The sequence below is a fragment of the Streptomyces sp. NPDC055287 genome, assembly GCF_053646035.1.
Genome location: NZ_JBSHNE010000023.1, coordinates 1 through 48,899 on the forward strand (window position 1 = coordinate 1; position 48,899 = coordinate 48,899).

A 48,899-nucleotide genomic window follows, 5' to 3' on the forward strand; every position below is an offset into this window, starting at 1 on the left:
ACCGAGTGCTGGGTCGGCTTGGTCTTCAGCTCACCGGAGGGGCCGATGTAGGGGAGCAGCGAGATGTGCACGACGAAGACGTTGTCGCGGCCGACCTCGTGGCGGACCTGACGCACGGTCTCCAGGAACGGCAGCGACTCGATGTCGCCGACCGTGCCGCCGACCTCGGTGATGACGACGTCGACGTCGTCGGTCGCCATCCGCCGGATGCGGTGCTTGATCTCGTTGGTGATGTGCGGGATGACCTGCACGGTGTCACCGAGGTACTCGCCGCGCCGTTCCTTGGCGATGACCTGCGAGTAGACCTGGCCGGTGGTGACGTTGGCCGAGCCGTCGAGGTCGACGTCGAGGAAACGCTCGTAGTGGCCGATGTCCAGGTCGGTCTCGGCGCCGTCGTTGGTGACGAACACCTCACCGTGCTGGAACGGGTTCATCGTGCCGGGGTCGACGTTCAGGTACGGGTCGAGCTTCTGCATCGTGACCCGCAGGCCCCGCGCCTTGAGCAGCGCACCCAGGCTGGAGGCCGTCAGGCCCTTACCGAGGGAGGAGGCGACACCCCCGGTGACGAAGATGTGCTTGGTCGTCATGGATTTGGGCGGCATCGCCAAGAGGGGGCTCCCGTGGTCGCGAAGGTGAAAGGGGGGAAGTGCGGGGGATGCGGGGCGCGGTGAGTGAGGTGCTCAGCCCGCCGTGACGTTCACGGCCCGGGCGGGCGATCTCTCCGTGCCCGTGCCCGTGCCCGTTCCCGTGTCGTGGTCGTGGTCGTCCCCGTCGTGGTCACCCAAGTCGTGGGAGAACGCCCCGCGCGCGACCGCCCGCTCCAGCCACCAGCCGGCGATCTGCGAGGTGACGATCGCGGTGAGGATCAGGGTGGTGAAGAGGGAGGCGTTGACGATGCCCGCGTCGAAGGAGACGGTGGCGAGCACGATGCCGGGTCCGCCCCGTGCGTTCAGCGCGACGGCCAGGTCGAGGGGCTCGGATCCCTTCCGCTTGGCGAGCCGGGCCCCGCCGTAGACACTGGCCGCCTTCGCGGCGCAGGCCACCAGGATGAACCCCGCGGTGAACCAGGGGTCGAAGGAGTGAACGAGGTCGAGTTTGAGGCCGACGATCGCGAAGTACACCGGAATGAAGAACCCGGACGCGAAACCCCTCACCTGGGCCAGGGACTCACTGTGCGGGCTCTGTCCGGTCATCCGGGACAGCAGGCCCACGACGAATGCTCCGAACATGGGCGCCACCCCGAGGAACACACAGCTCGCGGAGGCCGCCAGGATGACGGCCATCCGTACGGCGATCGCGCCCGGCCGTCGGCCCGTCGCACCGGGAGCGGCGCCCGGGCGGCGGCGCAGCGCCGCGGCCGCCAGCACCATCAGGCCGAAGAAGGCCACGGACGCCGCGGAGTGGTAGGCCGCGGATCCGTTGGCCGAGGTGATGCCCAAGGTGTGGGCGAGACCGAAGCCGTCCTTCCGGCTGCCCGCGACCATGCCCAGCGCCACGGACAGGATCACGTTGAGGACGATGTCCTCGAGGACCGCGACCGAGAGCACGATCCGTGCGAACCGGGTTCGGATGATGCCGAGGTCGAGCATGATCCTCGAGATGACCGGGATGCTGGTGACCGCGATGGCGCAGGCGATGACCAGCGTCAGCGCCTGCACGTCGGCGGCGGGACCCAGTACGTCCCCGGTGTCGATGACCTTGACCGTGAGCAGACCGAGCGCGAACGGCACCACCATGCCCGCCACCGCGATCACGGCGACGGATCGGCCGTCCTTGCGGGAGAAGACCGTACGCATCTCCATGCCCGCCGTGAACATCAGCAGCAGCATGCCGATCTGGTACACCAGAGCCAGCCCGGAGGCGGCGGGACCCGTGCCGGGAAAGAGCCAGGTCTGCGCCTCCGGGAGCAACTGCCCCAGCACGGTGGGCCCCAGGAGCAGCCCACCGAGGATCTCGCCGATCACTGGCGGCTGCCGGAACCTGGCGAAGAGCCGGCCCACCAGGTGGGCGGCGGTGACGAGCAGAGCGAGCGCCGCCAGAACGCGGAAGAGATCAATCTGAGACACGGGTGTCCAGACTGAAGCGCGAGGCCACGGCGGAGGAAGAGCCCGTGTACTTGCCGTCGTAACCGACGGCCTCGCCCTGCATGGACCAGAAGGCCAGCTTTCCGATCATCATGCCGGGGTACACGCGTACCGGATGGGCGACCTTCATCTCCAGGGTCCAGGGGAAGACCGCTCCGCTGTGTCCCAGCGGTGCGGAGAACTGGATCCAGATGCCGAGGGTCGAGGCGGACCGGCACGCGTAGAGGGTGGCGGCGTAGTGCGGGCTGCCCATCGCTTCCATGGTGCCGCCCAGGTAGAAGCGGCCCGGCTCGAGGACCATGCCCTCTGGGCCCATCTTCAGGTGCTCGGCCTTGGGCGGCTCGAAGCAGTCGATGACATCCTGCTCGTACCAGAGGATGTCGTCGGCGAGCCGGAAGCCGTAGCTGTTCGGCTCGATGCGCTCCGCGTCGAAGTCGTCGATGTGGATGCGTCCGGCCCGTACCTCGGACAGGATCTCGGGTCCGCTCAGGATCACAGCCAGCTCCCCAGCAGTTCATGGATGGCGGCGCGGTACTCGTCCAGGCCCGCTCCGTTGTCGATGACGGCGTCCGCCTGGATCCGGTCGATCTCCCGGGTCGAGCGGTCGGCGCGCGAGGGGTCGCCGCGGCCGGCGAGCCGCACCTGGCGCAGTTCCTCGTCGCAGGTGATCCGCAGGACCCGGAACCCGCGGCCGCGCAGCGCGGGCGCGTCCACGTGCGGGTCGCGCAGGTCGTCGTTGACGACGACGTCCGCGTCGACCGCGTCGAGCCGGGCGACGAAGTCGTCGGCGAGCGACTCGGGCCGGATCCGGCGCATCGCGTCGGCGAGGGCTTCCATCAGGATCTGGTCCTGGGCGCCGTCGTGCAGGGAGCCGCCCGCGGTGCGGTACACGTGCTCCTGGAGGTCGTACAGGGGTTTGGCCAGCTTGATCCGGGCGTGAGTCAGGCCCTTGTCCCGGGCGAACGCCTCGATGAGGGTGGCGCAGGTGGACTTGCCGGCGCCGGCCAGACCGACCACCGATATCCGCAAGGGGCGGCGGGCTTCGCTCGTCATCGTCGGTTCTCCTGCTCAGAGGTCGTGGTGGCGGCGGGGGAGCGGCCGAGGACGGCGTCAGGGTCGATGTCGAGCGTCCCGCTCAGCCGCACCATGTCCACCGAGTCCAGGACGGTGCGCAGTTCGGCCAGTGACCGGTAGAACGCCGTGTAGTCGGGGACCAGGTAGGACTGCCAGGTGAAGAAGGTCGTGTCGACCTGGCGGTCCACGATCTTGTTCAGGTACGCCCAGCGCTCGTTGGGGTCCGTCAGGCGCCGGACGTCCAGCGGCTCACCGGGCTTGACCTCGGGCAGCAGCAGCGCCGCCAGCCGCTTGGGCTCGGCCGTGAACTCCGCGCCGAGCCAGGACTCGAAGACGTCGGGGTCCATCAGGATCTTGTGGCCGGGCTCGTACGTGTCGACTTGGTCGTCCACGCCGTCGCGGACCATTTTCTCCAGCCGCGCGTCGGCCCGGATGGTCCCGACGCCCACGTACGGGTAGTCGCGCCACGGGTGGGCGAGGATCTCGCCGTCCTCGATCGTGCAGAACAGCTTGTCGCCGGTGAAGTACTGCCAGCCCGGCCGGCGCAGCGCCGACAGGAGCGTGGTGGTCTTGCCCGCACCCTTGGGCCCGGCGATGATCACCGCCTCGCCGTCGCGATGCAGGCCGGAGGCGTGCAGGACGACGGTGCCGAGGTTCTCCTCGTGCCGGATCACGAGATCGCGTACGAAGTCGAGGATCTGGACGGTGGACCCCTGCGTCATGCGGACCGTGAAGGTGTTGTCCTCGGCGGTGTCCACGGGAGCGTCGAGCAGGGTGGCGCGGTTGATGTACTGGCGGCGGCCCCCACCGTCCGTGATGTGCGCGTCGAAGTTGAACTCGGCGGCGTTGCTGCGGCGGACGATGAACTGGGGCAGGTCCCAGACCTCGGGTGCGACGTCGGCTTCCGGGTCGTAGGCGTGGACGTCGATGCGGAACGTCGCCTCGCGGGCGGGCTCGGCGGAGATCAGGTGCCGGAAGAAGCGGCGGACGGGCTCGAACACGCCTTCGGCGTCCGCGGCCACGTCGAAGCGCACCGTCGTGTGCAGAAAGTTCAGGTACAGACTCATGTTCAGGTCTCTCTCGGTTGTACGGCGCAAGCCGCGACGGAGCGCAGCAGCGCGTCCGCATGGGCTTGGAAGGACTGGGACCAGATGGGTTCGAGGAGGGGCGCGAGACCGTCGACGCCCAGCTCGAAGCGGATCGAGAGCGTGACCCGGGTGCCGCCGGGCGCGGCGGTGACCGCCCACTCGCCCGACAGCTCCTCCAGATCGCCCGTGGTCTGTTCGAACCGCAGGCGCAGACCCGGTCCGGCGGCCTCCCGCTGCACCCAGGTCACCTCGCTGCCGTTGAGGCGCACCTTCCACTCGTTGAACCGGAACGTCTTGTCCTGCTCCGACCGGGGGCTGACGGCCACGATGTGTCCCGCCTGCGACGCGACCTTCCCGCTGTCCTTGACGAGCGCCCACACTTCGTCGGAGGTCCGCCCTCCGACCAGCGTCTCCGCCTGAATCTCAGGCATGTTCACTTCACCTCTCTGTTTCAGGCTGCCTTCATGAAGGGGGCCAGGAATCCGATGTCGAGCCCGGCCGCGCGGGCCAGGCGGGCCCAGACCCGCAGGGTCCGCAGCATGTCCCGCTGTCCCTCGGCGACGAGCCGGTCGGGCAGTTCCCCGGGGAAGGCATCCAGCAGCCGCTCCCACAGGACGTAGATCTCCCCGACCTCGCAGGTGTCGCCGCCGAACTCCTCGTGCAGGCCGAACACTTCGGCCAGCTCGGGACCCGAGGCGTCGACCACCTCGCGCATCCCGTACTCCAGGGCGACCGCCAGGCAGTGGGCGTCATCGACGGCGGCGCGGCCGGCCAGCCGCTGGTCGATCTCCAGCAGCTGCTCCAGGAAGCGCAGCTTCGCGGCCTGCTGCATCTGGGGCTGCTCCGCGCCCCCTTCGAGGTCCTCGATGTAGGCGCGCCCCTCTGCCAGCATCAGCCAGCCGGTCTGCACCCAGGCCTCGACGGCCTGCGGGCCCGCCATGACGTGCCCGGCCCGCACCGAGGGGAACGCAGTCATCTCCCCGGCCGTCCGCGAGGTGGGCAGCCTGCGGCCTTCGCTCATGTCCGTCTCCTTGTCCGTGTACGTGCTCATCGGCCGGCCTCCGAGCCGGTGTAGCCGATCCGCAGCCGGGCCGCGCCCGCGCGCAGCGCCCGCAGCAGCGAGGCGGCGGCCTTCGGGTCGAGCCCGGCCAACTCCTCCAGGCGGGCCGGGGTACCGGTGAGTGGCAGGTCCGTCTCCGCGCCGATGCCGGGGAGCACCACGCCGTTCCCGGAGCCCAGCAGGAGCGAGGCCCCTTCGAGGTAGGGCTGCACGGAGCCGGTCAGTTCGGCGCCCACGGTGACGGACTCGGCTGTGCCCGTGGCCCGTACGGCGTCCACGACGAGCGTGGCGAACGTCCCGGCCAGCGGCTCTCCGGCCGCGGCCGGCTCGAGGGCGGCGCTGACGCCCTTGCGCAGCCGCTCCACGTCGGAGGCGACCGCCTGGAGTGTCTCGTCGCGCCAGCTGGCCGCGGCCACCAGGCGGGTCCAGCGCAGTACGTACCACTTGCGGGTGGTGTAGACGTCGCCGTGGTGCGAGAGCATCGCGTCCATCAGGTGCAGCAACACGTTGTACGCGTAACCGACGCGGCCGCGGGTCTCCCCGGCTGCCTCCGCGAGCACGCAGTGCACAGCCTGCTCCACGGCCGTTTGCAGGGCGGCCCGGCTCCAGACGCGGCTGAGAGCGGGCAGCCACTCAAGGAAGGGCGCGGTGCCGTCCAGGGCGATGCCGTTGACGATGCGCTCGGTCTGCTTGCGGCGCGGCTCGCGCTGCTTGTCCCAGGCACGGAATCCGGCCACCGTCTCCTCGGGCACGAGGTCGGCGAGCCGGTTCAACTCCGTCAGATTCGAGGCGAGTTCGGCGCGGCTGAAGGAGACGACCTCCAGGTGGTGCCCATCCTCGAAGATCTTGGTGGAGATCCGGGGGCCGTCGATCGCGGCCTCCTGGATGCGGATGAAATCGAGGTCGCTGGTGGGATTGGCCAGACCGTGCACGGGGGAACTGGTCAGCATCAGCAGGCCCTCGCCGACCCGCTCGTGCATCAGACCGGACAGCCAGTGCGGGTCCAGGGAGCGGCCGTTGAGGAACTCCACCACGTGGGCGTGGCGGCGTGCTGTCAGGTCGTCGGGGGACAGGACGTGTGGGAAGCCGGACGGCATACCATCATCTTTCGTCGGTCGGTTCGGATGTGTCGGCGGCGTACGGGCCCGCCACGCCCCGGTCCACGCCGAGGACCCGGTCCACGCCGAGCCGGCCGAGGACCAGTGCCGCCGGCCAGGTGTTGTCGATGAGGCCCGCATCGAGACCGGCCTCGATGCCCGGGCCGACGGCCGCATGGACGGCGTGGAGCCGGCTGTCGCCGGTGTAGACGACGTGAGCCCCGGTCTTGGGGACCCGCCGTACCACCGCGCCGTCGCCCAGCAGCTGGGCGGTGGGCTGGTAGTCGTCGGCGAGGACCACGTAGGAGACGGCGGGGTCGGCATCCAGGTCGGCGGGGTGCAGACCGTCGCGGTCCAGGAAGCCGGTCACGACCCGCCGGCCCGTGTCCGGGTCGGTAAGTGCGCTCAGGGCCGCGAATGCCTGCGCCATGGCCGCGCGGGCCCGTACGGGATCGCCGGCCAGATCCGGGCCCGCCCACAGAGATCCGTTGTTCGCCGGATGGTAGAAGACCGTCGACCGCTCGGCGTCGAGGTCGCCGGACCCGAGGGTCCGGGCCAGGCCGGTTCGCACCAACTCATCGTTGAGGTGCACCAGATGGGTGCTGCCGACCATGCCGTGGTCCGCGCCGAGCACCACTGTGTCCTCGTCCCCGGCCCGGTCCAGGACCCGGCCCAGCACGTCGTCGGACCACTGGTAGCAGCGGCGGACGGAGGACCACACGCTGTCGGCGATGTCCGCGCGGTAGGCCCCGCTCCGCTCGTCGCACCAGCCCAGCAGCTCGTGACCCACGTCGTCCGTCATCGGCAGGTAGACCACCACCAGATCCGCGTCGTGCGTCTCCAGCACGGCGTCGGCCGCGGCGGCGAACGAACGGCTCACGCACTGCACCGAGGAGAGGAACACCTCCTCGGCGCCGCCGTCACCGCCCTCCGCCAGCCGAGGACCGAAGATCCCCTCGCGGTAGAGCGGACCCACGCCCTCGCCGGCGAACGGCGGGCACTGGGCGAGCCGGTGCAGCGTCTTGGCATTGCGCCCGGCGGTGCGCGGCCGCCACACGCCGGTGTGCACCAGCAGCAGCCGGCCGTCGACCGGGACGCAGCAGATCCACGTGCCCTGCTCCGCGTCCAGCCGCAGCGGCTGCCAGCCCCCGCCGGGGACGAGCACGACGTCGTCGGTGTCACGGCCCACGCCGTCGTCGATCCGTACCCGGACCTGCTCGGGGCGGGCCTCCACGACAGTGCGGAACGCGCCGATCTGCCAGTCCTGGCACCCGGTCCCGGCCTCCAGGACCCGCACGGCGTGCCGGACCGAGCGGCGGCTGTACGCCTCCACCGCCCCGTCGATGTGCGGTCCGACCTTGTCCTCGTGGTCGAAGACCCACGGGGCGTGCACCAGCGCACTGGTCAGATCGTGCTCCGACACCGTCTCCCACACCGGCTCGGCCGCCGGGAACCCGGGGCCGAACCCGCTGACATGGCTCGCCATGCCCTCGCCCCCACCGGGCACGGTGTACCCCGTGACCTTGTGCTCGCTGGGCCAGGTCCCCGTGAACAGGGTCGCCAGCGACGGCGGGGTCTGGCAGTTGGGGTGCGCCGGGCGGGCGCTCGCGAAGACCCCCTGCCTGCGCATCCGGCTCACGGAGGGCAGAGCGCCCTCCCGTTCCAGCCGGTCCACGACCCAGTGGGCCCCGGCGTCCCACACCACCCAGTACACCGTCATGTGCCGACCAGCTCCCTTATCAGCGCGGGGAGCCCCGACACGGAGTCGATCTCGTGGCTGGCCCGGCCGGTGAGCCCCTCGGCCCGCTGGTCCGCGTACTTGCCCGTCCGTACCTGCACGGTCCGCATGCCCGCGGCCAGCCCGCCGGCGATGTCGGTGGTGGCGTCGTCGCCGACCACCACGCACGCTTCGACCGGCACGTGGACGGAGCCTGCGGCGAGTTCGAAGAAGTCGGCGGCCGGCTTCCCCAGCACCCGGGCGGTGGCTCCCGACGCGTACGCGACGGCCGCCACGACCGCCCCGGTGTCCAGGTGGTCCCCGTCGGCCCGCTTGAAGTAGCGGCCGGTCTGGAGCGCGAGCAGCTCCGCCCCTTCCCGCACCGCCCGGAAGGCGCCGTCGAGCGCCGCGTAGTCCAGCGTGTCCCGGCAGTCACCGATCAGCACATGGCTGTACGGAGGCTCGGCGGCCAGGGTCGGCAACGCCGTGCGCAACTCGCGCGAAACGAGCGGATACGTGCGCGCCCCGGCGGCGTTGAGCAGCTGCGCCGCCGCCACCACCGGAGTGAACAGCTCGTCCGCCGTGAGGATCAACCCGTACTCGACGAGTTCGGCCCGGATCCGGTCCGCCGGCTTGGAGTCGGTGTTGGTCAGGAACCGCAGCCCGACCCCCAGCTCGCGCAGAGCGGTCACCGCCTCCACCGCGCCCTCGATCACGGCTCCCCGTGCGTACAGGGTGCCCTCCAGGTCGAGCAGGACCGCGCGCACGGCAGCGCCCGCCATCAGCTCACCTTCCGCGCCAGCTCGGGACGGGCGGCCACGGCGTCCTTGAGGAACGTCCGCTTGGAGTAGAAGCCCCGCTCGTCACTGAGACCGCGCGCCCGCAGGAAGGCCTCCAGCCAGGCGACGATCTCGGTCATCTCCGCCAGCACCTCGGCCTCGTCCGGCTCGACGGCGACGCGGCTGCGCAGGTATTCCAGCTCGCATTGATTCAGCGTCACCTCACGGGCCTCGACCAGGCTGCAGTGGTCGAAGAAGATCCCGTAGACGTGCCCGGTGCGCACCGACTCGAAGTTGATGTCGTAGCGCACCCGCCGGAAGGAGGGCAGGCGCACGGCGGCCTGCACTTGCAGCTCCTCGCGGATGTAGTGCTCGAACCCGCCGTCGTCGGCGAGGTCGAGACCGTACGTGTGGCTCTCGCGGCGCTCGAAGGCGTCCTCCGCGTACCACTTGCGTTTCAGCAGGTGCTTGCCGTCGGTGGTGGGGATGAAGGAGGCGTAGCCGCGCTCCTCCTCGGGACCGGTGATCTCGAAGAGGTGGTTCAGGTAGTCCCAGGCCTGGTACTCGTCCCGGTACTCCATGATGTAGCCGGGCAGCCCGCCGGCCAGCAGCTCCTCGTACAGCTCGACCGTCAGTGTCCAGGAATCGACGGGCGGGGTGAGCGTGTACTTGTACTCCAGCTCCTTGCCGCCGAAGCACTTGCGGTAGTAGCGCTGGTGGTTGTTGAGAAAGAGGAACTGCTCCGCGTGCAGACGCACTGCCCCGGCCAGCCAGCCCAGGTCCTCGACCTCGGAAGTGGCCACCGCCTCCGGGGTGATCCGGATGAAGCACGCGTCCTCGGCGAGGAAGCGGATCTGGCTGTGCACGTGGGCCTGGTCGCCGGCCGCCGTTACGTAGAACAGCGGTACCAGCGGACCGGTCCCGCCACCGGTGACCGCGGTGACCGCGGCACGCAGCTCGGCTCCGGCCAGCATGCCCGTGAAGAGATCGCCGCCCCGGACCTTCGCGCTGTGCCGGTGGGCGCCGTCGACCGTGCGGGCCGACAGTTCCAGCATGCCCAGACGGTCCCAGTGCAACACGACCGTATTGCTGGGGAAGGGCTGCTCCACGGGTGCGTCGAGTTCGACGAGGACGATGCCGTCGGAGCCGGACAGCGGAGCCGTGCCGTTGAGCAGGTGGATCCCGCCCAGGGCCAGCCAGGCACGGCGTCCGGCCGCGTCCGACGCCTTCGGTGCGTGGGTGTCGGTCACGTTCATTCTCCCTTGCTGCCGGTCGTGGCGACCGTGCCATCGCTGATCACTGCTTCGGCTCCGCTGATTCCGGGCGCGTTCACCGCGGGAACCCCGGCCTCGCGCAGCAGAATCGCCAGATGTCCCAGTGCCGATCCCTGGTCGAACACGAATCCGGCGACGTGCTCGATGAGAACCGAGAGGACGGCGTACGGCCGGGAGGCGCTGATGACGGGCTTCTCGTCGTACGACGAGACCAGGTCGAGGATCCGGGCCAGGCCCTCGTGCTCGCTGACGTCCTGGGACTTGTCGATGCTCACGGCCGGGCCGATGGAGAGCCGGCGCAGCAACGCGTCGTCGTCCAGCCGCAGCAGCGGCCCGCGGGCCGTGCCGGGAGAGATGCAGACCTCGCCGTGGGTGACGGTGACGGTGTCGTCCCCGCCGAGGACCGAATAGTCGACGAAGTAGAGGGTGCCCCGGTCGAGGACCCACTCCAGGGTCACCGGCCCGTGCTTGGCGTGCATGGCGGCGGTGAGGCGGGAGATCTCGTCCATGTGCGGGCGCAGGACGGCTCCGGCCGCCGGGAAGCTCGCGTTGTCCGCGTCGTCGTAGCCCGAGGCCACGTCCTGGACGACGATCGTCTCGCCACCGGCGGTGCCGCGGTTCAGGGCCATCAGGCCCTCGTCCGTGTACTCGACGACCAGGCCCGACTCGCCCGCCCGACGGGAGATCACGCCGAGTTCGCCTCGGATGAAGTCGCGTACGACCACGGTGTGCAGGGCGGTGCCGTCCTCGCTCACGCCGGTGGTGACGGCGAGCTGTCCGAGCACCTCCTCCTTGGGCACGACGATCTGGCGCAGGGTTTCGCCGAAGTCCAGCACGCACTCGTCGGTGCCGCCGGCCAGCGTCCGGCGCAGTGACTCGGCGCTCGGGTCGCCGTGCAGGCCGCGGCCGTTGAAGCGAATGACCCATCCGGCCCCGGTGGACACCCCGTGCTCGTGGGCCATCCGGTGGGCGGGGCCGCGCTTGGCGGTGTAGCCGCTGTAAACGGCGGTCACCGCACCGAGGTTGAAGCCGACGGGCAGTTCGTCGACGTACAGGCGGTGCGCCTCGGCCACCGGGTCCTGCGCGACGGCGGAGACCTCGCGGGCGGCGGTCAGCGGACGGACCTGCACGAGATGGACGCCTTCGGCGTCGGCCGCCCACTCGACGTCGACGTCATGGCCGCGGCTCGTCCGCAGCCGCCGTACCATGTCGACCACTTCGACGAGGACGGGGTGGTCCGCCGCGGTCTGTGCGGCCGGGCCGGCGTCCACCTCGGCCGAGTCGGTGCGGCGCGGTACGACGACACCGGCGACCAGTTCGTCCGCGAGCCCCTCGACGTACTCGACGGACACCCGGTCGTCTTCGGTGCCGTCGAGCCCGGTGAAGGCGACTCCGGCCAGCGTCGGCCGGACCAGGCGCTGGACGATCACCGCGAGGCGCGGGGTCGCGGTGAAGTCCCCGGCGCGGATCCGGGCGGCGACCGCCGGAGCCTCGTAGTACGAGCGCCAGCACTGCTCGACGGCTTCGATGACCGCGTCGGTGCCCCGCACGCCGAGGACCGACTGGTGCACGCCGGCGAGGCTGGAGCCGTCGGTGTCCTCGTCCAAACCGGAGGAACGCACCGCGAGTTCCACGTCGGAGCCGCCGAAGAGCTCGCTCAGTCGGGCGGCGAGAAGGGTGCGCGCCTGCTCCGGAACACGGATCTCGGCGCCGGTCTTCTGGATACGGGCGACGGAGTCCTTGAAAAAGGCGCCGACAGTGGCCTTGAGGTCGGCGAAAGCGTCGGCGAAGTCCGCGTTCTGCTCATCGGTGAGGGCGTCCGTGAACTCCCCCGCCGTGACGCAGAAGGCAGTGGGAACGCGGAAGTCCTGGCTGGAGAGGCTGAGCTGGGCGAACTTGGGGCCCACCTCCTCCGGTTCGAACGTGGCACCGAGGCCGGGGAAACGCTGACGGGCGAACTGCTTGTCGAAGTCGACGTGGATGTCGCTGGAGCGGGGGCCGACGGAGCCTTGGTACTTGCCGTCGTAGAGGACGATCTCGCCCTGGGGGCGCCACCACATCATCTGGCCGATGTTGATGCCCGGGTACACGCGGACACGGTTCATGCTGTAGAGCTGAAGGGTCCACTGACCGGTGTAGCCGATGTCACCGAGGCTGGCGGACAGGTTGATGAAGAGGCCGAGCCGGGCCACGGAGGAACGCGCCGCGAAGGTGGGGGCGTAGTGCTCGCTGCCGAGCGTCTCGATGGTGTGCGCCAGGTACAGGCGGCCCGGCTCCAGGACGTATCCGTCGTCCGGGATCTCTATTTCCTCGAAGTTGTTCGTGCGCCGCGCGTCGAGCGGCATGTCCTGGTACACCCGAAGGGTCTTGCCGAGGCGGAAGTTGTAGCTGTTCGGGTTGACCTGCTCCGGGGTGAAGGGCTCGATGGTGATACGACCGTTCGTGCGTTCCCGCTCGATTTCGGTCCCGGTGAGAATCATGAGTCGCCTATTCGCTGGATCCCGACGGGGGTGGCGCAGTGTGAAGCGGCACGATGGCTGCGGCTGCGGCGCACCCGGCAGTTCGGGTGACGTGTGAGATCTCCGTGAGGCCGGCTTCTGGCGAGGGCGGTGTGGACACGCGGTCGCGCAGGTCCGGCGAGGAGGAGGCCGGGGGAGCCGGGGAAAGCGCAGGGGCGGGCGGGAGTACCGCTCAGCCCCAGCCGGTGTCGTGCTTCGCGCCGCCGCCGGCACCCTTGCCCATGGCGGCGGTTGTGGCATCGCCTGCGCCGGTCACGGCGCCCGCGGCGAGGGCCAGCGCCCATCCGATGAGAACTGCCTTACGCAAGAGCTTCATGAGGGCCACCTTCGTCTGTGCGTGGATCACTGTTCATCTGGCCGCCACAGAAGCTCCCTTGCATCGATGGGGGCGATATGAATGACCATGCCAGAGTCCGCATGCCAAGTGTGGTGATTTTGTGGATCATCATGCTGCGTGGCAGCATGATGACAGTGCCGCATAGGGGGCATCGGTGAGCGGAGTGGTACTAAATGGACGAAGGTTTGGATCAAGGCGCGCTGCGGCGAGTGTATGAGTATGCACTGGATCACAGTGTCGGTAAGACTTTCGCGGTGTCCGGGGTCACCGCGGAAACCGGTCTTCCCACCGCGCTCGTCGTCGCCGTCGTGGAGAGGCTGCTCGAGATGGGGCTGCTCCGCGGACGCCGCGACGGCGAACTCCGCGCGGTGGCACCGGAGGCAGCCGTCGCCCAGGTCGTGAGCCCCCTCGAACGGGAAATCCGGGTACGCAGGGCCGTCATCGAGGAGGCCCGCGAATCGATCATGTCTTTCCTGCCCGTCTTCGAAACGGCCCGGTCCGCACGGCAGGGGCGCAACCACTTCGAACTCCTGGAAGACCTGACCGCCGCCCGCGTCGTCATCGCCGACCTCACCGACCGGGCCCGCGGCGAGATCCTCACCGCCCAACCGGGCGGTCCGCGCCCGGGGGACGTCCTCGCGGAGGCCGCTCCCCGCGACCAGGCCGCCCTCGAACGGGGCGTGTCGATGCGGGTGCTCTATCAGCACACGGCCAGGTTCAGCCCGGGCACCGGCGAGTACATCGACCGGATGTCCCGGCTGGGCGCACAGGTGCGCACGCTGGACGACCAGTTCAGCCGTTTCCTGATCTTCGACGAGGAGACCGCCGTCATCTCCGTCCCCGGCAACCCCCTCGCTGCGGCCGTCGTCCGGGAGGCTTACGTGGTCGCCTTCATCAAGGAGACGTACGAGCGGCTGTGGCTGTCGGCCGAACCCTTCGCGGTGGCTTTAGGCGCCCGCAAGAAAATCGCCGACGACGTCCGTCAGGCCATCGTCCGCCTCCTCATGGAGGGCATGACGGACGCCTCCATCGCTCTGCGCCTCGGCATGTCCGTACGGACATGCCGCCGCCACATCGCGGACATCATGGTCGAACTGAGCGCCCAGAGCCGCTTCCAGGCCGGCTACCTGCTGGCCACCCAAGCACAGCAGGACTGACACCCGCCGCGCCGCCCTGACCCATCCGTCGGCGGCCGGACGAGGGCGGTACGGAACCCATCGAGGTGGCGTTCCCTGCCGCCCTCGGGTGCGGCACATCGGGCGCGAGGTCCGGTGCGGATCTGCGCCCAAGCCGTCCGGAGGCGGCAAGTACCGGGCCGCTGCGCCAGAAGGTCCAAAGGGTGACCATGACGAGATCCGGTCGCCCTGGAGAACACCGTCGGCCGTTGCCCTGGGGATGCGCGAGCGCCCGGGCGTGACCGACGCTGGAGACAGGGCGAGCGATCGGGGCGAACTGGCCCGGGCTCTGGAACGACGGCCGCATCGATGCGGCGAGCATGTACAACACCGCCAGCCGGTCGCCGCCGCAGTTGTCCCCGGTCGGCCGATGCGTCCCGCCACGCGGGAGGACGGGGCGGCACGCCTCTCCGGACTGCCTGCCCGCAGGAGCCGCACTACGGCCCACCACGCCACTCACCAAAGCCCCTGGAACGCTCACAGGTCAACTCCATTGCTACGGAGTGGCGTTCACGGGCCATCCGGCCAGTCGGTGTACCAGGTACGGAAATCGCGGCTCATCGGAACAGAGCCGCCCCGGTCCGGATCGCTGCGCCAGACCTGGCCCACTCGCGGGCCGTTCAGGACCAGCCGGACGAAGATGCCGCAGCCCTGTTCGGCCAGCATGAGCGTGCCCCGGGACAGCGCATCGGCCAGTGGGCCGATCCGGCCGGGCAGAGGTTGGGACAGTGGGAACGGCTCACTGAGCCGCCCCGGCAGCCGGTCTTCCTCCCACTCATCGTCAACGGCCCACTCCTCACCGGCCTCCGGACGGGGGACGGTCAACGGCATCAGTCCGTGGCAGGGGCCGCCGGGACCATTGCCCACCTGTGCGACGAAAGACCAAAGGGATGGTCAGCGCCGGCGAACGCGAGGCCGCCCAGCAGTCCACCGAGCAGACGTGGACCGAAGCCGACGCTTGGCCAATCCCCGCGCTGTTGATCTGCCCGGGAGCCGGTGGCTCCGGCCTGCTTGCGGCAGCCGCCACCACCGCCTCCGCCAACCACTCGCGCGACAGCGAGCGCCGGCCCCCGGCGCCCCCCGGACTGTCCTGCGGCAACTCCCGTCCCGGAGGGTGAGCGGGGCTGGGAGAATGGCGGGCATGGACATCGCTCGTAGGAACAACGTCACCGTTGCAGGCAACCCGCAGGGGCGGGCGGTGGTGCTCGCTCACGGGTTCGGCTGCGATCAGAATATGTGGCGGCTGACGGTGCCCGCGTTGGTCGAGGACTACCGCGTGGTGCTGTTCGACTACGTGGGCTCGGGCCGCTCGGACCCTTCCGCGTTCTCGGAGGACCGTTACGCCTCCCTTGACGGCTATGCCCGGGACGTGGTGGAGGTGTGCGAAGCGCTGGACCTGCGCGATGTGGCGTTCGTGGGGCACTCGGTCAGCGCCATGGTCGGGGTGCTGGCCGCCGGCATGGCTCCGGAGCGTATCGGGGCGCTGGCGATGGTCGCTCCCTCTCCGCGGTATATCGACGACGAGGGCTACCGGGGCGGGTTCAGCGCGCAGGACATCGACGAACTGCTGGCGTCACTGGAGTCCAATTACCTGGGCTGGTCGGCGGCGATGGCACCGGTGATTATGGGGAACGCGGAGCGGCCCGAGCTCGGTGAGGAGCTGAAGAACAGCTTCTGCGCCACCGATCCGGATATGGCGCGGGTCTTCGCCCGAACCACGTTCCTGTCCGACTCGAGGGACGATCTGGAGAGCGTGAGGGTGCCGACTCTGGTACTGGAGTGCACCCAGGACGCCATTGCCCCCCGGGAGGTCGGCGCTTTTGTCCACCAGGCGATCACCGGCTCGACGCTGGTCACTCTCGACGCCACGGGGCACTGCCCGCAGCTGTCCGCGCCCGAGGCCACCAACAAGGCGATCACCGGATTCCTGGCGGGCCTGCGGTGATGTGCCGCACGGGGCAGGAATCCGACCCGCATGAGGCCGACGACGAGAAAACAGACGAGAACACATCCGATGCGGCGTTCGCCGCGCTGCTGGAGGACAGCGCCGAGGAGCTGTACGAGAGTGCCCCGTGCGGGTATTTGTCCACGCTGATGGACGGCACCATCGCGAAGATCAACACCACCCTGCTGGGCTGGCTCGGTCTGGAGCGGGGGGCGGTGGTGGGCCGGATGCGGTTCACCGACCTGCTGACCGTGGGCGGCAAGCTCTACCACGAGACGCACTTCGCGCCGCTGCTGCGGATGCAGGGCGAGATCAGCGGTATAGCCCTGGAAATCAAACAGGCCGGGGGCGCCCGACTGCCGGTACTGGTGTCCTCCGCGGTGAAGAACGGCAGCACCGGAGAGCCGCTGCTGATCCGCACCACCGTCTTCGACGCACGGGACCGCCGCGCCTACGAGGAGGAACTTTTGCGCAGCCGGAAGGCGGCCGACGAAGCGCGCAAGCAGGCGGAGGCCGACCGCGCACGGTTGCAGGACGCCCTCGCGGTCCTTCAGCAGTCGCTGCTGCCCGCCGCCCTGCCGCCGGTACCCGGAGTGCAGACCGGCGCGTACTACCACACCGCCTCCCCCGACCGGCTCGGCGGCGACTTCTACGACGTCTTCCCCGTGGACGGCCGGCGCTTCGCCTTCTTCCTCGGCGACGTGTGCGGCAAGGGTCCCCAAGCCGCCGCGGTCACCTCGCTGACCCGCTACACCCTGCGCGCCGCCGCCCTGCACGACCCAGACCCCGTCTCCGCCCTGTCCACCCTCAACAAGGTGCTCCAGGAGCGCTACACGGGCGGCGACCCGCGCTACTGCACCGCCATCTTCGGCGTCCTCGAACCCGATCCCGCGACCGGCCGGGTCGCCGTCCTCCTCGCTTCGGGCGGCCACCCCCCGGCCCTCATCCTGCGCGCCGACGGCACAGCCGACTTCTTGCCCACCCCCGGCGGCCTCCTCGTCGGCGTCCTGCCCGCACCGCACTTCGCCACCGCCGCCACCACCCTCACCCCCGGCGACACCCTCCTGCTCTACACCGACGGCCTCACCGAAGCGCGCACGGGCGAAGACCGCGCCACCCTGTACGGGGACGAGGCCCTGCGCGCCTTCGCAGCCAGCCACGCCGGCAAGCCGCCTCATGCCGTCATCCAGGCCCTGACCGGCCTGTTGGACGACTTCGGCGACGGCCTCGACGACGACACCGCCCTGCTCGCTCTCGGCATCCCCGTCGCCGGCCCTACGACGAAGAACCCACAATGAGACCGCTGAACATCACCACCCGAGACACCGCAACCGGTCCCGTTCTGGAGATCATCGGCGACCTCGACCACACCAACGCCACCAGGCTGCGGGAACTGCTCACCACGCTCACCCTCCACCCCGGCCAGTGCCTCGTCCTCGACCTGGCCGGCATGGAATTCTGCGACTCCAGCGGCATCACCGCCCTGATCGCCGCGCGCAACCACGTCCAAGCCACTCAAGCCGACATCGCGCTCGCCGCTGTCCCCGCCCACACTCTGCGCATCCTGCGGATCGTCGGTCTCGACCAGGTCTTCCGCCTCTACCCCGACACCGACACCGCCACCCGTTCCTGACCTGCGAGGGTCACTCACGTCGGCCAGAGAGGCGTTAAGCCGAGAGGGGCGGGGGCCATGCAAGTGGTCGAGGCGAAGGGGAAAGGCGGCACGGACACATTCTGGCGGCGCCGAGCCGCGCCACGTACGGCAGTGCACCGTTCCAACCCACCCGCGTGGGTCGGAACGGTGCATTCCCAGCTAGTCCAGAGGTGCCCCTGACGGGAACAGAGTCTGCTCGGCGGGTGTCGGATGCGGTGGGCTTCGGCTCGGGCCCCGGGGGCCGGAGGGCGTAGCGGCACCGCTGTTGTCAGGGCCGGGCAAGGCCGGCGAGCGCTACGGCGAAGCTGAGGACGGCGGCGAGGACGGCGAGGGTGAGGAGTAGGAGCCGCAAAAGCTTCAGGGCCCCCCTCAGCCTGCCGGTTTCGTTCGCCGGGGGTTCGGGATGGGGGCTGTGTCTCAGCCAGTTGTTCAGAGGCTTGATGGGTTCGGTGCCGTCATCGTGGTTCACGGTCTGACAACGGGCGTACCGCGTGCAAAGGGATGGCTGCACGGCGTGCTGTCACGGAATCGGTACGCGCCGCTGACCCCTCGGCCACCCGGTGGGGCTCACGAGGGTTGCCGCTGTCCGTGAAGGCAAGGGGCGGGGCCTGTGGGCAGTGCATGGCGTGGTCCTCCCAGACGTCGGAGTCGCCTGCGGGTTCAAGGAGGCGAATTTCGCCGCACGAGGCGCACCGTTGGGAGCGGGTTGCAGGTGGCAGGCGGTGAAAGTCGCGGGCATCGGCTGACAACGCGTAGGGCTCGATCATGTGCTGCGTGTTCCCCCGCCGGCGATTTTGAAGTTCACCGCCCTGTCCTCCGTTCGGGTGGCCGCGGTCGAGGCGTGCTGACATCTGCCAAAAGCGCCAGCGCTCCCAGCGCTGCCCATCTGTCAGGGGCGACGGTGGGGGAGTGGACGGCGAAATTCGTCTCCATCCTCCTGCCGCCCCCACCCCACTTCGCCGGTGGGGGATACTAGGGACTCAGGCAGCAGGTGACCGAGGGGCGATGGCGTGGGCAGTTCAGGGGAGGCGGATGCGCTGCGAGCATCGTCGGCCCAGTCCACGGGCGCTTTGCGCGTGCACCCGTTGGCGGACCGGCCAGGCTGGCAAGCGGTCGGCGAGATCAGTCTGATCACCCGCCCGGCCTGGGAGCAGGCGCTGCACCAGCTTGCCCTGAGCGACGAAGAGGCCTGCCACTTGGAGCTTTCCACAATCACCTTCGTCGACATCGCTGGTGTCTCTGCTCTGGCGCTGGCCGCCCAGGGCCTTCCGGAGGGGCGACGCATCGTGCTCGAAGGGCCGCCTGCCGCGTTGCGGCGCATGCTGGACATGTTCTGGCCGGACCTGCCCACCGTCGAGGTGGTGGCGTGATGACTGCCCCGACCACCGAACCGTTTGTTCATCCCGCCTTGTTCTATCGAGGCGAGAAGGAGTACCTGCACGGCACGGTGCCCTTCATCCGCGACGGTCTGAAGTCCGGGGAACCGGTGGCGGTTGCCGTGCCCGGGCCGAACCTGGCGGTCCTCCAGACGGCCCTGGGCAACGATGCCGCCGACGTACAGTTCCTCGACATGACCGAGGTGGGGCGCAACCCCGGACGGATCATCCCCAGAGTGCTGCGCGCCTTCGCGGACGCCCATCGGGAGACGCGGGTGCGGATCATCGGCGAGCCGATCTGGGTCGGCCGCAACAGCCTGGAGTATCCGGCGTGCGTCCAGCACGAGGCGCTGATCAACCCGGCATTCCAAGGCCGAGAAGTCACCATTCTCTGCCCCTACGATGCCGAACGCCTCGACGAGCAGGTACTCACCGACGCGTACGCGACCCACCCCGTCGTCATCTCCCGCGGCCAGGAGAGGCGCAGTACCGCCTACGCGCCCGAGCATGTGGTCGCGCACTACAACGAGCCCTTGGCACATGCAGCGTCGACCGAGGAGCTCGCCTTTGACGCCAACGGACTGCCGAGCGCCCGGCACTTCGCGGTCGAGCAGGCCGCACGGTTCGGCCTGTCCGGGATCCGCCTGGAGGACGTGGCCTTGATCGTGGCCGAGTTGACCACCAACAGCGTCGTGCACGGCGGGGGTTCGGGCTCCATACGGGTATGGACGGACGACGGCCAAGTGGTGTGCGAGGTCCGCGACCACGGGCACCTGAGCGATCCGCTCGCCGGGCGCCGCCCACCCTCACGGGACCAGCAGGGCGGCCGGGGCCTGCTACTGGTGCACTACCTGGCCGACCTCGTACGCATCCACACCGGCCCCGACGGTACGTCAATCCGCTGCTACATCGGCCGCTGACTCGCCGAGGCCTCCTGGGGAAGGTCTCCCGGCGCCGGTGGCACGGACACGAGCGCTGGTTGCTCGTCTCGGAGTCCTGTGTGCCGTTCCTCCGAAGACGGGGTGCGGAGCGCGGCGCGGGCCACGGTCCGACCGCGCTGCGGGAGCGGGCCATGATACTCGTCGGCTTCGTCGTCGCTGAGGTGGCCGGCCCGGGCTGGAAGGCCGTGGACGGTACCGTCATCGCAGGTCTTGCCGAGCGAGACCTGTGGACCTCCGCGTCTCGAACGGAACCGGCGCCGCGTCGCCGGACTGCTCGCCACCGAGGCATCGTCCACACCGACTGGTTCGGAGAAGATCAAGATCGCCGCGGCGGTCGCGAGCATGGGTGCGTTCGGGGGAATCCCGCGCCGGTTGTGTGCGGGAGAGTACGCCTGGTGGTACGAGCAGGTGGATGCCCACGCCCTCGGATTCCGAGCACAGGAGCCCTGGTCCACCGTCCGCCGCCGGGCGCCGGAACCGGTTTCGTACGGCCTCGTCCCGCGCGCCCAGCGGTTGGTCCCGCTCCCGGGCCGGGCTTCCGCGGACCGCCGGCCACGCCTCCCGCAGCCGGTGTTTCGGCGACGAGCCGCGCGTGCCCGGTCCCTTGCGGGCGGCTGCGGCGTACGCGTGGCGCATTGTTGTGGTCGGCATCGTCGTCTACGCCGTGTTCTCCCTGCTGGGGCAGTTCCACAACATCGCGGTGGCGGTCTTCCTCGGGATGGTGGTCACAGCTGTTCTCCGGCCGGCCGCCGATCTGCTGGACCGCTTCCTGCCGCGCCCGATGGCCGTCGCCGTCTGCCTGATCGGCAGCATCGTCGTCGTCCTCGGTGTTCTGGCCCTGGTCGGCGAGACGGTGGCGGGGGAGCGCGCCGGACTGGCACGCGAATTCCAGGCGGGCGTCGACAGGATCGAGCGCTGGCTCGAAGAGCCGCCTTTCCGGCTGAACCCCGAGGCGCTGACCGATGTCCAGTCCCGCATCGGGCAGTTCCTGTCGAGCCACCGCTCCACGGTTGTCAGTACGGCGCTCAGCGGCGCCGACCGACTGGTCGAAGTGCTGACCGTGTTGGCCCTCGCACTCTTCTGCTCGGTCTTCTTCATTCACTCCGGCGACCGGCAGTGGGGCTGGTTCTGCGACCAGTTTCCGCCGGTCGCGCGGGAACGGGTGACCCTCGGCGGGCGGGTGGCCTGGCGGACCTTCACCGGTTACACCCATGGCATCCTGCTGGTGGCCGTGACCAACGCGGTCCTGGTCACCGTGGCCCTCTTCGCACTGGGAGTGCCCCTGGCACTGCCTCTGGGCCTCTTGGAGTTCCTCGCCGCTTTCATTCCCCTCATCGGCTCACCCATCGCTCTCGGGGTCGCCGCTGTCGTGGCCCTGGCGTCGAAGGGCCCCCTCGTCGCCGGTCTGGTCGTCGCGCTCATCGTGATCATCGGGCAGATCGAAGGGCATGTACTGCACCCGATCGTGATGAGCTGGGCCGTCCGGCTGCACCCCGTCGTCATCGCGCTGACCGTGGTCGGCGGCGCGGTCGCGGCCGGTGTGATCGGCGCGGTGACCGCCGTACCGCTGGTGGCCGTGCTGTGGTCGGTCCGCCAGGCACTGCGCCGGGCGCCTGCCGCCGATCGGCCGGGCGGACCGCCCGCCGTCGGCCGGCGTGGCGAATCGGTCGGGAAGCGGCGTACGACACCGTAGTGCGGGCCCTCGACTCCCTGAGCGGTTCAGGGAACGTTCGCGCCGGTCTCCGAGCTGTCGCCGGAGACGACGAGCGACCGGGCGAGCGGCACGCGGGACAGCGTGAACACCCCGGCCGCAACCAGGGCGACGCCGAGGATCTCGGGCAGCAACCACCAGCCGGAGCGGACGTGCTCCTCGTACAGCGTGATGCCGAGAGCCAGGCTCACGCCGGCGTCGCCCAGGGTGAGCGCCGGCTGGGAGGCGACCAGCGGACCGGCCTGCATGGCGTGCTCCAGCAGGAACAGCGCCCCGGCGCCCACCACCGCGAATGCGTAGGTCTGCCAGGCGGTCAGGAACGCTGTGATGCCACCGGCGTCGAGGATGTGCATCGAGGCCTTCATGAGCGCCGCGGTGAGCGCGTACGCGATGGCGGTGGCCGCACCGAAGCAGGCGGCGCGGGTTCCGCCCTCCGGCCGGCGGAGTGCCGTCAGGACCAGCGCGACGACGGCGGCCAGGCAGATGGCCAGAGCGAGGATCCAGCGGTCCAGCGGGACGTGGGTGCGGTTGCCGGAGGGCGACGCGGCGGCGAGGGCGATACCGAGCCCTGCTACCACGCTGGACACGGCCACCCATCCGCGGACCGGCAGGTGCCGCTTCAGCAGAAGCGACGCGATGATCAGGGCCAGCGGCAGCTCCAGTACGAACAGTGGCTGAACGACCGTCAGCGGCCCGGTCGCCAGGGCCACCGCCTGGCAGACCGCCGCGACGACGACGGCGAGGATGCCGGCCAGCCACACGGGCCTGCGCAGCAGATCGAGCATCAGCCCCGCGCGCAGGCCGTCGGACCGGGGCACGCTCAGTGCGGCTTTGCGCTGGAGCACCGTCGCGAGGGCGTTGCTGAGCGCCGCGCAGAGCGCGAGAAGAACGGGCAGCAGCGGGGTACGCACCGTGATCGTCCTCCGGCAGGGCGTTGTCGTCGCGGTCCGGACCTACGTCCGGCGGCCCCTCTCCGGGGTTCTTCCGGCCATGGTGCCCCCTGGCCACTCGGGCCCGCCTTTTGTACGCCCCGGGCATCCGCGTGTCGCGAGGTACGGCCGGTCACCCTCTTACGCATGGCCCCGGCCCCACCGAGACCGAGGAGCCGGGGCCGCGCTGTGGCCCTGCTTGTGGTTCGGGGGCACCGCCGACATTGGCCGAGCGGCCAGGAGCCCATCGGTTACGTACCGGCGGAACGCCCCTGAACGCCCCTGAACGCCCCTGAACGCCCCTGAACGCCGCCGGAACGGCCCGGCGGCCATGCCACTGATCAGAGGCCGGTGCGGGCGGCCTCCTTCACGGTCCCCGGCGAAAGGGGTGCGGCGGCCCTGCTTGCGCGGCACGTTCAAGGGCCCTTCCGTTGGTGGGACTGGCTCCTGTCCGGCCGATCACTCTTGTGCGGCTCATGGACGGGACGTTCCGAGAAGGGCTGTGTCGGCGACCTTGACGTGCGTGGTCACCGTCGGCTGATCATGGCCCATGACTCGCGCTCTGTCGACGCCGCCCGTCATTCCCTCCGGCTCCCTGGGCAGCTCTCCCCAGCCGGTGCTCCCCGTCACCCGGGGCTTGCTGCTACGGCCCTGGGAGTGGGCCGACGCCCCAGTGTTCCTTTCCGCCTACCAGGACGACGAGATCCGGCGCTGGCACACGCGCCGGCCCTCGACCGAGAGGCAGGTCCGGGACTGGTTCGACGTCTACCGCCAGGACTGGCAACGAGAAAGGGGCGGCCACTGGGCGGTCACCCGCGACGGCGGCGAGGTCCTCGGCCGGATCGCATTGCGCGGGATGGATTTCGACGACGGCATCGCCGACGTCGCGTACTGGGTGCTCCCGGCCGCCCGGGGCGGTGGCGTGGCCTTCCGTGCCGTCACGGCTCTCAGTACCTGGGCCTCGGACGAGATCGGCTTCCACCGTCTGGAACTGGACCACTCGACAGGCAACAGAGCCTCGTGCCGGGTCGCCTCAAAATGCGGCTACCTCCTGGAAGGCACCAAGCGCAGCGCCGCCTTGCACGACGACGGCCGACACGACATGCACCTGCACGCCCGCGTCCGAGCCACTGAGACCGCGGCTGAGATCTGCGCCTCGGTGCCGGGGCGGACGTGAGCGGGGCGCCACGATCTTCGGCCGTGTCCTGGAGATCATCCGCAGGGCACCCAACCAATGCCGTTCCCAAGTCCGGCACGGAGATGGGCAGTCGAGGGAGCTCACCTGGATCCTGATCGGCAGCATGGTCCGCCGCCTCTCCCGGTAGCGTGGTCCCCCAGTGAGGGAGGTCTGTGCTCACTGCGCGGGCCCGCTCGCTGCCGATCTCCAGTCTCCCGGCATCCGGCTGCTGACCTGAACCCCCTCTACCTGTCAACCGCATGACCAGGCTCGCCCGGTGAGAGCGGTCGTGAAGGTGGCGGGGTGGATGGCTCCATCGGCGAGTGCTCCCGCCCGCACCGCCGGTGCTGGTCGGTTCAGGGGGAGGGCGCGATCGGGTAGGGCACGAAGGTCGTGCTGTTCTCATCGATGGTGAGCCGCTGCCCGAGCGGAGGCACCGCGCGCTGCGGACAGTCGAGGCGTTCGCAGACGCGGCAGCCCATGCCGATCGGCGTGGCGGACGATGCGTTGTCCAGGTCCAGGCCGTCGGAGTAGACGAGCCGCGAGGCGTGCCGGATCTCGCAGCCGAGCCCGATCGCGAACGTCTTGCCGGGCTCGCCCCAGCCACCGCGGCTGCGGGTGACCGCGCGGGCGGTCCACAAGTACCGCTGTCCGTCGGGCATGGCGGCGATCTGGACATGGATGCGGCCGGGTGCGGCGAACGCCTCGTAGACGTTCCACAGCGGGCAGGTTCCGCCGGCGCGGGAGAAGTGGAAACCGGTCGCGGACTGACGTTTGGACATGTTGCCCGCCCGGTCCACGCGAACGAAGGAGAACGGCACACCGCGCAGGCGGGGGCGCTGGAGGGTGCTCAGGCGGTGGCAGACGGTCTCGTAGCCGAGGCCGAAACGGTCGGTGAGACGTTCGATGTCGTAGCGCACCTTTTCGGCCGCGCCGTGGAAGGCGGTGTACGGCAGGATCAGCGCGGCGGCAAAGTAGTTGGCCACCCCGATCCGAGCCAGCTTCCACGTGGTGGAGCCCTCGTCGAAGTCCTCGGAGGCGTGCCGGGAGAGTTCCTCGTCGTACTCCAGCAGGGCCAGTTGGGTGGCCATGCGGAATGCCTGCTGGCCCGGGCGCAGACGGGGCGAAAGATGCAGCGTACGGTCCCGCGGGTCGTAGTGGTGCGGGCTGTCGCCGTCGGCCGTGATGTGTACTCCGTGCCGGTCGGCGAGGCGGGCGGTCAGGGCCCGCAGGACCTCGCCGGGCCGGATACCGACGGCGGCCGCCAGCTCCTCGGCGGCGGTGTCGGCGTCGTGCAGGTAGTTCTGGCGGCGGTAGAAGAACTCACGGATCTCCTCGTGCGGCGTGCGCGGCGCTGCCGAATCGGCGGTGGCCGCGCGGCCGTCGGCTGCTTCGGCGAGCCGCTCGCCCAGGTCCTGGTTGCTGCGGCCCAACCGCAGCAGCACCTCCCCGACGGCGGGCAGCCGCGAAGCGAGCTCCGACAGATCGGCGGGGGAGACCCGGCCGGCTGCCACTTCGTCGGCCATGGCTTCGCGCAGGTCGGCCATGAGCCGGCTGGCGTCGCGCTCCGAGAAGAACGCGGCGTCAACGCCGAACGCCTCGGTCAGCCGCAGCAGGACAGGCACGGTCAAGGGACGGGAGTCGTGCTCCATCTGGTTCAGGTAGCTCGGCGAGATCGCGAGGACCCGGGCCAGTTCGGCCTGGCTCATGCGCCGGTCCTCGCGCAGCCGCCGCAGCCGCGCTCCCGCATAGGTCTTGCTCATCCCGGCCCCCTTGGTCTCGGCCTACATCCTAGGGGAGGAGGCGCCGGAACGGGCCTTCGCAACCTTGGCAAAGAGGGCACGGAAGACTCGCAGAAGTTGGCAGAGCTCCAAGGTTGATGGCACTCAGTGCCACTGCCAGAGTCGTAGTGCGGCCCGCCGGACCCGGCGACCGGAACGGAACCCCCGGGCACGATTTCATGCCCTGACGTCGGCGATCCCGGCAGTTTCGTCCCGGCGGCTCGTCAACATTGCTCACCTTCGCTCCCGAGTGAGGGCACGGCGGGCCGCGCACCAAGCGAAGCGGAAGCACCTTCGCACTCTTCACAGACGATCTTCGGATTCGATTCCCCTCAGGAGACGGCCATGGCGCAGGCAGGAACACAGAAGGCGGCACAGGAGCTGGCCCGACGGTGGGCCACGGACCCCCGCTGGAACGGCATCGAGCGCACCTACAGCGCCGAGGACGTTGTGCGGCTGTCCGGCAGCATCCGCGAAGAGCACACGCTCGCCAGGCGCGGCGCCGAGCGGCTGTGGCGCCAGCTGCATGAGCGGGACTACATCCACGCGCTGGGCGCGCTGACCGGCGGCCAGGCCGTGCAGCAGGTGAAGGCCGGGCTGCAGGCTGTCTATCTCTCCGGCTGGCAGGTCGCCGCCGATGCCAACCAGGCCGGTCACACCTACCCCGACCAGAGCCTCTACCCGGTCAACTCCGTGCCACAGGTGGTGCGCCGGATCAACAACGCGCTGCTGCGCGCCGACCAGATCGCCACCGCCGAGGGCGGGACGGACACCACGGACTGGCTGGCGCCGATCGTCGCCGACGCCGAGGCCGGATTCGGCGGCCCGCTCAACGCCTTCGAGCTGACCAAGGCGATGATCGCCGCGGGCGCCGCCGGCATCCACTACGAGGACCAGCTCGCCTCGGAGAAGAAGTGCGGCCACCTGGGCGGTAAGGTCCTCGTCCCCACCGCCCAGCACATCCGCACCCTCAACGCCGCCCGGCTCGCCGCCGACATCGCCGATGTGCCGACCCTGATCGTCGCCCGTACGGACGCGCTCGCCGCGAGCCTGCTGACCAGCGACGTCGACGAGCGCGACGCCCAGTTCGTCACGGGCGAACGCACCGCGGAGGGCTTCTACCGCGTCCAGAACGGCATGGCCCCGGTCATCGCGCGCGGCCTGGCCTACGCCCCGTACGCCGATCTGACCTGGGTGGAGACCGGCACCCCGGACCTGGCCCAGGCGCGGGAGTTCGCCGAGGCGATCCACGCCGAGCACCCGGACCAGATGCTGGCGTACAACTGCTCGCCGTCCTTCAACTGGAAGGCCGCGCTGGACGACGACCAGATCGCCAAGTTCCAGCGCGAGCTGGGCGCCATGGGCTACCGCTTCCAGTTCATCACCCTGGCCGGTTTCCACGCTCTCAACCACGGCATGTTCGACCTCGCACGCGGCTATGCCGAGCACGGCATGACCGCCTATGTCGACCTCCAGGAGCGCGAGTTCGCCGCGCAGGCGCAGGGCTTCACCGCGGTCAAGCACCAGCGCGAGGTAGGCACAGGCTACTTCGACCTGGTCTCCACCGCCGTCAACCCGGCCTCCTCGACCACGGCACTGTCCGGCTCCACCGAGGAAGAGCAGTTCCACTGAGCACTCCCTGACCAGCCCGCTCGTCGGCCCGAGTTCCGGTGAGGCCGGACGACCGTCTCGTCCGGCCCTCGCCCCTCCCCCTCAGGAGACCCGCTTGTCCACCCACGCACTGACCCACCGTGTCCAGGTCCTCGGGGCGCCGGCTGACCGCTACGAGGAGATCCTCACCCCCGAGGCCCTGGACTTCATCGGACGTCTGGCCGCGGCTTTCGCGGACAGGCGTCTGGACCTCTTCAAAGAGCGGCGGCGCCTGTCGGCCCACCTGATCTCAGGCAGGCCACTGGACTTCTCCCGCGCCACCTCACCCGTCCGCGACGATCCCGACTGGCGCGTCGCGCCGCCCGCCCCCGGGCTGACCGACCGCCGAGTGGAGATCACCGGCCCGCCCGAGCGCCGGATGACCATCAACGCCCTCAACTCCGGCGCGTCGGTGTGGATGGCCGACTTCGAGGACGCCACCGCACCCACCTGGGACAACATCGTCGGCGGCCAGCTGAACCTGCTCGATGCTTGTCAGCGCCGCCTCGACTTCACCTCCCCCGAGGGCAAGGAATACCTGCTCGGTGACCGGCTTGCGACCATCGTGGTCCGTCCACGCGGCTGGCACCTCGTCGAGGAGCACCTGGAGCTCGACGGCCACCCCGTCCCCGCCTCCCTCGTCGACTTCGGCCTGTACTTCTTCCACTGCGCCCAGCGCCAGATCGACGCCGGCCACGGCCCGTACTTCTACCTCCCCAAGCTCGAGAACCACCACGAAGCCCGCCTGTGGAACGACATCTTCGTCCTCGCACAGGAACTGCTCGGCATCCCCCGCGGCACCATCCGCGCCACCGTCCTCATCGAAACGATCACCGCCGCCTTCGAGATGGAGGAGATCCTCTACGAGCTCCGCGAACACAGCTCCGGCCTCAACGCCGGCCGCTGGGACTACCTCTTCAGCCTGATCAAGACGTTCGGCCACCGCACCGACTTTCTGCTGCCCGACCGTGCCAAGGTGACCATGACCGCCCCCTTCATGCGCGCCTACACCGAACTGCTGGTGCGCACCTGCCACCAGCGCGGCGCCCACGCCATCGGCGGCATGGCGGCCCACGTCCCCAGCAAGGACCCACAGGCCAACGAAGCGGCCCTCGCCAAGGTCCGGCTCGACAAGGAACGCGAGGCCGAGCACGGCTTCGACGGCTCGTGGGTGGCCCATCCCGGCCTCGTCCCCGTCTGCCGCCAGGTCTTCGACGGCGTACTCGGCGACCGGCCGCACCAGATCGAACGCACCCGCGACGACGTCGACGTCCGGGCCTCCGACCTGCTGTCGGTACGCCGCATCAGTGCCCCGCCCACCGAGGAAGGCGTGCGCTCCGACATCGCCGTCGCACTGCGCTACTTCGACGCCTGGCTGCGCGGCCACGGCGCGGTCGCCCTGTACGGACTGATGGAGGACGCGGCCACCGCCGAGATCGCCCGCTGCCAGGTCTGGCAGTGGCTGCGCCACGGCGCCGTGGACCGCGACACGGTGACCAGGATCCTCGACGACGAGACGGCCGCCCTGGCCGAGGAGGACCCGGCGGCGCTCGTCACCCAGGCCCGCGAGATCTTCGTACGCACCGCTCTCGGCCCCGACCTGCCCGAGTTCTTCACCACCGACGCCTACGCCCGCCACCTCGTGCGGCGCGGAACGGAGCAGGCATGACCACCACCGGTATCCAGCGCGTGGGCGTCGTCGGCGGTGGACAGATGGGGGCCGGGATCGCCGAGATCTGCGCCCGTGCCGGGCTCGACACGGTCGTCTGCGAGGCGGATGCCACGGCGGCGCGCGCAGCGCGGGAACGTGTGGCGGTCTCCCTCGAACGCGCTGTCCAGCGCGGCAAACTCGACCGTACCTCCGCCGAGGATGCCCTTGACCGGATCGTCTTCACGGGCAGCCTCGACGACCTGGCCGACCGACAGCTCGTCGTCGAGGCCGTCGTCGAGAACACGGACGCGAAGACCGAGATCTTCGCCGCCCTCGACAAGGTCGTCGAGGACCCGGAGGCGATCCTCGCCACCAACACGTCGTCGATCCCGGTCATGCGCCTGGGCATGGCCACCCACCGTGCGGACCGCGTCCTGGGCCTGCATTTCTTCAACCCGGTGCCTGTCCTGCCCCTGGTGGAAGTAGTGGCTTCCCTCCACACCGCGCCCGAGACGGTCACAGCCATCGAGGAGTTCGCCCGCGACACCCTCGGCAAGACCCCGATCCGCTCCCAGGACCGGGCCGGCTTCGTCGTCAACGCCCTGCTCATCCCGTACCTCCTCTCGGCGGTCCGCATGGCCGAGTCCGGCTTCGCCACCGCAGCAGACGTGGACGCGGGCATGGAACTCGGCTGCGCCCACCCCATGGGCCCGCTCAGGCTCGCCGACCTCATCGGCCTCGACACCGTCGCCGCCATCGCCCAGTCGCTGTACGACGAATTCAAGGAACCGCTGTACGCTCCGCCGCCGCTGCTGCAGCGCATGGTCGAGGCAGGACTGCTCGGACGGAAGACCGGGCGGGGATTCCACCCGTACGACCGGGGCTGAGGGGCCCTGGTTGCCGCCGGGGCCGAGGGGCCCGGGCTGCTGTGGAGGCGGGCGCGGAGCGAGGACTGAGGTCGCTCCGCGCCCTGCCGCGTTTTCCGTTCGCGAGGGCGCCGGGAACCGGGCGAGTGTCACATCTCACCGTCCGACATGTGAACAGTGCAGCACCGGAGTTGAGCCCAGCGCCTAGGTTGGCAGGTGCAGCTGGTTCGCCCTGTCCGCCAGGCAGGCGCGTCGCAAGAGGGAACCCGGTGGGAATCCGGGACTGCCCCGCAGCGGTGAGCGGGAACGACCGCCGTCATACGCACTGGACCCGGCCGGGTCTGGGAAGCGACGGCCAGTAGGTGTCTGCCCCTGGCAGATGGGCCCGCGAGTCCGAAGACCTGCCACTGCCCGTGCGCGAACGCGCGCGGAGATCTCGGTGACCTCGTGGGCGGGTCGGCGTACATATCAGGCGTGCACACGCATCGACACAGCGACGCGGTCCGCCCGGTCTGCCATCCCTTCGCGTCCTACGAACCGTCCCCGGGGTCTCTCGGAGAGACACTCGCGAAGGAGAGTTCCGTGACAGCCAAGCCCGCAGCCGCAGCAGCCAGGGCCACCGTGTACGGCTACCCCCGCCAAGGACCCAACCGGGAACTGAAGAAGGCCATCGAGGGGTACTGGAACGGCCGCATCACCGCCGACGCCCTACGGGAGACCGCTGCCGGTCTGCGCCGCACCAACTGGCAGCAGCTGGCCGACGCCGGCCTCGACGAAGTGCCGACCGGCGACTTCTCGTACTACGACCACGTCCTGGACACCACCGTCATGGTCGGCGCCATCCCTGCCCGCCACCGCGCCCACGCCCATGAAGACCCGCTCGACGGCTACTTCGCCATGGCTCGCGGCACCCAGGACGTCGCGCCGCTGGAGATGACCAAGTGGTTCGACACCAACTACCACTACCTGGTCCCCGAACTCGGCCCCGACACCGTCTTCTGCGCCGACTCCACCCAGCAGGTCACCGAACTGGCCGAGGCCCTCAGCCTCGGCCACACCGCACGCTCTGTCCTCGTCGGACCGGTCACCTACCTGCTGCTCGCCAAACCCGCGCCCGGCGTCGCGGCGGACTTCCAGCCACTGACCCTTCTCGACCGGCTGCTGCCGGTGTACGCCGAGGTACTGGCCGACCTGCGGGCCGCCGGTGCCGAGTGGGTCCAGCTGGATGAGCCCGCGCTCGTCCAGGACCGCACACCGGCCGAGCTGAACGCCGCCGCCCGCGCCTACCGGGACCTGGGCGCGCTCACCGACCGGCCCAAGCTCCTCGTCGCCTCCTACTTCGACCGGCTCGGCGAAGCACTCCCCGTCCTGGCCAAGGCCCCCGTCGACGGCCTCGCCCTCGACTTCACCGGGCCCGCCGCCGCGAACCTCGACGACCTCGCCGCCGTCGGCGGCCTGCCCGGCAAACGCCTCGTCGCAGGCGTCGTCGACGGCCGCAACGTCTGGATCAACGACCTGGAAAAGTCGCTGTCCACCCTCGGCACCCTCCTCGGCCTCGCCGACCGTGTGGACGTGGCCGCCTCCTGCTCCCTGCTCCACGTCCCCCTCGACGCGACGGCCGAACGCGACGTGGACCCGCAGATCGCCCGTTGGCTCGCCTTCGCCCGCCAGAAGACCACCGAGATCACCACGCTCGCCCGCGGCCTCACCGAGGGCACCGACACCATCGCCGCACAGCTCGCGGCCAACCGCGCCGACCTGGCCTCCCGCGCCGGATCCGCCCTCACGAATGCCCCCGCCGTACGCGCCCGGGCCGCAGCCGTCACCGACGCCGACGCCCGCCGCTCCCAGCCCTACCCGGAGCGAGCGGCCGCCCAGCACGCCCACCTGCGCCTGCCCCTGCTACCGACCACCACCATCGGCTCCTTCCCGCAGACCACCGAACTGCGCACCGCCCGCGCCTCCCTGCGCGCCGGCCGCCTCGACGCCACCGGATACGAGCAGCGCGTCGAGACAGAGATCCAGAAGGTCGTCGCCTTCCAGGAGAAGACCGGCATCGACGTCCTCGTGCACGGCGAGCCCGAACGCAACGACATGGTCCAGTACTTTGCCGAGCAGCTGACGGGGTACCTCGCCACCCAGTACGGCTGGGTCCAGTCCTACGGCACCCGCTACGTCCGCCCGCCGGTCCTCGCCGGGGACATCTCCCGCCCCGAGCCGATGACGGTCCGCTGGAGCCGATACGCCCAGTCGCTCACCGACCGACCGGTCAAGGGCATGCTCACCGGCCCGGTCACCATGCTCGCCTGGTCCTTCGTCCGCGACGACCAGCCGCTCGCCGACACTGCCCGCCAGGTCGCCCTCGCACTGCGCGACGAGGTGAACGACCTGGAAACCAACGGCCTTTCGGTGATCCAGGTGGACGAACCCGCCCTGCGCGAGACCCTGCCGCTCCGCGCCGCCGACCGCCCCGCCTACCTGGCCTGGGCAACTGAGGCGTTCCGCCTGACCACCAGCGGGGTGCGCCCGGACATCCAGATCCACACCCACATGTGCTACGCCGAGTTCGGCGACATCCTCCAAGCCATCGAGGACCTCGACGCCGACGTCATCAGCCTGGAAGCCGCCCGCTCCCACATGCAGGTGGCAGGCGAACTCGCCAGGGCCGGCTACCCGCGCGAGGCGGGGCCCGGTGTCTACGACATCCACTCCCCGCGCGTCCCGAGTACCGGCGAGGCGGCCGCCCTGCTCCGCAAGGGGCTGGAGGCCATCCCGCCGGAGCGGCTGTGGGTCAATCCCGACTGCGGCTTGAAGACCCGCGGCTGGCCCGAGGTCCGTACCTCCCTCGAGAACCTGGTCGCCGCGGCCAGGGAGGTCCGCTCCTCGCTTCCCTCCGGCTCCTCCTGAGCCAGACGTGTTGAGGGCTCCCATGTCCGGCACGGCGGCATTGCCGGGCATGGGGCCCGGGTCGCGGTTCGATCGTTTTGGCTTCCACTCGGTCGGCCTCGGTGGGTTCGTGACGGAGGGCGAGAAGCAGGTCGAAGGCTTCCGGCACACGGTTCAGCGCGCCTTCTCGCGCGATCGTCCCGTCCTTCTCCAGCCCTCTCCCGCTCATGTGGTCAGTGTGCCTCGTGCCTTCGCTAGAAGGCGTAGCGGATCCGCAGCCACGGCGCGTGCGCCGCGACGAGGCGGCGCACGGTTTCCACCGCGGCCGCCTTCTCCCCGTTGCGGTAGCGCACGTTCCAGCTTCCGTTCTCGGAGCGCTTGGGCTGCTGGAGGTCCGGGCGCCACAGCAGGTCCTCGGCCCGCGGGTGCCAAGCGAGGTTGACGTCGTGCAGATCCCGGTTGTGGGTCAGCAAGATGACCTCGGCGGCCGCCTGCTCCTTGACCCGCGACGGCAGAACGTCGTCCATACGGCGCAGCAGCTCGGCCCACGCGCTCTCCCAGCCCGGCCGGATGACCACGGGCGAGAGATTGAAGTGCACCTCGTACCCGGCGTCGAAGAAGTCGGCCGCCGCGTCGATGCGCTGGTCGACGGGGCTGGTCCGGATGTCGAGCAGCCGTGAGTCGTCCGTAGGCATCACGGAGAAGCGGACGCGGGTGCGACCCCGGGGGTCCAGGTGCAGCAAATCCGGGTTGACGAACTTGGTGGCGAAGGACGCCATGGCGGTCGGCCACTTCCGGAAGGCGTGCACCAGATCGGCGGTGTTGTCGCTGATCAGGGCGTCGACCGAACAGTCGCCGTTCTCCCCGATGTCGTAGACCCAGGCGTGCGGGTCGCACTGGTTGGGTTCCGGTTTGGGTCCCAGCTGGGCGACATGGCGGCCGATGTGGCCGATGATCCGGTCGATGTTGGTGAAGACGGTGATCGGGTTGGCGTACCCCTTGCGACGCGGTACATAGCAGTAGGCGCAGGCCATGGCGCAGCCGTTCGACGCGCCCGGAGCGATCCAGTCGGCCGACCGCCCGTTGGGCCGAGTGGTGAGGGACTTGCGCTCTCCCAGGACCAGCGTCTCGCTCTTCACCCGCACCCAGCGCTCAGCGTTGCCCTCATTGCCGTGCAAGTGGGGGATACGCCAGTGCGAGTCCGTCTCCACCAGGCGGGCCCCGGGGAAGAGCGCAATGATCTGCCGCCCTCGCAGCGAGGCCGCAGCTCCCGGCTCCGCGTGGATCTCCCGGACGGCGAGAAGCCGCCGGGCCTCGGCCGACTCGCGGAAGAGCGGCCGGTGACCGGGACCGGCTCCCGTGCTCGCCACAAGGTCGTCGAGGCCGAACAGCGCGTCGTCGTCGCTGGTGAAAGCATCTCGCATGATCACTCCGGGTAGCGTCCGCGGCGCCGACCTCGCGCCGCTCGACGGTCCGCGCTCGCCGCTCGGACCGGCCGGGAGGGGGCGAACGTCGGCGGCGGAGGAAGCGGCGCGGCTCCTTCCACTGTACCGAGACCCACCGGCACGGGGAGCGACCCGTACGGCGGGCTCGGCGCCGGCTTCCGGCTGCGCGGGCGTATGGCTGCGCGGGCGTCCGCCGGAGCGGCCCGGCGGGAGCGCGTCGTTACGTTCTCCGGGCCGTACGGGCGTACGTTCTGTCAGGCCGTACCGTCACGGCCGCCCTGGAGATCGGCGCGGCCGCCGGCCCCGAGCAGGCCCGTTGCCTCGAGATCGCCCCGCGCCGAGAGCCGGGGCATCTCCCTGCGCGCCACCCACGTCACCACCGGCGGCAGTGCGCCGCGCACCACCTGGAGGCAGCGCAGCCACGACGGTACGTACACCGCCGCGGCGCGTCGCTCGACGGCCCGCGTGAGTCTGGCGGCGACCGTCTCGACGGAGAACACCTTGCGCGCAGGCCCGGGCATGTGAGCACGCAGTTCACGCAGTACCGCGTGCTCGTCCGCGTCGTGCGTCATGTCCGTGTCGGTCCAGTTCAGGTAGGCGATGCCCACGCCGACCCGCTCATGGGCGTATTCCGCCCGCAGTGCGTGGGCGAAGGCCTCCACACCCGCCTTGGAGGCGCAGTAGGCGCTCATCAGCGGTGAGGTGCCCATCGACGCGAGCGAGGCGATCTGCAGGTAGTAGCCGTGGGTGGCCAGCAACTGGGGGAGGAAAGCCCGGGCCGTGATGGAGCTGCCGATGAGGTTCACCTCGACGACCCGGCGCCACGTCGCCGGGTCGGACAGCCCGAAGGGGCCGCCCTCGGCGACACCGGCGTTGGCGACGACGACGGAAGCGCTGCCCAAGCGGTCCGCGACCCGTTCCGCCACGCGGGCCATCGCGCGCTCGTCCGTGACGTCCACTTCCCAGCAGTGCGCCTCCGTCGGCAGCGACTCCGCGATGCGCGCGAGCCCTGCCTCCTCCCGGCCCAGCAGTGCGACACGCATGCCCCGGTCGGCCAGTGCGCGCGCCAGACCGGCTCCGACACCACGGGCGGCGCCGGTGACCACTGCCGTGCGGCCCCCCAGGGGCGTCACGGCTGTTTGCGCGCTTGTTCGGCGGCCTGCGCGGCGGCGCCGGTCTCCGTCGAGGCGCCCGCGGTGGACAGGCGCCCACCGCTGTTCTCCAGGTGGGCGCGGACGAACCACTGGAAGAGCTCCAGGCCGCGGAGCTGTTCGATGAGCATGTCCTGCGTCACGGGGTCCGACTGCTCGGTGGCCTGCATGGCCGCGCGGTGTTCCTCGATGACCGACGTGTAGACGAGGTCGAGGGCGCCCAGGTGCCCGAGGGCTTCGGCCCGGCCGAGCGAGTAGTCGTTCCAGTGGCGCTCGGCGACCAGTGCACCGGGCGTCCCCTTGGGCTCGCCGCCGAGAGTGGAGATCCGCTCGGCCAGGTCGTCGGTCATCGACCGCACCTGCTCGACCTGGGGGTCCAGCATCTCGTGCACCGCGATGAAATGGGGACCGACGACGTTCCAGTGGATGTGCTTGAGAGTCAGAGCCACGTCGTTGAGGGCGTGCAGCCGCATCTGCAGCAACCGGATGATCTCGCTGCTGTTCTGGGCTTTCATGCCGGGGACGGTGTAGCTCGGGCCGGATGGCTCTGAGGTCACGATCGCTCCTTGTCGCACGTGGGGGTGCGTTCAGGCGACCATCCGGGTCGCCTTCCCGCATACCGAGGCCGCCTTCCGTGCCGCTTGGCTCCTGTACTCCACCCGTTCGGAGGTGTGCCGCGACGGTGTCACGGGGCGAGGAGGCGGCGCGCGCAGCGCCATGCGTACCGGCGGAGGCTGCCCGGCCTGCGGGTGACCGCTGCCGGGTCGAGCATGGAGGTGTGCCCGGCGCTGTCCGGCGCACAGGAGCGTGCCGAGAGCCGACCCGTGAAGGAGAGGGACCGTATGGCGAAGAAGGACAGGCTGGGCAAGGGGGACAAGGTCGCCTGGAAGAGCCACGGAAAGACAGTGACCGGCAAGGTGAAACGGAAGATCTCCGAGCGGACCCGCGACGCGGGACGCACGGTCGACGCTTCGGATCAGGATCCGCAGTACGAGGTGGAAAGCGACAAGTCGGGCCGTTCGGCGGTCCACAAGCCCTCGGCCCTGCGCAAGAAGGGCGGCAAGTCGTGACAGCGTCGAAGGCGGCGGCCGACCGCGACGAGATCGTCAAGCAGTTCGAGGAAGCCGTCAATCTGCCCCCGGCCGAACTCGACAAGTGGCTCGGGAGCGATGAGTCGAGGAGCGTGGGGCAGCGGGAGAACGGCGCCGAGAGCGTCGGCCACGCCTCCGGCCGGCGCATCGTCGAACTGCTGCGCACCAAGAAGGCCGACCTCACCGACGACGACCTCGCCCACATGCGCAAAGTCGTCGGTTACGTCCATCGGCACCTCAAGCAGCGTCCGAGCGGCGATGTCACCGACACGCGCTGGCGCTACTCCCTGATGAACTGGGGCCACGACCCCGAGCGCTGATCGGTTCGTTCCGGGGGTGAGAGACCGCCGCAGTGGTGGCGCGGTCCATGCCGGTACGGATGACCTGGTCGATGATCTCCACTTGTGAGCGTCGTGACTGCCGCGTGAAGCGCATTCGTGGCACCGGACTGCATCCGCTACCGCCACCACCTGAGAAGTAGGGGTAGTCGGCACCACATCAGCGTCGGCGAGGGAGCGAAGCTTCATGGTGAACGCGCCGGCGCCGATGACGGGACTCGCCACGCGGGCAGTGTGGGGAAACCCGCCCCTGATGCCGCGAGCGGGCAGACTCGGCACAGCGGCGCACGCGGCCACGCGGTGGGCGAAGGAACTGCGGGCGATGCGAACTTGGCCGTCTGAAGGGGCGAAGAAACCCAGGTCCTGCACGAGGAGGGCGTTTTGAGCCAGCAGCGGACCGCCGACGCCGACGCCGACGTCGTCATCGTCGGCGGCGGGGCAGCGGGGCTTTCACTTGCTCACGCCCTCACCGCTCCGGGCGCCGCCAGCCCCTTGTCCGTGACGCTGGTGGAGACCCCGCAGCCTTCTCTGCGGCCCGGGCAACGAACCTGGTGTTTCTGGGAAGAGGGCGAGGGCACTTTCGACGATGCGGTAGCCATGTCCTGGCGGCGCCTGCGCGTGCGCGGACGTGACGGCGTCCTCGCCGAGCGCGAACTCAAGACGCTGCGGTACAAAATGCTCCGCTCGGACACGTTCGAAGCCCTGGTGAGAACGCGTCTGGCGACACTGCCCGAGGTACGGCTGGTCGAGGCCACGGCCGAGACGGTACGCAACGTGACCGGCGGCGGCGCCGAAGCCCTCTGCACCACCCGCACCGGCGGCCGCCTCACGCTGCGCGGCCGCCACCTGTTCGACTCGCGTCCCGCACGCTCACTGCCACCGGCCCGCAGCACATTGCTGCAGCACTTCCGGGGCTGGTTCGTCCGTACCGAGGCCCTCGCCTTCGACGAGGACGTCGTTGAGCTGATGGACTTCCGGGTGCCGCAACCGCCCCACGGCCTCGCCTTCGGATACGTCCTCCCGCTCGGACCGAGGGGGGCGCTCATCGAGTACACACAGTTCTCCCGAACTCCGCTGGCCCGCCAGGAGTACGAGACGGCGCTGCGGCACTACACCCGTGACATCCTCGGCCTGGGACCGCTCGACGTGTGTGCCACCGAAGCGGGTGTCATCCCCATGACCGATGCGCGCTTCCCCCGCAGGATCGGCGCCGCAGTTCACCGCATCGGTGCGGTCGGCGGCGCCACCAGGCCGGCGACCGGGTACACGTTCTCCGCCGTGCAGCGCCAGACCAAAGCCGTTGCCGCAGCGCTGCGCGAGGGCAGGCCGGTGAGGCTTGAACCACCGCACGGGAGGCGGGCGCTGGCCATGGACGCCGTCATGCTGCGCGCCCTGGACACCGGGCGCATCAACGGACCCGACTTCTTCGCCCGGCTGTTCGAGCGCGTGCCCGCCGACCGGGTACTGCGGTTCCTCGATGGCCGCAGCCACGTGTGGGAGGACATCTCCATCGGATTCTCCACACCTGTCCGTCCCATGCTCCGTACCGCGGCGGAACTCCCCTTTCTGTCACGGAAACCGTTCCCCCTCACCCATGATTGGGCACCGGATGACGCTGATGCGAGACGCGGACCTGGCAGACGCCTTTGACCACGCGGCCCCCCGGTACGACCGTCTCGTCGGTCTCAACGCCGGGTACCACGCCGACCTGAGACGCTCAGCACGCCGATTGCGGCTGCCCGGCGGCGGCGCGGACCGGCACATCCTCGACATCGGGTGCGGTACGGGCGCCTCGACCGCGGCGCTGCTGCGGGCCGCGCCGTTCGCCCGGATCACGGCCGTCGACGCTTCGGCCGGCATGCTGGCGCGGGCAGCCGCCAAGTCCTGGCCATCCAATGTCCAGTTCGTGCACTCGCCCGTGGAGCACCTGTCCGCCGCGGGTGTCACGGGGCCCTTCGACGCCGTTTTCGCCGGTTACCTCTTCCGCAACGTGGCCGACCCCGACACCGTGCTGGCCGCCGTCCACTCGATGCTGCGCCCCGGCGGCAGACTCGCTGTGCACGAGTACTCCCTCAGCGGTTCCACGGCGCACCGGGCACTGTGGTCAGCCGTATGCAGAGCCGTCATCATCCCCGCAGGCACGGTCACCGGTGACACCAGCCTCTACCGCTACCTCCATCGGAGCGTGCTGGACTTCGACACCGCGCCACGCTTCTCGGCCCGGCTCGCCGACGCCGGCTTCACCGGCAGACGCGTCCTGCCCGTACCCGGATGGCAAACGGGCATCGTCCACACTTTCCTGGGCCGTCGCGCCGAGGACGGAGAAGGGGAAGTCACCCTGTGACCCGCACGAGGGGAAACGCCCCGCGCAGGGGCAGGGACCGCAAGGCGCAGGTCGTGATGCCCGCTCAGGGCCGCGAACGTATCCACGGACCGGCCCCGAGGGCAGCGGTCGTCGGCGGCGGTATCGCCGGCTTGGCCGCCGCCACGGCGCTGGCAGAACGCGGTGTCCAAGTCACGCTCCACGAGAGCGAAGCCGGTCTCGGCGGCCGCCTTGCCGGCCGGTGCACGCAACTCGCCGACGGCACACAGGTGACGATGAGCCGGGGTTTCCACGCCTTCTTCCGCCAGTACTACAACTTGCGCGGCCTGCTGCGCCGCGCCGACCCCACGCTCTCCGTTCTGCGGCCGCTGCCCGACTACCCCCTGCGCCACCGCAACGGCCTCACCGACAGCTTCTCCCGCGTGCCCCGCACACCACCCTGGAGCGCGATGGGCTTCGCGGCACTCAGCCCCACCTTCGGGTGGCGTGACCTCGCGGCCATGAATCCGAGGGCGGCCCTCCCGCTCTTCGACGTCCGCGTGCCCGAGGTGTACGAGCGCTTCGACTCCGTCAGTGCCCAGGACTTTCTCCGCGCGGTGCAGTTCCCCGAGGCCGCCCACCACTTGGCGTTCGAAGTGTTCTCCCGCAGCTTTTTCTCGGACCCGCGCGAACTGTCGGCGGCCGAGCTCCTGCTGATGTTCCACATCTACTTCCTCGGCTCCTCGGAGGGGCTGCTGTTCGACGTACCCGACGAGCCCTTCCCCCAGGCACTGTGGGATCCCCTGGGCCGCTACCTGGACCAGTTGGGCGTGCGCATCCGCACCCGCACTCCCGTCGCCTCCGTACGCACTGTCGACGAGACTACTCTGAGTGTCGAGACCGACGGCACGTCCACCGGCTACGACGCCGTCGTCCTCGCTCTCGATGTGGCCGGGCTGCGGCGCCTCGTCGCCGCCTCGCCGCAGTTGGGCGACCAGGCATGGCGCGCGGACATCGCCGCGCTACGCACCGCGCCGCCCTTCCTCGTCTCCCGGCTGTGGCTCGACCGGCCCGTCGCCCCGGCCCGGGCCGGATTCCTCGGTACCAGCGGATTCGACGGGCTCGACAACGTCAGCGTCCTGGACCGCTGGGAGGGCGAAGCGGCCAGGTGGGCACAGAAATCCGGCGGCAGCGTCGTCGAGCTGCACGCATACGCGGTCGACGAACAGGCCGCCCACCAGGAAGTCGAACAGACACTGCTGCGGGAGCTTCACGGTCTCTACCCCGAGACCAGGGCCGCGAGGATCGTCGACGCCCGCCACGAGTGGCGAGTGGACTGCCCCCTGTTCCCCGTCGGGGGATACGCGTCCCGCCCCACGGTGCGCACCCCCCACCGCACCCTCATTATGGCCGGCGACCTGGTCCGCAGCGATCTTCCCGTGGCGCTCATGGAACGTGCGGCCACCACCGGGTTCCTCGCCGCCAACGCTCTGCTGCGGCGCTGGGGAGTACGCGGCCACCCGCTGTGGACCGTGCCCCGCAAGGGGCGCTCACCGCTGCTTCGCGGCATGGCGGCGCTCGCCCCGAACCGGGCCTGAGCCGCGCCGCGGGCGGAGGACGCTACCGTGACGGATTCGCTCCGTTCGCCCGTGACCGCACGGGGTGCTCGGGCAAGCAGGCCGCGGCCACGTCCCTCGTCGGCTACGCGACCGCTCCCGCCGCTGGCCCGGCCGGCAGCGCCTGAGCATGCCCTCAGCCCGGGAAGCGGCCGGTGCTGCGCAGCAGCCAACGTCGTTCCGCGTAGGCGAGGTCGTCACGCCACAGGCGCCCTGCCGCCCACCGCATCAGCGGTCGAAGGGCCGGAGCCGCCGCCCGCGCCGCGTCGAACCCACGCCGGTCGGAGACGGCGAGGATCGCTTCGGTCACCGCCGTGCGAGGAGTGCCGTCCGGGCCAGGGCCAACCGGAGTGGCATGGGTCTCCACCACGGACGCCATGCCTTCGCCCTCGGTGATGCGCATGACGACAGTGCGGGGCTCAGGCGCGGTGAACACAGCCCGTACGGGGACGACCAGCCGCCCCGCGACCTTGAAGGACACGTCGACGACGAACGCGTCGTCGTCGCCGTTGTCCTCCGGCGCCTTCACGACGGTCAGACCGACGAAGGAGTACGGGTGGAACCACGAACCGTGCCACGGGTCCAGGCGGTTGGCCACCACGTCCTCCGGTTCGCAGCGGCCCACGGTGGCGAACACGGCGTCCACGGCCCCCTCACGCGGACGTTCCGGGACGACCGGACGCTCCAGCGGCGGCTCCCCGCCGAGCTCGTCGAGGCGCACCCAGGCGAGTACACCGTCGTCGTGGGCCGGCAGCGGGTCCCAGCCCGCGAAGGGCCGGCCGTCCAGGGACAGACCGTGCCAGTGGCACACGACGGTGCCGCACACGACACGGGCGTCACGCAGCGGTGCCCCGAGGTGTGGGCAGGCGCCCGGCCCCGCCCTCAGCTCGCCCGCCTCAGTGCGCCAGGCGATGACCTCCACGCCTGCGACGGTCGTCCCGAACGGCCGCCCGCCGCGGCCGATGGCGCGCGAGGCCCCGAGCACGTACCAATTGCCCGACGGCCGTGCCGCCGAGCGCTTCAGGGCGTCTGCGATGACGGACGGTCTCGCTTCACGCCACGTGGGCGTCTGGTGTTCCCAGCGGACCGGGCGCGTGGACCGCAACGGCAGCGCACGGCGCCGCGGCCTCGGACTGTCCGTCATGTGTCCCTGCCTCCTAGGGCCTGCGGTGGGTGAGCTGCCGACGGTGGCCGTTCGTGGCGGCTTCGCGGGTGCGGAGGCAGTGGGCGCAGGCGAGCGGTGAGAATGCCCGCGAGCCCGGCGAGCGCAACGGTCGCCCGGCGACGCCGCGGCACCACCGACCGCCGCTGGACGACGGCGTAACCGTCCGCCGCGATGGCATCGAGGATGCCGCCGTACAGCGTGAACGCCGTCCGGATACAGGGGCGGGCGCGGGGCTCGAGCATGGCGATGCCCGGTTCGGCCTCCCGGTAGACGCTCCGGGTGAGGGCCGCGGCGGCTTCGAGCGCGGCGCGGATCCGTGGGTCGGGCCGGCCTGTCGCGCGGCTCCATTCCAGCAGGTTGCGGTGCGTTCCGTGCGCTGCGAGCAGGTCGGCGGGCAGATAGACCCGCCCCCGGTCGAGGTCCTCTCCGACATCGCGCAGGAAGTTGGTGAGCTGGAACGCGACGCCGAGGGCGGCGGCGTGCGGCGCCGCCACGTCCCGCGGCACGACTGTGCCGAGCACCGGCAGCATCTGCAGGCCGATGACCGCGGCGGACCCGTGCATGTACGCCCTGAGGGCGTCGTACGTCGCATAGTCCGTGATGGTGAGGTCGTCGCGCATGGAGGCCATGAAGTCGGCGAAGTACTCGTGCGGGATGTCGTACGTCCGTGCCGTGTCGGCCAAGGCTCGCACCACGGGCTCCGCGCTCCGGCCGGTACGCAGCCCGGCGGCGAGTTCTCCCTCCAGCTCCGTGAGCCGCTTGTCGCGTACTTCGGGCGTCTGTTCCGTTGCCAGGTTGTCCACGATGTCGTCGGCCCAGCGCGCGAAACCGTACAGCGCGTGGACCGCCGGTCGCCGGTGGGCGGGCAGCAGGCGCGTGGCGAGGAAGTATGTCCTGCCGTGCCGGGCGTTGAGCCGTCGGCAGTGCGCATACGCCGCACGCAGCCCGGGGTCCGAGATGCGGGCCGAGTCGAGTTCCCGTCGTGTCATGAACGCACGCCTCTCAGAGTCCGCTGATGCGGGCCGCCGCCAGCTTTCCGCTGATGAGCACGGTGGGCACGCCCACGCCCGGAGTCGTTCCGCAGCCGGCCAGCACGGCGTTCTCGATGCCCGCGACAAGGTTGCGCGGCCGGAAGGGGCCGGTCTGCGCGAAGGTGTGGGCCGCGGAGAACGGGGTGCCGGCCATGTGGCCCTGTGCCGTCCAGTCGGCGGGGGTGATCAGCTGTTCCTCCTCGATCGCGTCACCGAATCCGTCCAGCCCGCGCTTCTCCAGCTCGGTGACGAGGCTGTCGCGGTAGCGGGGGGCGAGATCGCCCCATGCGGCCGCCGACGGGCCGACCGTCGTGTTCGGGCAGGGAGCGAGGACGTAGTGCAGGTGCCTGCCCTCCGGTGCCAGCCCCGGGTCGTGCGTCGTGGGCCGCGTGACGAGCAGCGACGGATCGCTCATCAGCTGCCCCGTACGGGTGATCTCGTCGAAGGTGCGTTCCCACGCGTGCCCGAAGGAGATCGTGTGGTGGCCGAGTTGCGGCCACGTGCGGCGCGTGCCCGCGTGCAGGACCACCGCCGAGGGCGAGTGCGTCAGGCGGACCGGACGGCGCGGGGCGCGGCCCAGCAGGCGGTACACGACCGGGAGATCGGGGGTGAGGACCACCGCGTCACACGCCAGATCCTCCGAACCGGCGAGCCGCACCGCGGTGACGCGGCCTGCCGAGAGCCGAAGTTCGCTGACCTCGCTTCCGTATCGGAACGCCGCCCCGGCGTCCCGGGCGGCGTCCGCCATCGCCTCGGGCAGCGCGTGCATCCCGCCCCTGGGGAAGTACACGCCGGCCACGGTGTCCATGTAGGCGATGACGGCATAGGCGGCGAGCGCCCGGGCGGGCGGCACACCCGCGTACAGCGACTGGAAGGAGAACACTCTGCGCAGCCGTGCGTCCTTGATGTGCCGGCCGATCTGCGCATCCAGCCGGCCGAACCCACGCAGAGCGGCGAGCCGCGCCAGATCGCGGTGCAGCAGCTGGAAGGGCGAGTCGAAGTTCGTGTCGATGAACCGCCGCATCTGGGCTTCGTAGAGCGACCGCAGCCACTTCCGCAACCTGCGGTAGCCGTCGGCCTCCTCCGGACCGGCGAAGACGCGGACCTCCTCGGCCATCGCCTCGCCGTCGGTGTGCACGTCGAGGCCGGAACCGTCGGCGAACTGTGCCCGGTACGCGGGGTGCAGCTCGACGAGGTCGACCCGCCCGGCCAGCGACTCGCCCACCGCGGCGAACGCCTCGTCGGCGAGGTGGGGCATGGTGAGCACGGTCGGACCGGTGTCGAGGAGGTAGCCGCCCAGACGGGTGCGTCCCGCGCGGCCGCCCGGCTGATTCCCTCTCTCCACCACGGTCACCCGGCGGCCGCTGCCCAGCAGATGAAGGGTGGCGGCGAGGCCGGACAGTCCGGCTCCCACGACGACCACATGGTCCGTGCGGCCGGGAACGGTTCTCATCGGGAGGCCTCCTCGCGCGACGGATGCAGACCCGCCGCGGTACGGACCAGACTGCCGAGCTCTGCGACCGCTGCCGCCTCGCCGGGCAGTGCGGCCAAGTGGCGTTCACCGAGGTGGACCAAGCGGCTGATCTCGGCCTCGACGACACGCCGGGCACCGGTACTTTCCACAGCGGCCCGGGCCCGCCGCACCTGCTCATCGGTCAGCGGTGGGTCTGCCACCCTCAGAGCCTCACCGGCCGATACGTCGCCCGACTCTTCGGCCAGCCGCAAGGCGATGGCGCGCAGGTACGTCAACTTTCCGTCGCGCAGGTCGTCGCCGGCCGGCTTGCCCGTACGCCCCGGATCACCGAACACGCCGAGGAGATCGTCCCTGAGCTGGAATGCCATACCGGCGCACCGGCCCGCCGACCGCAGTACGCCCATGGTGCGGTCGGCAGCCCCCGCCAGCGCGGCGCCGAGCGCGAGCGGACGCTCGACGGTGTACAGCGCGCTCTTGAGGCGGGCGATGCGAACGGCCTCGTCGGGCGTCGTCGCACCCGTGGCGGCCGCTCGCACGTCGAGGTACTGGCCGGCCACCATCTCCCACCGCATGGCCCGCCACTCCCGGTACAACGGCGCACCCAGCGTCGAGGACAACGCAGTGGAGGTAAGGAGATCGTCGGCCCACGCAAGAGCCAGGTCGCCGACGAGAATGGCTCCGGCTGTGCCGTGAGATGTCGGCGAGCCGCGCATCCCTGCCCGTGAGTGCTGCCGGGCGAAGTCCTCGTGCACGGCGGCGGCGCCGCGGCGTACCGACGAGTTGTCCATGACGTCGTCGTGGACCACGGCGCAGGTCTGGATCAGTTCGAGCGCCGCCGCGACGCTCAGCACCTGCTTCGCCGCCGTGCCCCGGGCGTCTCCGCCGCAGGCCCGCCAGCCCCACCACAGGAACCGGGCCCTGAGGCGTTTGCCGCCGCGCAGGGCGATATCGCGCAGTCTCCCGACCAGCTCCTCGGCGACCACCGCATCCGTCCGGGCGGCTTCCGCCAGCCGTTCGCTCAGATACGTACGCAGTACGCCTTCCACCGCGCCGGTCACGTCATGGTCGACCTGTCCCGTGGAGACGAACTCACGGGGCTGCCCACTGCCGACAGCCATGTGCGGGTCGTCTCCGGTCGTCTGAATGCCGAGCATGAGCCCCCTTCCGAGTTCCCGACTGGGTCGCCGGACACCGCTTCTTCCGTTCAGAAGGCGCGTCCGGATGCGCCTGAGGCGTCGGACACCGATGTGTCGGTGCCGGCCGCGTGCCTGCTCGGCTGTCCGGTCCGCGAGCTACCCGCTGCGCTCAGCCGTCCGCTGCAGTTCTCCGGGCGGCAACGCACGAACCACTGGAGAACCACCGGGCGGAGCTGCTCGATGGAGGAGCGTTCCGGAGTCCTCCGTCATCATTTTTGGAACGGTGTAACCAGGGGCCTCGGGTGTCACGGTCGCTCCTCGTTCAGCGGGTTGCCTGATGCCAGGCAACCACCTGAGTCGGTGTCGCGCCCGGCCAGAGCCCGCGAACCGTACTCCGAACCGGCGAACCCTCCGCTCCCTGACCCGCCGTTACGCGGGTGATCCGGCAGGCCTGGCCGTGAGGACCGCAGCCACCGCGTCCACTGCCTCCTCCAGGCCGAACGGGCGCAGAGTGCCGGGCACGACCGGAGCGGTCCATCCCGGTCCCAGGGTGAGCACCGCGGGCCTTCGGCGCGCGCCCCTGACGCCCCATGTCATCTGTGCCACATGCTGGGCGAGCGGCCTGCTCGCCGTCGTCCGGGACTGGGCCCACAATGCCACCGCGCCGGGCCCTGTCCTGCGTACCGCTTCGATCAGCGCCTCGGCGGGCAAGGCCGCGCCGAACATGCGCACCGGCAGGCTCCGCTCGTGCAGGGCGGCCGCGAGAGCCTCGAGCGGCAACGTATGCGTTTCACCGGGGACGCAGGCGAGGACGGCAAGGTCGGCAGCGGAGACCTCGGCCGGGACGTGCTGACGGCGGTGCAGGGCGCTGGAAACGTGCCAGGACAGGAGATGCTCGACCTCGACGTACTTCTCCCCGGAGGTCTGCCACTTACGGCCGACGGCCCTGAGCGTCGGCACGATGATCTCCGCCCAGGCGGTCACGAGTCCGTGCTCGGTGATCAACGCTTCCAGCAGACGGTCGACGGCGAGCGAATCGAGGCGCAGCGCCGCGCGGGCGAGGCCCCTGCACTCCGCTCGGGCGTCCCTCAAATGCAGCCCGCCGCCGGTATGGCCGCGCGGGGAGGGCCGCGTTGTCGAACCCCCCGACCGGCTGGACGACGCTGTCCCCGACGTGCGGCCGGAGTACGAGTTCATCGGCTCCCGCGCAGGACGCGGCTTCGCGCGGGCGATGCGGGCCGCTTCGGCGGGCGGAAGTCCTTCATTGGTGAGGGCGCGCATGCGCTCGAGCACCGCGAGGTCCGCGGCGGTCCAGCGCCGGTGCTTGCCGTCCTCGTGCGCGGCGGGCCCGATGCCGTACCGCCGGTCCCAGGAGCGCAAGGTGGTCGGCGCTACGCCGAAGCGTCGCGCCACCGCCCCTGTGGTGAGACCGCCCGTCTCCGGGCGCGACCCGTCGGTCCCGTCCATACGTCCATCATACGACGCACAACCGATGCATGTTGCTTGCGTCGTTTTTCGCGGCCGAGACTGGGGCCAACGCGCACCCCGGGGCAGCAACGAGCCCCGGCCCGAGAGACCGGCCGCCCCCAGGTTCAGGTCGGCCGGCGCAGATAGGAGCGCAGCATGAGTACAACGCCGGTGATGACCGCAGTCAGCACCCCGAACGCGCCCGTCGACGAGTCGCGTGACTCGAGCGCTCCCGCCCGCGCACCGTTGCTCGACGACGAGCAGGCGTTCGCCGCTGTCTACCGGCGGTGGGGCGCGCTCGTGTACACGATGGCCACTCGCTCGCTCGGCGACGCCAAAGAGGCCGAAGACGTAACACAGCAGGTATTCCTCGCCGCATGGCGTGGCCGCGCCGGGTTCCGTCCGCAGCGCGGCCCCCTCGTGGCCTGGCTGGTCGGTATTACCCGGCGCAAGATCGTTGATGCCCTGGCGGCCCGCACCCGAAGGGGAGAAATCGCCGGGGCCGCCGCGGCCGGCATGCCGATGTACGGACCGCCCGGCCAGGCCCCCGAAGCCGTGGTGGACCGTGTGCTCATCGCTGACGAGCTGCGCAGGCTTCCGCCGGCTCAGCGCCAGGTTCTCGCCCTCGCCTTCTACGGCGACCTCACCCACGCCCAGATCGCCGAGCGCACGGGGATCCCGCTGGGCACGGTGAAAAGCCATGCGCGCCGCGGAATGCACCTGCTGCGCCACCACATCGAGGAAGCCCAGGCGATCTGACACCACGCCCGTACAGCAGGCTCGCTCCTCCGTATCAATCTGCCGTGGTGCGCGGTCGCGGATGTCTGCGACCGGACCTGCACCGGACCTGCACCCCGCACCGGGGACCCGGCGAAAAATCATTGCGCCGAATGCATCCGAGGGGGGCGGGTTTCACGAAGCGATTGTTGTGGCGGGCAAAGAGGCAGGAGCCCGTCACTCCTCTCAGCAAAGGTGAAGCTCATGACCACCAACCGTTTCAGGGGTGTCGCTCTCACCGGAGCCGGTGCGCTCCTTTTCCCACTCGCGCTCGTAGTCCTGGCCCCCGTGGCCCAGGCACAGCCGGTGGCGGAACCGTTCGGCCCCGCCTGTGCCTCTCTGCCCAGCAGTGGCGAGGGAAGCGCCGCGGGCATGGCCGACGACCCGGTCGCCACCGCGGCGTCCAACAACCCTGAACTGTCTACTCTTGTCAGCGCCGTCCAGAAGGCCGGACTCGTCGACACGCTGAACAACGCGGAGAACATCACGGTCTTCGCGCCCACGAACGACGCCTTCGAGAAGATCCCGAAGGCCGACCTCGACAAGATCCTCAACGACAAGGAGCAACTGAGGGACCTCCTCACCTACCACGTGGTCGGCGAGACAGTGACAGTGGACGAGCTGCCCGACGGTACGTTCAAGACTCTCCAGGGCGGCCAGGTGAAGACATCCGGATCCGGCGATTCCTTCAAGGTGAACGACTCGTCGATCGTCTGTGGCGACGTCGCCACGCAGAATGCGACCGTCCACGTCATCGATACCGTGCTGGTGCCGAAGTCCTGACGACGGCATCGCCGGAGCAGCCGTTCTGGCTCCCGTCGCCCGGCGGCGACGGGAGCTTGAGCGCGTCCCTGCGAGAGGGCCTCGACCTGGCGTTCAGGCGTGAGCATTTCGGTGGAGCGGATCGCGCAGCCGTGGGGCAGCCGCCCCCCGAGCGGTCTGCACGAGCCGTGGCCGTCGCGGGTCGAAGGCGTCTGGCCGGGGTAGTGGGGCCCGAGGACGTCGAGCGGTGGGTGCGGACCGCCTCGATCCTCCACTCCGACGGTGACGCAACGACGGCTGAAGAGGGTGGTGCGGCGGGGGGCCCGGCGGGGGGGGGGGGGGGCCCGGGGGGGGGGGGGGGACGAAACCCCCC

The 48,899-nt window shown here is 70.4% G+C and carries 45 protein-coding genes and 1 riboswitch; of the genes, 20 read left to right on the forward strand and 25 right to left on the reverse strand.

Features of this window, described 5'->3' with window-relative positions; all coding sequences use genetic code 11:
* The 13 genes from ACWIHY_RS27910 to ACWIHY_RS27970 all read right to left on the reverse strand — a co-directional run.
* The coding region (locus ACWIHY_RS27910; RefSeq protein ID WP_454378461.1) for a CTP synthase at positions 1 to 602 on the reverse strand (602 nt) is incomplete at its 3' end.
* A gap of 78 nt (positions 603 to 680) precedes the next feature.
* A complete protein-coding gene (locus ACWIHY_RS27915) occupies positions 681 to 2,066 on the reverse strand; it encodes a cation:proton antiporter (RefSeq protein WP_454378463.1) in 1,386 nt (461 codons plus the stop codon).
* Positions 2,053 to 2,580 (reverse strand): dCTP deaminase, encoded by a 528-nt coding sequence (locus ACWIHY_RS27920; protein ID WP_454378465.1) that lies wholly within the window; start codon positions 2,578 to 2,580, stop codon positions 2,053 to 2,055. The genes ACWIHY_RS27915 and ACWIHY_RS27920 overlap by 14 nt, the downstream gene beginning before the upstream one ends.
* Positions 2,577 to 3,137, reverse strand: a complete 561-nt coding sequence (locus ACWIHY_RS27925; RefSeq protein WP_454378467.1) for a hypothetical protein — start codon at positions 3,135 to 3,137, stop codon at positions 2,577 to 2,579. Before ACWIHY_RS27925 ends, ACWIHY_RS27920 begins: the two co-directional genes overlap by 4 nt.
* Positions 3,134 to 4,225, reverse strand: coding sequence for a hypothetical protein (locus tag ACWIHY_RS27930; RefSeq protein WP_454378469.1), 1,092 nt, complete (start codon positions 4,223 to 4,225; stop codon positions 3,134 to 3,136). Before ACWIHY_RS27930 ends, ACWIHY_RS27925 begins: the two co-directional genes overlap by 4 nt.
* 2 nt (positions 4,226 to 4,227) lie before the next feature.
* Entirely contained in the window at positions 4,228 to 4,677 is a 450-nt protein-coding gene (locus tag ACWIHY_RS27935; RefSeq protein ID WP_454378470.1) for a type II toxin-antitoxin system RatA family toxin, read from the reverse strand.
* A gap of 20 nt (positions 4,678 to 4,697) precedes the next feature.
* Complete coding sequence (locus tag ACWIHY_RS27940; protein WP_454378472.1) at positions 4,698 to 5,297, reverse strand: DUF6031 family protein; 600 nt, start codon at positions 5,295 to 5,297, stop codon at positions 4,698 to 4,700.
* Positions 5,294 to 6,403 (reverse strand): DUF6001 family protein, encoded by a 1,110-nt coding sequence (locus ACWIHY_RS27945; RefSeq protein ID WP_454378474.1) that lies wholly within the window; start codon positions 6,401 to 6,403, stop codon positions 5,294 to 5,296. Before ACWIHY_RS27945 ends, ACWIHY_RS27940 begins: the two co-directional genes overlap by 4 nt.
* A 4-nt stretch (positions 6,404 to 6,407) precedes the next feature.
* Positions 6,408 to 8,123: an alkaline phosphatase family protein gene (locus ACWIHY_RS27950; protein WP_454378476.1), complete on the reverse strand. Its 1,716-nt coding sequence runs from the start codon at positions 8,121 to 8,123 to the stop codon at positions 6,408 to 6,410.
* Positions 8,120 to 8,902 carry an HAD-IIA family hydrolase gene (locus ACWIHY_RS27955; RefSeq protein ID WP_454378478.1) on the reverse strand — a complete coding sequence of 261 codons (783 nt, stop codon included), beginning with the start codon at positions 8,900 to 8,902 and terminating at the stop codon, positions 8,120 to 8,122. The genes ACWIHY_RS27950 and ACWIHY_RS27955 overlap by 4 nt, the downstream gene beginning before the upstream one ends.
* On the reverse strand, positions 8,902 to 10,149 hold the full coding sequence (locus ACWIHY_RS27960) for a hypothetical protein (RefSeq protein ID WP_454378480.1): 1,248 nt from the start codon (positions 10,147 to 10,149) through the stop codon (positions 8,902 to 8,904). Before ACWIHY_RS27960 ends, ACWIHY_RS27955 begins: the two co-directional genes overlap by 1 nt.
* Before the next feature lie 2 nt (positions 10,150 to 10,151).
* Positions 10,152 to 12,653, reverse strand: coding sequence for a dCTP deaminase domain-containing protein (locus tag ACWIHY_RS27965; protein ID WP_454378481.1), 2,502 nt, complete (start codon positions 12,651 to 12,653; stop codon positions 10,152 to 10,154).
* A gap of 211 nt (positions 12,654 to 12,864) precedes the next feature.
* Positions 12,865 to 13,008: a hypothetical protein gene (locus tag ACWIHY_RS27970; RefSeq protein WP_454378483.1), complete on the reverse strand. Its 144-nt coding sequence runs from the start codon at positions 13,006 to 13,008 to the stop codon at positions 12,865 to 12,867.
* A gap of 275 nt (positions 13,009 to 13,283) precedes the next feature.
* Between ACWIHY_RS27970 and ACWIHY_RS27975 the strand changes: the two genes are divergently transcribed.
* Entirely contained in the window at positions 13,284 to 14,186 is a 903-nt protein-coding gene (locus ACWIHY_RS27975) for a LuxR family transcriptional regulator (RefSeq protein ID WP_454378485.1), read from the forward strand.
* A 528-nt stretch (positions 14,187 to 14,714) separates the two neighbouring features.
* Here ACWIHY_RS27975 and ACWIHY_RS27980 read toward each other — a convergent pair.
* A complete protein-coding gene (locus ACWIHY_RS27980; protein ID WP_454378486.1) occupies positions 14,715 to 15,029 on the reverse strand; it encodes a hypothetical protein in 315 nt (104 codons plus the stop codon).
* A gap of 44 nt (positions 15,030 to 15,073) precedes the next feature.
* Between ACWIHY_RS27980 and ACWIHY_RS27985 the strand changes: the two genes are divergently transcribed.
* Genes ACWIHY_RS27985 through ACWIHY_RS28000 form a run of 4 tightly spaced genes read left to right on the forward strand, consistent with a single transcriptional unit; the run spans position 15,074 to position 17,782 of the window.
* A complete protein-coding gene (locus tag ACWIHY_RS27985) occupies positions 15,074 to 15,322 on the forward strand; it encodes a hypothetical protein (RefSeq protein WP_454378488.1) in 249 nt (82 codons plus the stop codon).
* 23 nt (positions 15,323 to 15,345) lie between these two features.
* The gene (locus tag ACWIHY_RS27990) at positions 15,346 to 16,149 is read left to right on the forward strand and encodes an alpha/beta fold hydrolase (protein WP_454378490.1); all 804 of its coding nucleotides are present in this window, start codon (positions 15,346 to 15,348) and stop codon (positions 16,147 to 16,149) included.
* Complete coding sequence (locus ACWIHY_RS27995; protein WP_454378492.1) at positions 16,149 to 17,447, forward strand: PP2C family protein-serine/threonine phosphatase; 1,299 nt, start codon at positions 16,149 to 16,151, stop codon at positions 17,445 to 17,447. Before ACWIHY_RS27990 ends, ACWIHY_RS27995 begins: the two co-directional genes overlap by 1 nt.
* Positions 17,444 to 17,782 (forward strand): STAS domain-containing protein, encoded by a 339-nt coding sequence (locus ACWIHY_RS28000; RefSeq protein WP_454378494.1) that lies wholly within the window; start codon positions 17,444 to 17,446, stop codon positions 17,780 to 17,782. Before ACWIHY_RS27995 ends, ACWIHY_RS28000 begins: the two co-directional genes overlap by 4 nt.
* A 289-nt stretch (positions 17,783 to 18,071) precedes the next feature.
* Here ACWIHY_RS28000 and ACWIHY_RS28005 read toward each other — a convergent pair whose 3' ends face one another.
* The gene (locus ACWIHY_RS28005; protein ID WP_454378496.1) at positions 18,072 to 18,272 is read right to left on the reverse strand and encodes a hypothetical protein; all 201 of its coding nucleotides are present in this window, start codon (positions 18,270 to 18,272) and stop codon (positions 18,072 to 18,074) included.
* A 541-nt stretch (positions 18,273 to 18,813) separates the two neighbouring features.
* Here ACWIHY_RS28005 and ACWIHY_RS28010 point away from each other — a divergent pair.
* The 3 genes from ACWIHY_RS28010 to ACWIHY_RS28020 all read left to right on the forward strand — a co-directional run bounded on the left by ACWIHY_RS28010 (position 18,814) and on the right by ACWIHY_RS28020 (position 21,813).
* Positions 18,814 to 19,173: an STAS domain-containing protein gene (locus ACWIHY_RS28010; RefSeq protein ID WP_454378498.1), complete on the forward strand. Its 360-nt coding sequence runs from the start codon at positions 18,814 to 18,816 to the stop codon at positions 19,171 to 19,173.
* Positions 19,173 to 20,099, forward strand: a complete 927-nt coding sequence (locus ACWIHY_RS28015) for an anti-sigma factor RsbA family regulatory protein (protein WP_454378500.1) — start codon at positions 19,173 to 19,175, stop codon at positions 20,097 to 20,099. Before ACWIHY_RS28010 ends, ACWIHY_RS28015 begins: the two co-directional genes overlap by 1 nt.
* Before the next feature lie 613 nt (positions 20,100 to 20,712).
* The gene (locus ACWIHY_RS28020) at positions 20,713 to 21,813 is read left to right on the forward strand and encodes an AI-2E family transporter (RefSeq protein ID WP_454378502.1); all 1,101 of its coding nucleotides are present in this window, start codon (positions 20,713 to 20,715) and stop codon (positions 21,811 to 21,813) included.
* Positions 21,814 to 21,839: 26 nt separating this feature from the next.
* On the opposite strand, the gene ACWIHY_RS28025 is transcribed toward ACWIHY_RS28020, so the two are convergent.
* Positions 21,840 to 22,742 carry a DMT family transporter gene (locus ACWIHY_RS28025; protein WP_454378504.1) on the reverse strand — a complete coding sequence of 301 codons (903 nt, stop codon included), beginning with the start codon at positions 22,740 to 22,742 and terminating at the stop codon, positions 21,840 to 21,842.
* Between the two features lie 568 nt (positions 22,743 to 23,310).
* Between ACWIHY_RS28025 and ACWIHY_RS28030 the strand changes: the two genes are divergently transcribed.
* Positions 23,311 to 23,937: a GNAT family N-acetyltransferase gene (locus ACWIHY_RS28030; RefSeq protein WP_454378506.1), complete on the forward strand. Its 627-nt coding sequence runs from the start codon at positions 23,311 to 23,313 to the stop codon at positions 23,935 to 23,937.
* Between the two features lie 356 nt (positions 23,938 to 24,293).
* On the opposite strand, the gene ACWIHY_RS28035 is transcribed toward ACWIHY_RS28030, so the two are convergent.
* Positions 24,294 to 25,700 (reverse strand): short-chain fatty acyl-CoA regulator family protein, encoded by a 1,407-nt coding sequence (locus ACWIHY_RS28035; protein ID WP_454378508.1) that lies wholly within the window; start codon positions 25,698 to 25,700, stop codon positions 24,294 to 24,296.
* Between the two features lie 363 nt (positions 25,701 to 26,063).
* On the opposite strand from ACWIHY_RS28035, the gene aceA reads away from it, so the two are divergent.
* From aceA to metE, 4 genes are all read left to right on the forward strand, one after another.
* Positions 26,064 to 27,350 (forward strand): isocitrate lyase, encoded by a 1,287-nt coding sequence (gene aceA, locus ACWIHY_RS28040; protein WP_454378509.1) that lies wholly within the window; start codon positions 26,064 to 26,066, stop codon positions 27,348 to 27,350.
* A 94-nt stretch (positions 27,351 to 27,444) separates the two neighbouring features.
* Positions 27,445 to 29,037: a malate synthase A gene (gene aceB / locus ACWIHY_RS28045; protein ID WP_454378511.1), complete on the forward strand. Its 1,593-nt coding sequence runs from the start codon at positions 27,445 to 27,447 to the stop codon at positions 29,035 to 29,037.
* On the forward strand, positions 29,034 to 29,906 hold the full coding sequence (locus tag ACWIHY_RS28050) for a 3-hydroxybutyryl-CoA dehydrogenase (RefSeq protein ID WP_454378513.1): 873 nt from the start codon (positions 29,034 to 29,036) through the stop codon (positions 29,904 to 29,906). Before aceB ends, ACWIHY_RS28050 begins: the two co-directional genes overlap by 4 nt.
* A 184-nt stretch (positions 29,907 to 30,090) precedes the next feature.
* A riboswitch (cobalamin riboswitch) is annotated at positions 30,091 to 30,308 on the forward strand.
* 159 nt (positions 30,309 to 30,467) lie between these two features.
* Positions 30,468 to 32,792, forward strand: a complete 2,325-nt coding sequence (gene metE, locus ACWIHY_RS28055) for a 5-methyltetrahydropteroyltriglutamate--homocysteine S-methyltransferase (protein WP_454378515.1) — start codon at positions 30,468 to 30,470, stop codon at positions 32,790 to 32,792.
* 233 nt (positions 32,793 to 33,025) lie between these two features.
* Here metE and ACWIHY_RS28060 read toward each other — a convergent pair whose 3' ends face one another.
* From ACWIHY_RS28060 to ACWIHY_RS28070, 3 genes are all read right to left on the reverse strand, one after another.
* A complete protein-coding gene (locus tag ACWIHY_RS28060) occupies positions 33,026 to 34,195 on the reverse strand; it encodes a spore photoproduct lyase family protein (protein WP_454378517.1) in 1,170 nt (389 codons plus the stop codon).
* A 275-nt stretch (positions 34,196 to 34,470) separates the two neighbouring features.
* Positions 34,471 to 35,349, reverse strand: a complete 879-nt coding sequence (locus ACWIHY_RS28065) for an SDR family oxidoreductase (protein ID WP_454378518.1) — start codon at positions 35,347 to 35,349, stop codon at positions 34,471 to 34,473.
* Entirely contained in the window at positions 35,346 to 35,924 is a 579-nt protein-coding gene (locus ACWIHY_RS28070) for a Dps family protein (protein ID WP_454378520.1), read from the reverse strand. Before ACWIHY_RS28070 ends, ACWIHY_RS28065 begins: the two co-directional genes overlap by 4 nt.
* Positions 35,925 to 36,209: 285 nt before the next feature.
* Here ACWIHY_RS28070 and ACWIHY_RS28075 point away from each other — a divergent pair, with 285 nt between their 5' ends.
* The 5 genes from ACWIHY_RS28075 to ACWIHY_RS28095 all read left to right on the forward strand — a co-directional run bounded on the left by ACWIHY_RS28075 (position 36,210) and on the right by ACWIHY_RS28095 (position 40,696).
* Positions 36,210 to 36,437: a DUF2945 domain-containing protein gene (locus ACWIHY_RS28075; protein WP_454378521.1), complete on the forward strand. Its 228-nt coding sequence runs from the start codon at positions 36,210 to 36,212 to the stop codon at positions 36,435 to 36,437.
* Complete coding sequence (locus ACWIHY_RS28080) at positions 36,434 to 36,778, forward strand: DUF3140 domain-containing protein (protein ID WP_454378523.1); 345 nt, start codon at positions 36,434 to 36,436, stop codon at positions 36,776 to 36,778. Before ACWIHY_RS28075 ends, ACWIHY_RS28080 begins: the two co-directional genes overlap by 4 nt.
* A 399-nt stretch (positions 36,779 to 37,177) precedes the next feature.
* On the forward strand, positions 37,178 to 38,446 hold the full coding sequence (locus ACWIHY_RS28085) for a lycopene cyclase family protein (protein ID WP_454378524.1): 1,269 nt from the start codon (positions 37,178 to 37,180) through the stop codon (positions 38,444 to 38,446).
* The gene (locus ACWIHY_RS28090; protein ID WP_454378526.1) at positions 38,406 to 39,140 is read left to right on the forward strand and encodes a class I SAM-dependent methyltransferase; all 735 of its coding nucleotides are present in this window, start codon (positions 38,406 to 38,408) and stop codon (positions 39,138 to 39,140) included. The genes ACWIHY_RS28085 and ACWIHY_RS28090 overlap by 41 nt, the downstream gene beginning before the upstream one ends.
* On the forward strand, positions 39,137 to 40,696 hold the full coding sequence (locus ACWIHY_RS28095) for an FAD-dependent oxidoreductase (RefSeq protein WP_454378527.1): 1,560 nt from the start codon (positions 39,137 to 39,139) through the stop codon (positions 40,694 to 40,696). The genes ACWIHY_RS28090 and ACWIHY_RS28095 overlap by 4 nt, the downstream gene beginning before the upstream one ends.
* A 154-nt stretch (positions 40,697 to 40,850) precedes the next feature.
* Here the strand turns inward: ACWIHY_RS28095 and ACWIHY_RS28100 are convergent, their stop codons facing one another.
* The 5 genes from ACWIHY_RS28100 to ACWIHY_RS28120 all read right to left on the reverse strand — a co-directional run bounded on the left by ACWIHY_RS28100 (position 40,851) and on the right by ACWIHY_RS28120 (position 46,987).
* Positions 40,851 to 41,858 carry a DUF5914 domain-containing protein gene (locus ACWIHY_RS28100; protein ID WP_454378529.1) on the reverse strand — a complete coding sequence of 336 codons (1,008 nt, stop codon included), beginning with the start codon at positions 41,856 to 41,858 and terminating at the stop codon, positions 40,851 to 40,853.
* Complete coding sequence (locus ACWIHY_RS28105; protein ID WP_454378530.1) at positions 41,855 to 42,868, reverse strand: phytoene/squalene synthase family protein; 1,014 nt, start codon at positions 42,866 to 42,868, stop codon at positions 41,855 to 41,857. The genes ACWIHY_RS28100 and ACWIHY_RS28105 overlap by 4 nt, the downstream gene beginning before the upstream one ends.
* Before the next feature lie 13 nt (positions 42,869 to 42,881).
* On the reverse strand, positions 42,882 to 44,363 hold the full coding sequence (gene crtI / locus ACWIHY_RS28110) for a phytoene desaturase family protein (RefSeq protein WP_454378532.1): 1,482 nt from the start codon (positions 44,361 to 44,363) through the stop codon (positions 42,882 to 42,884).
* Positions 44,360 to 45,538: a polyprenyl synthetase family protein gene (locus tag ACWIHY_RS28115; protein WP_454378534.1), complete on the reverse strand. Its 1,179-nt coding sequence runs from the start codon at positions 45,536 to 45,538 to the stop codon at positions 44,360 to 44,362. The genes crtI and ACWIHY_RS28115 overlap by 4 nt, the downstream gene beginning before the upstream one ends.
* A gap of 411 nt (positions 45,539 to 45,949) precedes the next feature.
* A complete protein-coding gene (locus ACWIHY_RS28120; RefSeq protein ID WP_454378536.1) occupies positions 45,950 to 46,987 on the reverse strand; it encodes a MerR family transcriptional regulator in 1,038 nt (345 codons plus the stop codon).
* Positions 46,988 to 47,143: 156 nt separating this feature from the next.
* Between ACWIHY_RS28120 and ACWIHY_RS28125 the strand changes: the two genes are divergently transcribed.
* Both ACWIHY_RS28125 and ACWIHY_RS28130 read left to right on the forward strand, forming a co-directional pair.
* A complete protein-coding gene (locus ACWIHY_RS28125; protein ID WP_454378537.1) occupies positions 47,144 to 47,746 on the forward strand; it encodes an RNA polymerase sigma factor in 603 nt (200 codons plus the stop codon).
* Positions 47,747 to 47,968: 222 nt separating this feature from the next.
* Positions 47,969 to 48,547 carry a fasciclin domain-containing protein gene (locus ACWIHY_RS28130; protein ID WP_454378539.1) on the forward strand — a complete coding sequence of 193 codons (579 nt, stop codon included), beginning with the start codon at positions 47,969 to 47,971 and terminating at the stop codon, positions 48,545 to 48,547.
* Positions 48,548 to 48,899: the final 352 nt, after the last annotated feature.

What these genes read in the sequence shown, in the direction of transcription:
- ACWIHY_RS27925 (WP_454378467.1), bottom strand. Translation starts at nt 3,137, where the DNA reads ATGACGAGCGAAGCCCGCCGCCCCTTGCGGATATCGGTGGTCGGTCTG.
- ACWIHY_RS27930 (WP_454378469.1), bottom strand. Translation starts at nt 4,225, where the DNA reads ATGAGTCTGTACCTGAACTTTCTGCACACGACGGTGCGCTTCGACGTG.
- ACWIHY_RS27935 (WP_454378470.1), bottom strand. Translation starts at nt 4,677, where the DNA reads ATGCCTGAGATTCAGGCGGAGACGCTGGTCGGAGGGCGGACCTCCGAC.
- ACWIHY_RS27940 (WP_454378472.1), bottom strand. Translation starts at nt 5,297, where the DNA reads ATGAGCACGTACACGGACAAGGAGACGGACATGAGCGAAGGCCGCAGG.
- ACWIHY_RS27945 (WP_454378474.1), bottom strand. Translation starts at nt 6,403, where the DNA reads ATGCCGTCCGGCTTCCCACACGTCCTGTCCCCCGACGACCTGACAGCA.
- ACWIHY_RS27950 (WP_454378476.1), bottom strand. Translation starts at nt 8,123, where the DNA reads ATGACGGTGTACTGGGTGGTGTGGGACGCCGGGGCCCACTGGGTCGTG.
- ACWIHY_RS27955 (WP_454378478.1), bottom strand. Translation starts at nt 8,902, where the DNA reads ATGGCGGGCGCTGCCGTGCGCGCGGTCCTGCTCGACCTGGAGGGCACC.
- ACWIHY_RS27965 (WP_454378481.1), bottom strand. Translation starts at nt 12,653, where the DNA reads ATGATTCTCACCGGGACCGAAATCGAGCGGGAACGCACGAACGGTCGT.
- ACWIHY_RS27970 (WP_454378483.1), bottom strand. Translation starts at nt 13,008, where the DNA reads ATGAAGCTCTTGCGTAAGGCAGTTCTCATCGGATGGGCGCTGGCCCTC.
- ACWIHY_RS27990 (WP_454378490.1), top strand. Translation starts at nt 15,346, where the DNA reads ATGGACATCGCTCGTAGGAACAACGTCACCGTTGCAGGCAACCCGCAG.
- ACWIHY_RS27995 (WP_454378492.1), top strand. Translation starts at nt 16,149, where the DNA reads ATGTGCCGCACGGGGCAGGAATCCGACCCGCATGAGGCCGACGACGAG.
- ACWIHY_RS28000 (WP_454378494.1), top strand. Translation starts at nt 17,444, where the DNA reads ATGAGACCGCTGAACATCACCACCCGAGACACCGCAACCGGTCCCGTT.
- ACWIHY_RS28015 (WP_454378500.1), top strand. Translation starts at nt 19,173, where the DNA reads ATGACTGCCCCGACCACCGAACCGTTTGTTCATCCCGCCTTGTTCTAT.
- ACWIHY_RS28030 (WP_454378506.1), top strand. Translation starts at nt 23,311, where the DNA reads ATGACTCGCGCTCTGTCGACGCCGCCCGTCATTCCCTCCGGCTCCCTG.
- ACWIHY_RS28035 (WP_454378508.1), bottom strand. Translation starts at nt 25,700, where the DNA reads ATGAGCAAGACCTATGCGGGAGCGCGGCTGCGGCGGCTGCGCGAGGAC.
- aceA (WP_454378509.1), top strand. Translation starts at nt 26,064, where the DNA reads ATGGCGCAGGCAGGAACACAGAAGGCGGCACAGGAGCTGGCCCGACGG.
- ACWIHY_RS28050 (WP_454378513.1), top strand. Translation starts at nt 29,034, where the DNA reads ATGACCACCACCGGTATCCAGCGCGTGGGCGTCGTCGGCGGTGGACAG.
- ACWIHY_RS28060 (WP_454378517.1), bottom strand. Translation starts at nt 34,195, where the DNA reads ATGCGAGATGCTTTCACCAGCGACGACGACGCGCTGTTCGGCCTCGAC.
- ACWIHY_RS28075 (WP_454378521.1), top strand. Translation starts at nt 36,210, where the DNA reads ATGGCGAAGAAGGACAGGCTGGGCAAGGGGGACAAGGTCGCCTGGAAG.
- ACWIHY_RS28090 (WP_454378526.1), top strand. Translation starts at nt 38,406, where the DNA reads ATGACGCTGATGCGAGACGCGGACCTGGCAGACGCCTTTGACCACGCG.
- ACWIHY_RS28100 (WP_454378529.1), bottom strand. Translation starts at nt 41,858, where the DNA reads ATGACGGACAGTCCGAGGCCGCGGCGCCGTGCGCTGCCGTTGCGGTCC.
- ACWIHY_RS28105 (WP_454378530.1), bottom strand. Translation starts at nt 42,868, where the DNA reads ATGACACGACGGGAACTCGACTCGGCCCGCATCTCGGACCCCGGGCTG.
- crtI (WP_454378532.1), bottom strand. Translation starts at nt 44,363, where the DNA reads ATGAGAACCGTTCCCGGCCGCACGGACCATGTGGTCGTCGTGGGAGCC.
- ACWIHY_RS28115 (WP_454378534.1), bottom strand. Translation starts at nt 45,538, where the DNA reads ATGCTCGGCATTCAGACGACCGGAGACGACCCGCACATGGCTGTCGGC.
- ACWIHY_RS28120 (WP_454378536.1), bottom strand. Translation starts at nt 46,987, where the DNA reads ATGGACGGGACCGACGGGTCGCGCCCGGAGACGGGCGGTCTCACCACA.
- ACWIHY_RS28125 (WP_454378537.1), top strand. Translation starts at nt 47,144, where the DNA reads ATGAGTACAACGCCGGTGATGACCGCAGTCAGCACCCCGAACGCGCCC.
- ACWIHY_RS28130 (WP_454378539.1), top strand. Translation starts at nt 47,969, where the DNA reads ATGACCACCAACCGTTTCAGGGGTGTCGCTCTCACCGGAGCCGGTGCG.